42 protein-coding genes (1 of these 42 running past the window's edge) are annotated in these 57,671 nt (G+C 68.8%); 19 read left to right on the top strand and 23 right to left on the bottom strand.

What is annotated here, in order from left to right:
- Positions 1-552, bottom strand: partial view of an MFS transporter gene (locus ABZ855_RS41240; protein WP_360816732.1) — the start only. The gene continues 885 nt to the left of window position 1, outside the view; the window shows 552 of its 1,437 coding nt (coding positions 1-552); its start codon is at positions 550-552; its stop codon lies off the left edge, out of view.
- Positions 553-787: 235 nt separating this feature from the next.
- On the opposite strand from ABZ855_RS41240, the gene ABZ855_RS41235 reads away from it, so the two are divergent.
- Together ABZ855_RS41235 and ABZ855_RS41230 are read left to right on the top strand one after the other, a co-directional pair.
- Entirely contained in the window at positions 788-1,669 is an 882-nt protein-coding gene (locus tag ABZ855_RS41235) for a helix-turn-helix transcriptional regulator (RefSeq protein ID WP_360816777.1), read from the top strand.
- 83 nt (positions 1,670-1,752) lie between these two features.
- A complete protein-coding gene (locus tag ABZ855_RS41230) occupies positions 1,753-2,610 on the top strand; it encodes an MEDS domain-containing protein (protein ID WP_360816729.1) in 858 nt (285 codons plus the stop codon).
- Positions 2,611-2,648: 38 nt separating this feature from the next.
- Here the strand turns inward: ABZ855_RS41230 and ABZ855_RS41225 are convergent, their stop codons facing one another.
- The 3 genes from ABZ855_RS41225 to ABZ855_RS41215 all read right to left on the bottom strand — a co-directional run bounded on the left by ABZ855_RS41225 (position 2,649) and on the right by ABZ855_RS41215 (position 7,892).
- On the bottom strand, positions 2,649-3,596 hold the full coding sequence (locus ABZ855_RS41225) for a helix-turn-helix transcriptional regulator (RefSeq protein ID WP_360816726.1): 948 nt from the start codon (positions 3,594-3,596) through the stop codon (positions 2,649-2,651).
- Between the two features lie 86 nt (positions 3,597-3,682).
- Positions 3,683-6,295 carry a LuxR C-terminal-related transcriptional regulator gene (locus ABZ855_RS41220; RefSeq protein WP_360816723.1) on the bottom strand — a complete coding sequence of 871 codons (2,613 nt, stop codon included), beginning with the start codon at positions 6,293-6,295 and terminating at the stop codon, positions 3,683-3,685.
- A gap of 115 nt (positions 6,296-6,410) precedes the next feature.
- Complete coding sequence (locus ABZ855_RS41215; protein WP_360816720.1) at positions 6,411-7,892, bottom strand: MFS transporter; 1,482 nt, start codon at positions 7,890-7,892, stop codon at positions 6,411-6,413.
- 65 nt (positions 7,893-7,957) lie between these two features.
- Here ABZ855_RS41215 and dusB point away from each other — a divergent pair, with 65 nt between their 5' ends.
- The gene (gene dusB / locus ABZ855_RS41210; RefSeq protein ID WP_360816717.1) at positions 7,958-9,112 is read left to right on the top strand and encodes a tRNA dihydrouridine synthase DusB; all 1,155 of its coding nucleotides are present in this window, start codon (positions 7,958-7,960) and stop codon (positions 9,110-9,112) included.
- Positions 9,113-9,178: 66 nt separating this feature from the next.
- Here the strand turns inward: dusB and ABZ855_RS41205 are convergent, their stop codons facing one another.
- The 3 genes from ABZ855_RS41205 to ABZ855_RS41195 form a co-directional block, all read right to left on the bottom strand.
- Positions 9,179-11,404, bottom strand: coding sequence for a CDP-alcohol phosphatidyltransferase (locus tag ABZ855_RS41205; RefSeq protein ID WP_360816714.1), 2,226 nt, complete (start codon positions 11,402-11,404; stop codon positions 9,179-9,181).
- 180 nt (positions 11,405-11,584) lie between these two features.
- On the bottom strand, positions 11,585-13,522 hold the full coding sequence (locus ABZ855_RS41200; RefSeq protein WP_360816711.1) for a glycogen debranching N-terminal domain-containing protein: 1,938 nt from the start codon (positions 13,520-13,522) through the stop codon (positions 11,585-11,587).
- Entirely contained in the window at positions 13,519-15,075 is a 1,557-nt protein-coding gene (locus tag ABZ855_RS41195; RefSeq protein WP_360816708.1) for a hypothetical protein, read from the bottom strand. Before ABZ855_RS41195 ends, ABZ855_RS41200 begins: the two co-directional genes overlap by 4 nt.
- Before the next feature lie 119 nt (positions 15,076-15,194).
- Here ABZ855_RS41195 and ABZ855_RS41190 point away from each other — a divergent pair, with 119 nt between their 5' ends.
- Together ABZ855_RS41190 and ppdK are read left to right on the top strand one after the other, a co-directional pair.
- Positions 15,195-16,418: an ROK family protein gene (locus tag ABZ855_RS41190; protein WP_360816705.1), complete on the top strand. Its 1,224-nt coding sequence runs from the start codon at positions 15,195-15,197 to the stop codon at positions 16,416-16,418.
- Between the two features lie 505 nt (positions 16,419-16,923).
- Entirely contained in the window at positions 16,924-19,617 is a 2,694-nt protein-coding gene (ppdK, locus tag ABZ855_RS41185) for a pyruvate, phosphate dikinase (protein WP_360816702.1), read from the top strand.
- Positions 19,618-19,769: 152 nt separating this feature from the next.
- Here the strand turns inward: ppdK and ABZ855_RS41180 are convergent, their stop codons facing one another.
- Complete coding sequence (locus tag ABZ855_RS41180; protein ID WP_360816699.1) at positions 19,770-19,934, bottom strand: hypothetical protein; 165 nt, start codon at positions 19,932-19,934, stop codon at positions 19,770-19,772.
- A 382-nt stretch (positions 19,935-20,316) separates the two neighbouring features.
- On the bottom strand, positions 20,317-21,156 hold the full coding sequence (locus ABZ855_RS41175) for a helix-turn-helix transcriptional regulator (protein ID WP_360816697.1): 840 nt from the start codon (positions 21,154-21,156) through the stop codon (positions 20,317-20,319).
- A 112-nt stretch (positions 21,157-21,268) separates the two neighbouring features.
- Between ABZ855_RS41175 and ABZ855_RS41170 the strand changes: the two genes are divergently transcribed.
- The gene (locus tag ABZ855_RS41170) at positions 21,269-21,865 is read left to right on the top strand and encodes an NAD(P)H-dependent oxidoreductase (RefSeq protein WP_360816693.1); all 597 of its coding nucleotides are present in this window, start codon (positions 21,269-21,271) and stop codon (positions 21,863-21,865) included.
- Between the two features lie 34 nt (positions 21,866-21,899).
- On the opposite strand, the gene ABZ855_RS41165 is transcribed toward ABZ855_RS41170, so the two are convergent.
- The 4 genes from ABZ855_RS41165 to ABZ855_RS41150 form a co-directional block, all read right to left on the bottom strand.
- Entirely contained in the window at positions 21,900-22,487 is a 588-nt protein-coding gene (locus ABZ855_RS41165) for a hypothetical protein (RefSeq protein WP_360816691.1), read from the bottom strand.
- Between the two features lie 61 nt (positions 22,488-22,548).
- Positions 22,549-23,709 (bottom strand): alkaline phosphatase PhoX, encoded by a 1,161-nt coding sequence (locus ABZ855_RS41160; RefSeq protein WP_360816774.1) that lies wholly within the window; start codon positions 23,707-23,709, stop codon positions 22,549-22,551.
- 93 nt (positions 23,710-23,802) lie between these two features.
- Positions 23,803-25,419: an ATP-binding protein gene (locus ABZ855_RS41155; protein WP_360816688.1), complete on the bottom strand. Its 1,617-nt coding sequence runs from the start codon at positions 25,417-25,419 to the stop codon at positions 23,803-23,805.
- On the bottom strand, positions 25,416-26,405 hold the full coding sequence (locus tag ABZ855_RS41150; RefSeq protein WP_360816685.1) for a response regulator transcription factor: 990 nt from the start codon (positions 26,403-26,405) through the stop codon (positions 25,416-25,418). Before ABZ855_RS41150 ends, ABZ855_RS41155 begins: the two co-directional genes overlap by 4 nt.
- A gap of 214 nt (positions 26,406-26,619) precedes the next feature.
- On the opposite strand from ABZ855_RS41150, the gene ABZ855_RS41145 reads away from it, so the two are divergent.
- The 4 genes from ABZ855_RS41145 (at position 26,620) to ABZ855_RS41130 (ending at position 31,112) form a co-directional block, all read left to right on the top strand.
- Entirely contained in the window at positions 26,620-27,231 is a 612-nt protein-coding gene (locus tag ABZ855_RS41145) for a carbonic anhydrase (RefSeq protein ID WP_360816682.1), read from the top strand.
- A complete protein-coding gene (locus tag ABZ855_RS41140) occupies positions 27,228-29,027 on the top strand; it encodes a SulP family inorganic anion transporter (protein WP_360816679.1) in 1,800 nt (599 codons plus the stop codon). Before ABZ855_RS41145 ends, ABZ855_RS41140 begins: the two co-directional genes overlap by 4 nt.
- Positions 29,028-29,169: 142 nt before the next feature.
- Positions 29,170-30,000 (top strand): SAM-dependent methyltransferase, encoded by an 831-nt coding sequence (locus ABZ855_RS41135; RefSeq protein ID WP_360816676.1) that lies wholly within the window; start codon positions 29,170-29,172, stop codon positions 29,998-30,000.
- Positions 30,001-30,185: 185 nt separating this feature from the next.
- A complete protein-coding gene (locus ABZ855_RS41130) occupies positions 30,186-31,112 on the top strand; it encodes an oxidoreductase (protein ID WP_360816673.1) in 927 nt (308 codons plus the stop codon).
- A 64-nt stretch (positions 31,113-31,176) separates the two neighbouring features.
- On the opposite strand, the gene nirD is transcribed toward ABZ855_RS41130, so the two are convergent.
- From nirD to ABZ855_RS41115, 3 genes are read right to left on the bottom strand one after another with little or no spacing between them, the layout of a single operon-like run.
- A complete protein-coding gene (nirD, locus tag ABZ855_RS41125) occupies positions 31,177-31,539 on the bottom strand; it encodes a nitrite reductase small subunit NirD (RefSeq protein WP_360816670.1) in 363 nt (120 codons plus the stop codon).
- Positions 31,536-34,142 (bottom strand): nitrite reductase large subunit NirB, encoded by a 2,607-nt coding sequence (gene nirB, locus ABZ855_RS41120; protein WP_360816667.1) that lies wholly within the window; start codon positions 34,140-34,142, stop codon positions 31,536-31,538. The genes nirD and nirB overlap by 4 nt, the downstream gene beginning before the upstream one ends.
- Positions 34,142-35,389, bottom strand: coding sequence for an FAD-dependent oxidoreductase (locus tag ABZ855_RS41115; RefSeq protein WP_360816665.1), 1,248 nt, complete (start codon positions 35,387-35,389; stop codon positions 34,142-34,144). Before ABZ855_RS41115 ends, nirB begins: the two co-directional genes overlap by 1 nt.
- A gap of 268 nt (positions 35,390-35,657) precedes the next feature.
- On the opposite strand from ABZ855_RS41115, the gene ABZ855_RS41110 reads away from it, so the two are divergent.
- Positions 35,658-36,443: a TSUP family transporter gene (locus ABZ855_RS41110; RefSeq protein ID WP_360816662.1), complete on the top strand. Its 786-nt coding sequence runs from the start codon at positions 35,658-35,660 to the stop codon at positions 36,441-36,443.
- Here ABZ855_RS41110 and ABZ855_RS41105 read toward each other — a convergent pair.
- Positions 36,400-37,095, bottom strand: coding sequence for a class F sortase (locus ABZ855_RS41105; protein WP_360816659.1), 696 nt, complete (start codon positions 37,093-37,095; stop codon positions 36,400-36,402). The two genes, ABZ855_RS41110 and ABZ855_RS41105, sit on opposite strands and share 44 nt — an antisense overlap.
- 181 nt (positions 37,096-37,276) lie before the next feature.
- Positions 37,277-37,837, bottom strand: coding sequence for a hypothetical protein (locus ABZ855_RS41100; RefSeq protein ID WP_360816656.1), 561 nt, complete (start codon positions 37,835-37,837; stop codon positions 37,277-37,279).
- A 286-nt stretch (positions 37,838-38,123) separates the two neighbouring features.
- On the opposite strand from ABZ855_RS41100, the gene ABZ855_RS41095 reads away from it, so the two are divergent.
- Positions 38,124-38,717, top strand: a complete 594-nt coding sequence (locus tag ABZ855_RS41095) for an NAD(P)H-dependent oxidoreductase (protein ID WP_360816653.1) — start codon at positions 38,124-38,126, stop codon at positions 38,715-38,717.
- Between the two features lie 7 nt (positions 38,718-38,724).
- On the opposite strand, the gene ABZ855_RS41090 is transcribed toward ABZ855_RS41095, so the two are convergent.
- A complete protein-coding gene (locus ABZ855_RS41090) occupies positions 38,725-39,324 on the bottom strand; it encodes a hypothetical protein (RefSeq protein WP_360816650.1) in 600 nt (199 codons plus the stop codon).
- Between the two features lie 292 nt (positions 39,325-39,616).
- Here ABZ855_RS41090 and ABZ855_RS41085 point away from each other — a divergent pair, with 292 nt between their 5' ends.
- The 6 genes from ABZ855_RS41085 (at position 39,617) to ABZ855_RS41060 (ending at position 53,249) form a co-directional block, all read left to right on the top strand.
- Positions 39,617-40,234, top strand: coding sequence for a peptidoglycan-binding protein (locus ABZ855_RS41085; protein ID WP_360816647.1), 618 nt, complete (start codon positions 39,617-39,619; stop codon positions 40,232-40,234).
- A gap of 49 nt (positions 40,235-40,283) precedes the next feature.
- On the top strand, positions 40,284-40,445 hold the full coding sequence (locus ABZ855_RS41080; protein WP_360816644.1) for a hypothetical protein: 162 nt from the start codon (positions 40,284-40,286) through the stop codon (positions 40,443-40,445).
- Positions 40,442-41,230 carry a peptidoglycan-binding protein gene (locus ABZ855_RS41075; protein WP_360816642.1) on the top strand — a complete coding sequence of 263 codons (789 nt, stop codon included), beginning with the start codon at positions 40,442-40,444 and terminating at the stop codon, positions 41,228-41,230. The genes ABZ855_RS41080 and ABZ855_RS41075 overlap by 4 nt, the downstream gene beginning before the upstream one ends.
- A gap of 138 nt (positions 41,231-41,368) precedes the next feature.
- Positions 41,369-41,890 carry a hypothetical protein gene (locus ABZ855_RS41070; RefSeq protein ID WP_360816639.1) on the top strand — a complete coding sequence of 174 codons (522 nt, stop codon included), beginning with the start codon at positions 41,369-41,371 and terminating at the stop codon, positions 41,888-41,890.
- A gap of 1,012 nt (positions 41,891-42,902) precedes the next feature.
- Positions 42,903-46,625: a LamG domain-containing protein gene (locus ABZ855_RS41065; RefSeq protein WP_360816636.1), complete on the top strand. Its 3,723-nt coding sequence runs from the start codon at positions 42,903-42,905 to the stop codon at positions 46,623-46,625.
- A 306-nt stretch (positions 46,626-46,931) separates the two neighbouring features.
- The gene (locus ABZ855_RS41060; protein WP_360816633.1) at positions 46,932-53,249 is read left to right on the top strand and encodes an RHS repeat-associated core domain-containing protein; all 6,318 of its coding nucleotides are present in this window, start codon (positions 46,932-46,934) and stop codon (positions 53,247-53,249) included.
- A 996-nt stretch (positions 53,250-54,245) separates the two neighbouring features.
- Here ABZ855_RS41060 and ABZ855_RS41055 read toward each other — a convergent pair.
- From ABZ855_RS41055 to ABZ855_RS41045, 3 genes are all read right to left on the bottom strand, one after another.
- The gene (locus ABZ855_RS41055; RefSeq protein WP_360816630.1) at positions 54,246-54,464 is read right to left on the bottom strand and encodes a DUF397 domain-containing protein; all 219 of its coding nucleotides are present in this window, start codon (positions 54,462-54,464) and stop codon (positions 54,246-54,248) included.
- 3 nt (positions 54,465-54,467) lie between these two features.
- Positions 54,468-55,355 (bottom strand): helix-turn-helix transcriptional regulator, encoded by an 888-nt coding sequence (locus ABZ855_RS41050; protein ID WP_360816627.1) that lies wholly within the window; start codon positions 55,353-55,355, stop codon positions 54,468-54,470.
- Positions 55,356-55,810: 455 nt separating this feature from the next.
- Positions 55,811-56,017 carry a hypothetical protein gene (locus ABZ855_RS41045; protein ID WP_360816624.1) on the bottom strand — a complete coding sequence of 69 codons (207 nt, stop codon included), beginning with the start codon at positions 56,015-56,017 and terminating at the stop codon, positions 55,811-55,813.
- A gap of 67 nt (positions 56,018-56,084) precedes the next feature.
- Between ABZ855_RS41045 and ABZ855_RS41040 the strand changes: the two genes are divergently transcribed.
- Positions 56,085-56,411, top strand: coding sequence for an antibiotic biosynthesis monooxygenase (locus ABZ855_RS41040; protein ID WP_360816621.1), 327 nt, complete (start codon positions 56,085-56,087; stop codon positions 56,409-56,411).
- A gap of 105 nt (positions 56,412-56,516) precedes the next feature.
- Here the strand turns inward: ABZ855_RS41040 and ABZ855_RS41035 are convergent, their stop codons facing one another.
- Positions 56,517-57,323, bottom strand: a complete 807-nt coding sequence (locus ABZ855_RS41035) for an SAM-dependent methyltransferase (RefSeq protein WP_360816618.1) — start codon at positions 57,321-57,323, stop codon at positions 56,517-56,519.
- Between the last annotated feature and the right edge of the window lie 348 nt (positions 57,324-57,671).

Genomic DNA, 57,671 nt, shown 5'->3' with positions numbered 1-57,671 from the left:
CGAGCGCCAGCCCGTGCCCGCGATGTCGGCGGCCACGAGTACGCCGCCGAGGATCTGGCCCGCCACCATCGACAGGCCCGCCGTCGCGCCGTACAGGCCCATGGCCCGTGCGCGGCGGGGGCCCGCCGTCGCCGACTGGATCGTGGCGAGCACCTGCGGCAGCATCGCCGCCGAGGCCGCGCCCTGCGCGATCCGGGCGGCCACCAGGGTCCAGGCGGTGGGCGCGAGACCGCAGGCCAGCGAGGTGACGCCGAAGGCCGCCATGCCGGCCAGGAAGAGCCGACGCCGGCCGAAGAGGTCGCCGAGCCGCCCGCCGAGGACGAGCAGGACGGCGTACGAGACCCCGTACCCGGCGACCACCAGTTCGAGGACGGCCTCGCTCGCCGAGAGATCCCGGCCGATGGTGGGCAGGGCGACGTTGACGATGAAGAAGTCGATGAGGGGGAGTGCCGCGCCGAGCAGCACGGTGAACAGGCCCGGACCGCCGAGTACGGGCGACCCGGCGGGGGAGCGGATGGCGGCGACGGTGGGTGAAGCGCTGGTATTGGTCACGCGACCAGCATTCGCCTCCCCCGAGGGTGGTACCAGAGTGTCCTTATCCTGGTACCAGGACTACCTGGAAACAGGGTCGGCGTGGAGGGACAGTGGACAGGTGACCACGACGCACCCCCCGACCGCGACCCGTCCCACGACCGTGACGCACCCTCCGACCGCGACGCAACCCCCGACCGCGACGCAACCCCCGACCGCGACCACTGTCGACCCCGCCGGGGAAAGCGCTGCCCGGCTGCGGTCCGGCGCAGGCGGGCGCGGCTCGGAGATCCGGCGCCACGAGCTCGCCGTCTTCCTGCGCAGCCGCCGCGAACGCATCTCCCCGGAGCAGGTCGGCCTGCCGCGCGGCAGGCGCCGCCGTACGCCGGGCCTGCGCCGCGAGGAGGTCGCCCAGCTCTCCGCGGTCGGCGTCACCTGGTACACATGGCTCGAACAGGCGCGCGCGATCCAGGTCTCCGAACAGGTACTCGACGCCCTGGCCCGCACCCTCCTCCTCGACGCGAGCGAACGCGCCCACCTCTTCCAGCTGGCCGGAGCCGTCGACCCGACCCCGGCGGCCGTCTGCCCGACGGTCACCCCCGCCCTGCGTGAACTGCTGCGCGCCCTCGACCCCATCCCGGCCTGCATCCAGAACAGCCGGTACGACATCCAGGCGTACAACCGCACCTACAGCCGTCTCATGGGCAACCTGGACGCCGTACCGCCCGAGGACCGCAACCTCATGCTGCTCGTCTACACGAACGAGGAATGGCGGTCGTCGGTCGTCCTGCTCGAGGAGACGATGCGCGTGATGGCGGCCAAGCTGCGGGTCCAGCAGGCCGCCCATCTCGGCGACCCCGCCTGGAAGTTGATGCTGAAGCGGCTGCGCACGGAGTCCCCGGAGTTCTGCGCGATCTGGGAGCGGTACGAAGTGGTCAGCGCCCGCGGCAAGACCAAGCAGTTCCGCAACCCGTACGTCGGCCTGCTCACCGTCGACCACACCGACCTCTGGCTCGCCCCGGAGTCGGGCACCCGCCTGGTGACGCTGGTCCCGAAGGACGAGGAGACGCGCGAACGCCTGGAGAGGCTTCACGCGATGGCTGTGGCCGGAGGGTGGTCGGAAAGCGGCAGCGGCTGATCGCCCGCCCGCAGGCGTTTCCCTCCCGTCGTCAGGGAGTTAGTTGATCGGATTGATCACCAGCCCCCGGGAAGGCGCCCTCGATGACGGAACACACGCGGCACGGTCATCCCCACGAGTCCGCGCCCACGACCGCCCGTGGCGTCCCCGTGGGGGCGCTGCGCCCCGGCGACCACGCCTGCCTCGACGTGCCCGACGCCCAGGCGCACTGGCAGGTGCTGACCGCCTACACCCGCACCGGACTGACCCGCGGCGAGAAGGTGATGGTCGTCCTCGACCCGGCCGACGTCGGCGACGACGACGCCCTCGCCCGCCTCGACACCGGCACCGGCCAGGCCGAAGAGGCTCGGCGGAGCGGCCAGTTGGAGATCGTGCGCAACACCGCCGTGTACGTCCCCGACGGACGCTTCTCCAGGGAGCGCCAATTCCGGCTCTACTCCGCCGAGTTGGAGCGGGCTCGGATGGAAGGGCGGACCGGGCTGCGGGTCGGGGCCGACATGGCCTGGGGGAAGCGCGCCGGGGTCAGTGACGCCCAACTGCTCGACTACGAGGCCTTCATGGAGCCGCTGTTCGTGGATCCGCGCCTCACCGCGATGTGCTGGTACAGCCGTCACCAGTACGCCGACCACCTGGTGGCCGCCATGCGGACGGTCCACCCGCTCCAGGTGATGACCCACCTCGACGCGCTCGAGGTGACCCGCACCGACGACGCCTCCCCGCTGCGCTACTCACTCGATCTGACCGACCTGTGCTACATGGAGGCCCACACCGCCTGGCAACTCGTCCGCTTCGCCCGGGAATTGCCGGACGGCGACACCCTCGACGTCCGCTGCGGACCGATCCTCGAAGCGGTGTTCCGGGGCCTCGGCTCCGACGACGTACGGCAGTTGCGGCTCCGCACGGAGACGGAGGGGGAGGGGGAGGGGGAGGGGTGGGAGTAGTCGTCGCGGGATCCGGCGTGGGCGGGGTTCCTGGGTGGCTACGATCCGGGCCTTCCCGGTGCACGGGTGGCTGACGTGGCCGATGAGTCGGCTGTGTCCGTGTCCTGCTGCCCGGCCGGGGTGGCCGCCCAGCTGGCGAGGAGCTTGAGCCGGTCTTCGTGGGGGGTACCCGGCTCGGCGGTGTAGATGACCAGGGAGTGCGCCTCGCGGGCGGAGATGGGCAGGTCCAGGGGCTGATAGGTCAGTTCCAGGGGGCCGGCGTCGGGGTGGTGGAGATGTTTGACGCCGCTGTGGTGGATGCGTACGTCGTGGGTGGCCCACCGGGTGCGGAACTCGGCGCTGACCGTGGACAGCTCTCCGACGAGTTCGCGCAGCGCCTTGTCGTCGGGGTAGCGGCCGGCCTCGGCGCGCAGGAGCGCGGCGGTGGTGTCGGCGGCGCTGTTCCAGTCGTCCGCGAACTCGCGGGAGTCCTTGTCGAGGAACCAGAACCGGGCGAAGTTGGGCCGCCCGCGCCGGTCCGTGGTGTGGCTGGCGAACATGGGTGAGAACAGGGCGCGGGCGAGTGCGTTGGTGGCCACCATGTCCAGGCGGCCGTTGGTGACGTAGGCCGCGGACAGGGTCATGGAGTCGAGCAGCCACTGGACTCGGGGCGGGACCTCGACGGCCTTGCGGCGGCGCCGGGTCGCGGGGCTGGGCTGCGCGGCCCTGGCGAGGTCGAACAGGTAGGTGCGTTCGTCGTCGTCCAGTTGCAGGGTGCGGGCCACCGCGTCGAGGACGTCCTCGGAGACGCCGCTGATGTGACCCTTCTCCAGGCGGGTGTACCACTCGGTGCTCACCCCGGCGAGAATCGCGACCTCCTCGCGGCGCAGCCCCGGCACCCGGCGTCGGCCGCCGGCGGGCAGCCCGACCTGCTCCGGGGTGAGCTGGGCACGGCGGCGGACGAGGAAGTCACGGATGTCGTCGCGGTTGTCAGGTCGAGGGTCCATCCCTCCACGGTAGCCACGGAGCCGGACGGAGGGAGGTCCAGCTTGTACCCCCCCATAACCTCGGACGGTGGAACTCATGGGCGCGGTCAGCGGGGCAGGCCGCTGAACCAGGCCGCCACCTGGCTCCGGGCCGCGAATCCCAGCTTGGCGAGGATGCGCTCGGCATGCCCCTCGGCCGTACGCCGGGAGATGACCAGCCGTTCCGCGATCTGCCGGTTGGTCATGCCCGACGCGATCAGCGCGGCCACCTCGAACTCGCGGCGGGTGAGCCCGGTGTCGGGGACCGGCGGTGCGGTGCGGCGGGGGCGGAGCGGCTCGCCGAGTGCGTAGGCGAGGGCTTCCCGTACGGAGAGTTCGTAACCCCGCCGGTGGGCTTCGTCGTACGGGGTGTCACCGGGCGGTCCGTGGGCCTGCCGCTGCCCGGCCAGGGGATCGTGCCCGAGGTCGTACCAGATGCGCTGCGCGGCGCCCCGCAGTACGGCCGCCCGCTCGGCGTCGCCCCGGGCGGCGGTGACGACGGCGAGTATCTCCAGGGTGCCGCCGACGGCGTGCGGCTCGCCGGCCACGTACGGGAGCCGCAGGCAGCGCCGGGCGCTCTCGGCGGCGGCCTCGTACTCGCCCAGGGCCCAACGGGCGGTGGCGAGCGCGCCCAGGACGTAGGAGCGCACCCACTGCTCCCCGTGCGCCTCGCACACGGCGAGAGCCTCCACGCACAGCGGGACGGCACGCTCCGGACGGCCGTGAAAGGTGAGGGTGGTCGCCAGTTCGACCCGACTGAGGACGTGGAAGGCGAGCAAGGGGTTCTCGTCGGCCGTGGGGTGAGCCTCAGGGCCGGCGCGGGGGCCCACCTCGGGGGCCCCGTTGGCGGGCTCGTCGGAGGGCTCCTCAATGGCGCCGCGCGATGCGCGGCCGGGGACATGCCCGGCCCGCCCGACATGCCCGGCGTACGTCGCCTGCTCGGTCTGCTCGGTCTGCTCGGTCTGCTCGGCCTGACGGTCCTGCCCGGCCTGCTCGGCCTGACGGTCCTGCCCGGCCTGCTCGGCCTGACGGTCCTGCCCGGCCTGCTCGGCCTGACGGTCCTGCCCGGCCTGCTCGGCCTGCCCGGCCTGACGGTCCTGCTCGGTCTGCTCGGCCAGCCCGGCCTGATGGTTCTGGCCGGTCCGACCGGCGTGCCTCGCCTGTCCTGTCGGCCCCCTGGGGATTCCCAGGACCTCGGTCAGGGGTCTGACCTCCGGGGTTTCGTGTGCGGCCAAGGTCGGTGGGTGTGGAGCGCCTGACAGCAGCACCGCGTTCGTGCGGCTGCGGACCAGGGGGAACAGGGCTGCCGCCCAGTGGGCCCGGGTCAGTTCGGGTGCCGGGCGTCGGCCCTCGCGCGGGGCCAGTCGCTGCCACCAGTGCCGCAGCTCCGCCCAGGCGCCGCGTGCGATCCAGTAGAACCACAGGCTGCCGACCAGGCGCAGCCCGCGCGGTGACTCGCCGGGGGTGGTGAGACAGAAGTCGAGCACCGCGCGCAGATTGTCGTGCTCGGCGCGCAACCCGGCCAGCTTGCCCGGCTGGTCCGGGCCGAACCAGCTCCGCTCGTGCACCTCCGCGACCCGCACGAAGTGCGCGCACAACCGCCGCCGACTCTCCCCGACCGCCCCGAGCGCGTCCAGCTTCTCCAGCCCGTACTCGCGCAGGAGAGCCAGCATCCGGTACCGGGTGCCCCCGGCCCCTCCGCCCTTGCCCGCCGCCTCCCTGATCAGCACGGACTTCTCGACCAGCCCGAGCAGGGCATCCCGTACCTCACCGCACACCGCCTCCGCCCCCGCCAGGTCGAAGCTGCCCGTGAAGACCGACAGACGGGCCCAGGCGAGCTGTTCCGCCGGGGTGCACAGGTCGTGGCTCCAGTCCACGGCCGAGCGGAGGGTCTGGTGGCGGGGTGGGGCGGCGGGGCTGCCGCAGGTGAGGAGGCGGAAGTGGGCGCCCGGACGGTCGCCGAGGCGCTCACCGAGGCGTTCGTCCAGTTGCTCCACGCCCAGGGCGTGCATCCGTACGGCCGCCAGTTCGATGGCCAGCGGCAGACCGTCCAGGCGGTGGCAGAGGCGGGCCACGGCCGCCCGGTTGCGGTCGGTGATCGCGAAGCCGGGCGCCACGGCCGCCGCCCGGTCGGCGAACAGGCGCAGCGCAGGGAACTCCGGCCCGGGCAGGTCGTCGCCGGGGGGCAGGTTGCCTCCGGGGGGCGGGGTGGCCAGCGGGGTCACCGCGAGCAACCGCTCGTCCGGGAGGCCGAGCCGGTGGCGGCTGGTGGCCAGCACACGGACACCCTCGGCCGCCGCGAGCACCGAGGCCACCAGCGACGTACAGGCGGCCGTCACGTGCTCGCAGTTGTCCAGGACCAGCAGCAGCCGCCGGTCGCGCAGATGCGCGACGACCGTGTCCAGCGGCGCCCGGCCCGCCTCGTCACGGATACCGAGCGCGTCCGCCACGGCGTGCGGCACCAGCGCGCCGTCCCGCACGGCGGCCAGCGGCACCAGCCGGGCCCCGTCCGGGAAACCCCGTACGGCACCCTCCGCCACCCGTCCCGCCAGCCGGGTCTTGCCGACCCCGCCGGGACCGGTGAGAGTCAGCAGGCGGGTCGCCACCAACAGACGTCTGGCCTGCGCGAGTTCATGGCGCCGGCCCACGAAACTCGTTCCCGGTACGGGAAATCCGACCATCCGCCGCGACCCGGCTGCCCCCACGATCGGCCACGCCCTCTTCGAGTTCGACGAGTTGCTGGTGCCCTTGCGTGATCATCAACGGTGATCGACAGCAATGGGTTACAGCAACGGCTCACACCGCGGTGCGCGCCCCCGCCGTACCCCGCACGCCCTTCTGCCCGCCCCCGTTCGCGCCGTCCTCGCCATCCGCCATGCGTTCGGCGGCCCGCTCCGCCGTCCGCTTGGCCCAGCCGCCGGTCGTGACGGCACCCAGCACCAGTACGGCGAGACCGCAGCCCGCGATGATCCACCACCCGGGCCGCGCCGCCGAGGCGAACACCTCCTTGTACGGGCCCGCCCCTATCCCCGACGCCAGCACCGCGCCGATCACCGCGACCCCGAGCGTGCCGCCGGTCTGACGGCTGGTGGAGGCGACCGCGGCGGCCACCCCGGCCTGCGAGCGGGGCATGCCCGAGACGGCCGTGTTGGTGATGGGCGCGTTGACGAACCCGAAGCCGAGGCCGAACACGAAGTAGGCCACGACCAGTGTCACGTTCGACGACTCCGCGTCGAACCCGGCGAACAGGATGCCGCTCGCCGTCATCGCGACCCCCGCCATGAGCAGCGAGAACCGTGGTCCCCGGCTGCCCACCAGCCGTCCGGATATCGGCGCGCACACGAGGCACATCACCGCCATCGGCAGCATCCACAGACCGGCGTGCAGCGCGGACAGTCCCCGCACGTTCTGCAGATACAGCGTCGACAGGAACAGGAATCCGCTCAGCGCGGCGAACGCGCTGACCGCGATCACGGTCGCCCCACTGAACGGCACCGACCGGAAGAACCGCAGGTCGATGAGGGGTTCGGCCCGCCGGGGCTCGTAGTACAGCAGCGCCAGCAGCGCGGCCACGGTGACCGCCCCGAAGGTGAGCGTGTGGGTGAGTGACGAGCTGGGGGCCTCGATGATCGCGTACGTCAGCGAGCCGAGCAGCGCGATGACCAGCACCTGGCCGACCGGGTCGGGGCGGCGGGCCTTCGGCGCCCGGGACTCGGGGACGTACCGCAGGGTCAGCAGGAGCGCGGCGAGGCCCACCGGCAGGTTGATCCAGAAGATGGAGCGCCAGCCGACGGAGTCCACGAGCAGGCCGCCGATGATCGGGCCGGCGGCCATGGAGATGCCGACCACCCCGCCCCACACCCCGATCGCCCGGGCCCGCTCGCGCGGGTCGGTGAAGGTGTTGGTGATGATCGACATGGCGACCGGGTTGAGCATCGAGCCGCCGATCGCCTGGATCATGCGGAAGACGATGAGCGAGTCGAGGTTCGGGGCGAGCGAGCAGAGCACCGAGCCGAGCGTGAACAGCACCAGCCCGGCCAGGAAGACCCGGCGGCGGCCTATCCGGTCGGCGGTCGAGCCCGCCAGCATCAGCAGCGAGGCCAGCACCAGCGTGTAGGCGTCGAGCGCCCACTGCATACCGGCCACGCTCGCGCCGAGATCCTTCTCCATGGCGGGCAGCGCGACGTTGAGCACGGTGACGTCGAGGCTGACGAGCAGGAGGCTCATACAGCAGATCGCCAGCACGAGCATGCGGCGGCGGGGACTCAGCTCGGACATGCGGTCCATAGTACGCCTAACTAATGACTTTGGCTGTACTCCGTCCGGTGGGCGAGAATGGCCCAATGTCCACGCCCGTCACCGCCCCCGCCGGCCTCCTCCGGATCGGCCCGCACACCGTGCAGCCGCCCGTCGTCCTTGCCCCCATGGCGGGGATCACGAACGCGCCCTTCCGAACCCTGTGCAGGGAGTTCAGCGGCGGCAAGGGCCTGTTCGTCAGCGAGATGATCACGACCCGAGCGCTGGTCGAACGCAACGAGAAGACCATGCAGCTGATCCGCTTCGACGCGACGGAGAAGCCGCGCTCGATCCAGCTGTACGGCGTCGACCCGGCGACCGTCGGCAAGGCCGTCCGCATGATCGCGGAGGAGGGCCTCGCCGACCACATCGACCTCAACTTCGGGTGCCCCGTCCCCAAGGTGACGCGGAAGGGCGGCGGCTCGGCCCTCCCCTACAAGCGCAACCTGCTGCGCGCGATCCTGCGCGAGGCGGTGTCCGGCGCCGGGGACCTCCCCGTCACGATGAAGATGCGCAAGGGCATCGACGACGACCACATCACCTACCTCGACGCCGGCCGGATCGCGGTGGAGGAGGGCGTGACGGCCATCGCGCTGCACGGCCGCACCGCCGCCCAGCACTACGGCGGCACCGCGGACTGGGAGGCCATCGCCCGCCTCAAGGAGCACGTGCCGGAGATCCCCGTGCTCGGCAACGGCGACATCTGGTCGGCCGAGGACGCGCTGCGGATGGTCCGGGAGACCGGCTGCGACGGTGTGGTGGTCGGCCGCGGCTGCCTGGGCCGGCCGTGGCTGTTCGCGGACCTGGTGGCGGCGTTCGAGGGGCGTACGGATGACATCGCGCGACCGTCCCTGCGTGAGGTCGCGGATGTCATGGTCCGGCATGCCACGTTGCTCGGGGAGTGGATCGGGGACGAGGCGCGCGGGGTCATCGACTTCCGCAAGCATGTCGCCTGGTACCTGAAGGGGTTCGCGGTCGGCTCCGAGATGCGCAAGCGACTCGCGATCACGTCGTCGCTGGGCGAACTCCGGGCCGGTCTGGACGAGTTGGAACTCGACCAGCCGTGGCCCGTCGGGGCGGACGGGCCGCGTGGGCGTACGTCGGGCAACAACCGGGTGGTGTTGCCGGACGGTTGGCTGAAGGATCCGTATGACTGTGCGGGCGTGAGTGAGGATGCGGAGTTGGACACGTCCGGGGGGTGAGGGGTGTTGTTGGGCGCGTGTTCGTCTGCGGGTTCGTTGTGGCTTGTCGCGCAGTTCCCCGCGCCCCTATGGGTGTGGTGTTGAGCCGTAGGCCGTCAGGAACTTGTCGCGGAACGCGTCCATCTTCCAGACCGGGGCGTCGTGGGCCGGGCGCAGGCCGTCCGTCCAGTTCCAGTCGGCGATCTTGTCCAGGATCTTCGGGTCCTTGGCCACGACCGACACCGGCACGTCACGGCTGGCGTTGCTGCCGCTGACCCGGGCGATGGGCTGGTGGTCGCCGAGGAAGACCAGGACGGTCTTGTCGGTGCCGTACCGGGTGAGCCAGTCGATGAGGCTGGTGACCGAGTACTGGATCGACTTGCCGTACTCCGCCTTGGCCTCCGGGGCGTTGTAGAGGACGTCCTTGGGGTCCTTGCCCGCCTTCTGGATCGCGTCGAACACGCTGCCGTCGCCGAGCTGGTCCTGCGGGACCGTCTTCGGCAGCGGCGCCCAAGGCTGGTGGCTCGACGTCAGGATGATCTCCGACATCAGAGGCTTGGCCTGCTTCCTGCCGTGCTCCAGGCGCTGGTAGGCCTCCATCGTGTACTGGTCCGGCATGGTCGACCAGCTGAACTTCGGTCCCTTGTAGCCGAGATCCTTCGCCGCGTAGTTCTTCTCCAGGCCGTAGAACTTCGCCTCCGGCCAGCTCTTCTGCACACCCGGCATCACCCCGACCGTCCTGAAGTCCCCGGTGCGCCGGAACACCTCGGGGAGGGTGAGACGGTCGCTGTTGACGAGGGTGCGATAGCGCTGCTGGGTGCTGATCCACAGGCCCGACAGGAATGTGGAGTGGCCGAGCCAGCTGCTGCCGCCGTACGTCGCCGAGGTCAGCCAGCCGCTCTTCGCGGCGAACCCGGCGTCCGTCAGCGCCTGGGTCTTGGCGGCGAGCGTCTCGTCGACGCCGGGGGACATGATCGGGTCCTCGATCGCGCTGCGGCCGTAGCTCTCGATGAACGTGAAGATGACGTCCTTGCCGCGCAGGTCCGGCACCAGCTGGCTGGGAGGCGTCTTCGCGAACGGGTCGTTCTTCGCCAGCTTCCTGAACACCGCCTCGTCGCGAATGGTGTTGCCCACCCGCTGCACATGCGACTCGACGATCGCGGTGGCGTGGTTCGAGGCGAGCGGGGCGCCGCCGAAATTCGTGAGCCCGAGGGACATGCACGTGATCCAGACCGTGCCGGCGATCAGTGTGGCCCTGGTGGCGCCGGCGTTGTGACGGGCGAGCAGGTTGCTGAGCCGCACGGTCGCGAAGCCCATGCCGACGAGCAGGAGCAGCGCGAGCACGATGACAGCGAGGGTGGTGGCGATCGAGGCCACCGCGCCTATCGAGTCGGTGAGGTACGACTGCGCGTCGCTCAGCAGCTCCCAGTCGACCAGCACGTTGAAGTGCCGGCCCAGGAACTCGACGTAGCCCATGTCCAGGAGGTTCACCACGGTGAGCGCACCGAGGAAGACGCCGATGCAGGCCGCGGTGATCACTCGCGGACGCCGGGGCATCGCGAGCAGCACGACGGCCGCGACGATCGCCTCCGCCGGGAGCCGCAGGAACTCCGAGAGTTTGATCTGGTCGGCGGTGGCGGGCAGCTGAAGCGCGACAAGAACGAGCAGCGCGGAGAGGGCGGTCCCCGCCCAGCCGAGATTACGGGCGGCGACGGGATACCGGGTGCGCCAGCTGGGCTTGGGGGTCGCCTCGGTGGCGGTGCCGGTGCCGGTGCCGGTGCCGGTGGCCGCGCCGGTGTCGCCGGGGCCTTCGGCGGGGTCGGTGGTGCCGGGGCTGTCGGTGCCGGCGGTGGGTTCGGTGCCGTCGGTGGTTTCGACGGCCTCGACAACCTCGATGGGCTTGACGCCACCGGGGGTCTTTACGGCCTCAACCGCGTTGACGGCCTCGGTGGCCTCGGTGGCCTCGGTGGCCTCGGTGGCCTCGGTGGCCTCGGTGGCCTCGGTGGCCTCGGTGGTTTCGGGGGTCCTGGCCGCGTCGGTTGCTTTAGTGGATTCCCGGGCCGCCGTGTTCGCGCTGTCCGTCTCGGCCGTGTTGGGCGCGTCGGCCGTGTCGGCCGTGTTGGGCGCGTCGGCCGTGTCGGCCGTGTCGGGCGCGTCGTTCGTGCTGGCCGTGCTGGCCGTGCTGGCCGTGCTGGCCGTGCTGGCCGGCTTCGCCGTCTCGTGCGTCTCGGGCGGGTTCGGGGATGGTGTTTCGGCTGAAGGTGCCTCGGGGGGCTCGTTCGTTGATGGGGTAGTGCGCGTGAACAGAGGCACCCCGAAGGTCCTTCCGTGTAGCCCGTGCGGGAGCGGCGGAGTCGGCTCGGGAGCCGAGGTCCGCCACCATCCCGTACGGCGGGCCCTCGGCCTGCGTTCAGCTTTTGCGCCCAAGTACCCGGCAAACACCGGGCAAACGCCTCACCAAGCAACCGGCCACACGTGTCGCCGTACGTCTTGTCAGGCGCCCCCGACCGCCGTGAGCAGCGCCAATGGAGCCGCCGCCGACCTGGACTCCCGTACGCACGCGTGCGGGTACGGCACCGGTTCGGCCTGGGTGTCGCGGCCGTACCCGGCGAGGACCTCGGGGAGACGGTGGCCGGTGGCGGTCGCCGCGTCGACGAGGGCGTGGGCGACCGTGCGGGCCTCGTCGTGCAGGCCGTACCGCGAAAGGCCCAGCGTGATCAGGGCGTTGTCGTGCGGCCAGACCGAGCCACGGTGGTAGGAGAGGGGGTGGTACGCGGGCTGGCCCGACGCCAGCGTCCGTACGCCCCAGCCGGAGAAGAAGTCCGGTTCGACCAGGCGCCGGCCGACCTTCTTGCCGTACTCCTTGTCGAGCAGCCCCGACCAGAGCAGATGGCCCGCGTCGGAGGCCAGCGCGTCGACCTGGTTGCCCTCACCGTCGAGGGCGAGGGCCGGGAAGGAGTGCTCCGGCATCCAGAAGTCCCGCTGGAAACGGTCCCGGAGGTCGGCCGCCGCCTGTTCGAGGAGGGCGGCGTAGGTCTCGTCCTCCCACACCGTGCGCGCGATCCACGCCGTGCGGCGCAGGGCGTCGTACGCGTAACCCTGGGCCCCCGCCGCCATCACCGGGCCGCTTGCGCGGGTGCCGTCGGCCCAGCAGATGGCGCCGGGGGAGTCCTTCCAGTTCTGGTTGGCGAGGCCGCCCTGGTCGGCCCGGTACACCAGATAGCCGCGGGACGTCAGCCCGCCGTGGTCCAGCATCCAGCCGATCGCCGCGCGGGCGTTGGCCTCCAGGCGGCGGGCGAGAGCCGTGTCGCCGGTGTGCTCGACATACGCGCCGAGGAGCACGAGGAAGAGGGGGGTCGCGTCGACCGAGCCGTAGTAACGCCCGTACGGCACCTGCCCGAAGTGGGCCAGCTCGCCGTGCCGGACCTCGTGCACGATCTTGCCCGGCTGGGCCACGGAGTCCGCGCCGACCTCCGTCGCCTGGGTCGCGGCGAGCGCCGGGAGGGTGGCGGCGGCGAGCTGGGGGCGGTAGGGGAGGGCGAAGAGCGAGGTGAGGAGGGCGTCGCGGCCGAGGAGGGTGAGGAACCAGGGTGCGCCGCCGGCCGGTACGCGCAGCTCCTCGCCGTCCGGGCCGGTCGCCGGGACCTGGAGGGAGGCCAGATCGGCGAGGCCGCGTTCACAGGCCGCCGCCAACTCCGGCCAGCCGGTGGGGAAGGCGACGCCCTCGACGAACTCCTCCTCCAGGGCGGCGAGTTGGTCGCTGACCGCGGAGGGTGAGGCGGGGGCCGCCGGTTCCGTGGTCGCCCCGTGCGGGCGGGCCGCGACCCGCAGCGTCAGCTCCGCCGAACCGTGCGGTTCCAGGTCCAGTGTCCAGACGAGGCGTCGGGCGCCGGTTCCGGTCTCCTCGACGCCGTCGGGGGCGGGCTCAGCGGTGACCGTCGTACAGGACAGCCACTCACCGCGCCGGTAGCTGAACTCGACGCCGTCGTCCAGGACTTCGCGCCTGCGGACGGCGCCGGACTTGACGTACGTACGGTGGTCGGAGCGCAGCTCGAACTGGTCGGTGAAGTCGGCGTCGGCGGTGACCGCGATCCGGACCGTCGTCGGCCCCGGACGGTTGCTGGTCACCCGCAGCGACTCGACGAACGCGCCGTCCGCGACGGCCTGTTCACGGAAGAGCGTGTAGGCGGGCGGCTCCTGACGGCCACCGCGCGGTACGAGGACACAGCGCGCGGTGTCCCCTTCGGCGACCGGGCTGAGCGTCTCGGGCACGGCGCCGTCGACGGTGAGCTGCCAACGGCTCAGGTGCCGTGCGTCGCGTACGAACAGCCCGTCGGGGCTGCTGCCGCCGCGTACGCCGCTGATGTCCCCGCTGTCGCCGACGGCCGCGAACGTCCCGCCGTGCACGAGCAGATGATGCCGGTCCGTCATCGCCGTTCCCCTCCCTGGTCACTCATGCCGAACACGTTCTCGAGGTCGACGCTGTCGAAGTCGCTGTCGTCGACGGGGCGTTGGTGCAGCAGATCGAGGGTGAGCGCGGCCGTCCAGCCGAAGCCGAGCGCCCCGCAGGCCTCGCCGGTGTACGGGTCGACGTACTCCGCGAAGTCGGAGGTGTCGGCCGTTTCCAGGAGCGCCGTGCGCAGTGCGTCGGCGTGCGCCCGCTCGCCGTGCTGCCGCAGCCCGCGCTCCACCAGCCACCCCGTGTTGAACCAGGCCGGCCCGCGCCAGTAGCGGTGCGGGTCGAAGGCCTCGCCGAGCAGGTCGTAGGACGGGACGAGGCGGGCGGCGCCGCCGACCTCGAAGTGCGGCCCGCGCGCGGTACGGACGAGGGCGGCGGCGATGTCCCTGGGCAGCGTGGGCAGGAGGAGGGGAATGAGCCCGGACACACCGCGCTCGGGGACGAGTGCGCCCCCGGCGCCCCCCGCCACGTCGCGGCAGAAGAACATGCCCTCCGCCGGGTCCCACAGCCGCTCCACCAGGGCCGTTGTCAGGCGCTCCGCGCGCGCGTGCCGGGCCGTCCCCGTCGCGCCCAGCTCGTGGGCGATGGACGCCAGCGCGTGCTCCGACGCGATCAGCAGCGCGTTGAAGGAGGGGTCCTCGACGGCGAACGCGTTCGCGCCGGCCCCGCTGCCCCCGCCCAGCCCGGCCCCTCTGCCCCCGCCCAGCCCGTCCCTGTATCCCGCGTCCCGGTAGTCCGCCGCCAGCCGCACATACCGCCCGTAGTCCAGATCCGTCGGCCGGTCCTCGGCGGCGCCGTGGTCGAGGTCGGCGCGGCGGAAGGAGCGGGCCGGGGCCGGGGTGACGCGGCTGAGCGGGGCGTCCCAGGAGGGGCTGTTGTCCATACCCTGTTCCCAGGGGTGCACGACCGACGCGAGGCCGCCCCCGCCCAGGTCGCGCCGGTGCAGCAGATAGCGGTGCCAGGCGGCGAGCCGGGGGTAGGCGCGGGCGAGGAAGCCGCGCGCCCGGGACAGGCCGGGGTCGGCCTGGTGCACCAGCCAGACGGCCAGCGCGTGCACCGGTGGCTGCACGATGCCGGACGTCTGTACGGTGCGCGGGGCGCCCGCAGCGCGCCCCGCGGTCGAGGAGCGCCAGAAGTCGGGGCTCGGGAAGTACGCGTCGAGCGGGACGGAAGGGTTGAAGACGATGTGCGGGATGCGTCCGTCGCCCCACTGGGCCGAGAGCAGCGTCTCCAGCTCCGTCTGCGCGCGCAGGGGCGACAGATGACGCAGGCCGATCGCGATGAACGCGGAGTCCCAGGACCACTGGTGCGGATACAGGCCGCGCGAGGGCACCGTCGAGGTGCCGGTCCAGTTGCTCTCCAGCACCTCGGCGGCCCTGACGTGCAGGGCTTGCGACGCGTGCCGGGTGGACAGGGCGTGCGATGCGTGGGAGGCGGGCTGCGAATGTGTCGTAACGTCCGCTTCGTATACGACGGAGTGCGCCGTGGGGCGGGCGCGGGAGGTCAGCTGGGCAGTGCGATCCACTCGGGGCTCCCCGAAGACGTTCGGCCCGACCGGTTCGGTCGAGCCACCGTAGAGTTACGTCTATTTAACACGCATAACTCAATATGTAATGCAAGCTTGAGAAACACAAGGGGGTGCGCATGAGTGGCCGCACGACGGGTCGCGCTCAGGCGAGCGCCGGAGATCTGCTCGAACTGGTACGCAGCGGGCGGGCGACGACACGCGGTGCCCTGCAACAGGTGACGGGCCTCTCACGGGCGACGGTCGGCCACCGGCTCGACCGGCTGTTCCGCGCGGGCTGGCTGCGCGAGGGCGCCTCGGGTCCGGTCGACTCGCCGCTCGGCGGTCGCCCCTCGATCACCCTCGAGTTCGACGACGCCCACGCGGTCGTCCTCGCCGCCGACCTCGACACGCGTCATGCCCGCGCCGCCGTTCTCACCCTCACGGGTGAACTCCTCGCGGAACATTCGGGCGCGCTGGCCGTCGACGACGGCCCCGACGTCGTACTCGGCGAACTCGGCCGCTGGTTCGCCGAGCTTCTGACGAAGGCCGGCCATCGCCCGTCCGAGGTCTGCGGCATCGGCCTCGCGGTACCGGGCCCGGTCGACACGGACACCGGCCGCGTCGTGCAGCCGCCGATCATGCCCGGCTGGGACGGCTACGACATAAGAACCCGGCTGGCCCGCGCCTTCGCCGAACACTCGGGCGAGCTCGCCGGGGTGAAGGTCCCGGTCCTGGTGGACAACGACGCGAACCTCATGGCGTACGGCGAGCAGCGCACCGGACACCCCGACTGCTCGGCGTTCGTCCTGGTCAAGGTCTCGACGGGCATCGGGGCCGGTGTGGTGGTCGGCGGATCGGTGTTCCGGGGCATCGACGGCGGCGCCGGGGACATCGGGCACATCCGCGTCCCCCAGGGCGCCGACGCGCTGTGCCGGTGCGGCTCGTACGGGTGTCTGGCCGCCGTCGCGAGCGGTGGCGCCGTCGCCCGGCGGCTCGCCGAGACCGGGGTGCCGGCGGCGTCCGGCTCGGACGTACGGGACCTGCTCGCCGCCGGGCACCCGGGGGCGGTCGCGCTCGCGCGGGAGGCGGGCCGGAGCGTGGGGGACGTACTGGCGACGGTGGTGACGCTGCTCAACCCGGGCGTGCTGATGATCGCGGGGGACCTGGCGGGCACGCCGTTCCTGACCGGCGTACGGGAGCTGCTGTACCAGCGGGCGCTGCCGCGCTCGACCGCTCATCTGGACGTGGTGACGTCGAGGCTGGGGGAGCGGGCGGGGCTGGTGGGGGCCGGGGCGATGGTGGTCGAGTACCTGTACGCGCCCGAGCGGGCGGAGGAGCGGCTGACGGCGCTGGGGGTCTGAGCTGCTGGAGCGGCTGGTGACGGGGGCTTGTGGCGGGGGCCTGTGACAGCGGTGTTTCCCGTCCGCGTCGGCGTCCGCATGGTGAAATCCGGGCGCTCTTTCGTGCGTGATTCTCGCCACCCTTGATAGGGGTTGCGCTCAGATGAGCGGATCATGGACGGCTGCACTTCTCAAAGGATGGCACTCAGTGCCACCGTTTGATCGTTCATCGATAGAACTCAGGCGTGTCGCGATCTGCTCATCTGAGCGACAAAATGCCCAAGAAGCCATGACCGTCTTCAAGAAGTGAAAACACACCGCTCTCAGTGCTTGCCAAGCCTTGACTTTGGATCTGCTGGCGGACGGATGGTTACAGGCGCATGACGCGCAAGTGGACGTACCCAGACGCCTTCGATCTGGGTATGTTCCTGGCCGTCAGGGCAGCCACCGCGTCCTCAAGGAGTTGGGACCCGTGTCGGAAAACAAAGATCCCCACGTAGCTCAGCCGGGCAACAGCGTTGAGGGCGTGAAGTTCGTTTACGACTTCACCGAGGGCAACAAGGACCTCAAGGACCTTCTGGGCGGCAAAGGTGCCAACCTCGCCGAGATGACCAACCTGGGCCTGCCGGTGCCTCCGGGCTTCACGATCACCACCGAGGCCTGCAAGACGTACCTCGACAGCGGCGAGGAGCCGGCGGCGCTGCGGGACGAGGTCAGCGCGCACCTCACGGCCCTCGAAGCGACGATGGGCAAGAAGCTCGGCCAGGCCGACGATCCCCTCCTGGTGTCCGTCCGTTCCGGGGCGAAGTTCTCCATGCCCGGCATGATGGACACGGTGCTGAACATCGGCCTCTCCGACAAGTCGGTCCAGGGTCTCGCCCAGCAGGCCGGCGACGAGCGCTTCGCGTGGGACTCGTACCGCCGCCTCATCCAGATGTTCGGCAAGACGGTCCTCGGTGTCGAGGGCGAGCTGTTCGAGGACGCGCTCGACGCGGCGAAGACGGCCAAGAAGGTCACGGTCGACACGGAGCTCGAGGCAGCCGACCTCAAGAAGCTGGTCACCAAGTTCAAGAAGATCGTCAAGACCGAGGCGGGCCGCGACTTCCCGCAGGACCCGCGCGAGCAGATGGACCTCGCGATCCACGCGGTGTTCGACTCCTGGAACACGGACCGCGCGAAGCTCTACCGCCGCCAGGAACGCATCCCCGGCGACCTCGGCACGGCCGTCAACGTCTGCTCGATGGTCTTCGGCAACCTCGGCCCCGACTCGGGCACCGGCGTCGCGTTCACCCGCGACCCCGCCAGCGGCCACCAGGGCGTCTACGGCGACTACCTGCAGAACGCGCAGGGCGAGGACGTCGTGGCGGGCATCCGCAACACGGTCCCGCTCGCCGAGCTGGAGCAGATCGACAAGAAGTCGTACGACCAGCTGATGCAGATCATGGAGACCCTGGAGAACCACTACAAGGATCTCTGCGACATCGAGTTCACCATCGAGCGCGGCCAGTTGTGGATGCTCCAGACGCGCGTCGGCAAGCGCACGGCGGGCGCCGCCTTCCGGATCGCCACGCAGCTCGTCGACCAGGGCCTCATCGACGAGGCGGAGGCGCTCCAGCGCGTCACCGGCGCCCAGCTCGCCCAGCTGATGTTCCCGAAGTTCGACGAGGACGCCAAGGTCGCCCCGGTCGGCCGTGGCATCGCCGCCTCGCCGGGCGCGGCGGTCGGCAAGGCCGTCTTCGACTCGTACACCGCCGTGAAGTGGTCGCGTTCGGGGGAGAAGGTCATCCTGGTCCGCCGGGAGACCAACCCCGACGACCTCGACGGCATGATCGCCGCCGAGGGCATCCTGACCTCCCGTGGCGGCAAGACGTCCCACGCGGCCGTCGTGGCACGCGGCATGGGCAAGACGTGCGTGTGCGGCGCGGAGGAGCTGGAGGTCGACACCAAGCGGCGCCGGATGACCGTGCCGGGCGGACGCGTCGTGGAGGAGGGCGACCTGATCTCCATCGACGGGTCGAGCGGCAAGGTGTACCTGGGCGAGGTCCCGGTCGTGCCGTCCCCCGTCGTGGAGTACTTCGAGGGCCGGATGCACGCCGGCGCCAACGACGCCGACGAACTCGTCGAGGCCGTCCACCGGATCATGGCGTTCGCCGACCGCAAGCGCCGCCTGCGGGTCCGCGCCAACGCCGACAACGCCGAGGACGCGCTGCGCGCACGCCGCTTCGGCGCCCAGGGCATCGGGCTGTGCCGTACGGAGCACATGTTCCTCGGCGACCGCCGCGAGCTGGTCGAACGGCTTATCCTGGCCGACACGGAGGCCGAGCGCGAGGCGTCCCTGAGGGAGCTGCTCCCCCTCCAGAAGCAGGACTTCGTCGAACTGTTCTCGGCGATGGACGGCCTGCCGGTGACGGTCCGGCTCCTCGACCCGCCGCTGCACGAGTTCCTGCCCGACATCACCGAGCTGTCGGTGCGGGTCGCCCTCGCGGAGTCCCGCCAGGAGCCGCACGAGAACGAACTGCGGCTGCTCCAGGCCGTACACCGGCTGCACGAGCAGAACCCGATGCTCGGCCTGCGCGGCGTACGCCTCGGTCTGGTCATCCCCGGGCTGTTCACGATGCAGGTCCGCGCCATCGCGGAGGCCGCGGCGGAACGCAAGAACGCCAAGTGCGATCCGCGGGCCGAGATCATGATCCCGCTGGTCGGGACGGTCCAGGAGCTGGAGATCGTCCGCGAGGAGGCGGACCAGGTCGTCGCGGAGGTCGAGGCCGCGACCGGTGTGTCCCTCAAGCTGTCGATCGGCACGATGATCGAACTCCCGCGCGCCGCGCTGACCGCCGGTCAGATCGCGGAGGCGGCGGAGTTCTTCTCCTTCGGTACGAACGACCTCACCCAGACGGTGTGGGGCTTCAGCCGGGACGACGTGGAGGCCTCGTTCTTCACGGCGTACCTGGAGAAGGGCATCTTCGGGGTGTCGCCGTTCGAGACGATCGACAAGGACGGCGTCGGCTCCCTGGTGAAACTGGCCGCGGAGGCCGGCCGCGCCACCCGCCCCGACCTCAAACTCGGCGTCTGCGGCGAACACGGCGGCGACCCGGAGTCGGTCCACTTCTTCCACGAGGTGGGACTGGACTACGTCAGCTGCTCACCGTTCCGCATCCCGGTGGCAAGGCTGGAGGCGGGCCGGGCGGCTTCCACCTCGGCGGGGAGCGACCACCGCTAGCTGAACACTGACCCCCGGAGCCGTCGTCGGTCACCCCGACCCTCACCGACCTGCCGGTGGCTCCGGTGCACAGAGAGAGGGCGGCACCCCTGTGCGGGGGGTGCCGCCCTCTCTGTCGTATCGGCGCGGGTGACCGCGCGGCCCCCGTCGGCCTACGACGTGCCGGGCAGGGTGGGCGGGAGCGGGGGTTCGAACGAGGGTACGGGCGGTCGCGAGGCACACGCCCCCGTGGCGGAGAGGGCGAGGCCGCTGGTGTTCGCACCTGCCCGCGCCCTGGCCTGCTCGGGCAGCGGACCAGCGCCCACGAAGGTCTCCACTTGCCGACGGTGACCAGCGTGCCTTCCGCCACTGAGATGTCGCTGCCCAGCCGCCACCCCCGCTCCTCCAGCCGACGGACGACGTGCACCACTTCTTCCTTGCCCATCGGATCCTGCGAGAGGGCGACGGCGGAGATGGTGCATTCGCCGAGAGGAGTGACGGTCAGCTGTCCACCGAGGTCCCCCGCGGCGAACCGGAAGTCGCTCATCACCTGCTCGGCGGTCTTCCGCACGACCGCGGAGGACGAGGACACCGGCCGGCCCGAGGCAGTGCCCTCGGCCGACCGCGCACCGAGCCACTTCTCCACCCCTCCAAGTCGAACGGCGAATTCTGTCATGAACGCGCACTAGTCGGGCGAAGCGCGGCCTTCCGTCGTTCGGTTCAGGAGATGGCCCGGAGTGTGCCGTGCCGGGGCCGGTGGTGGAGTTGTTCGACGGACTGGGCGGTCTGGTCGTCCTCGGGGAGGAACACGGTCAACTGCTGTGCTTCCGCTGGGAGTTCGAGTGTCTCGCGGACCAGTCTCAGCTGCGGTCCGGTGGGGTGGCTCAGCCGGAGGGCTCCGCGTTGCGGAACGATGTGCCGGTTCAGGCGCCACGTCAGGTCGGGGCCGGCGAGAGGTGCGAGCTCCGCCCTGAACCACTCGGAGTTCTCGACGGAGGGAGCGAGCCACATGTCGAACGCCTGCTCGTCGGCGACGTCGTCCCAATCGGCGAAGAACGTGCGGGCACGGGGATCGGTGAAGACGTAGCGGGTGAGGTTCGGGGCTTCTGCGTCGAGCAGCCCGCTGCCTCTCATCACCGCGTCGTACGCGCTGGTGTGGGCGAGGATGTCACCCAGCCGGTTGCTGACCACGGCGATGCCCGGTTCGAGGAGGTGGAGGGTCCGCAGAACGGCGGCTCGTACGTGCCGGGAGGCGGGCTCGGGCCGGGGGCGCGCAGTGCATTCGCCGCCAGTGATCTTCGACAGGTAGCGGAGATGGTCGCGCTCGGACGAGGACAGGCTGAGGGCGTCGGCGAGGGCGTTGACCACCGCCACCGAGGGATTGCGGTCGCGGCCCTGCTCGATGCGGGTCAGGTATTCGACACTGATGCCGGCGCGCACCGCGAGATCCTGCCGCCGCAGCCCTGGTGAGCGGCGGCGGCCCCGGTCCGGCAGGCCGAGCGACTCGGGCTGGATGCTGTCGCGCTTGGTCCGGATGAAGTCCCCCAACGGCGTACCCATGCCTTGAGGATAGGGCGGGCCGGTCCGGACGCGGCGGGCTCAGCGTGGCCCTGTGGGGGCCAGCCTGCGCTCGGCCTGGCTACGGCAGACGGCTGCCCGGAGAGTGATGGGCATGAACAACGACACGCACAAGCTCGTGATCATCGTCGGCAGCGTTCGAGAAGGGCGCTTCGGCCCGGTGGTGGCCGACTGGGTCACCGAACAGGCCACCCTGCACGGCGGGTTCGACGTGGAGGTCGTGGATCTGGCCGACTTCGAGATCCCGTCGGCTCTGCCCGCCGAGTCACCGAAATACGCCGGCGAGGATTATCCCCGTCCGGCCGGGATGCGGCCACTGACCACGGCACTGGAGAGCGCGGACGCGTTCGTCGTGGTCACGCCCGAGTACAACCACAGCTATCCCGCCTCCCTGAAAGCGGCCATCGACTGGCACTTCACCCAGTGGACGGCCAAGCCTGTCGCCTTCGTCAGCTACGGGGGCGCGGCGGGCGGCCGCCACGCGGTCCTGCACCTGGAGAACGTACTGACCGAACTTCACGCGGTGACGATCCGCGACGGCCTCGCCTTCCCGAACTACTTCACGGCATGGCAGGACGGTCGTCCGTCCGATACCGAGGCGCCCGGGTACGCGAAGACACTGCTGGAGCAGCTGGCCTGGTGGGCGGGCGCGCTGAGGTCGGCACGCGAGGCCGTTCCCTATCCGGCCTGAGAGAAGCGGGCCCGCCCGCGCCGGAGGCGGACTCTCAGCAGTAGACCAGCGGGCACCCCCGTCTCAGCGAATGCTGGGCCGCGCGCAGGTACAGGGCGACGTAGAAGGACGCGTCCAGGTCCTCGCCCCACGGGCCCGGCGCGGTGGACGCCAGCTTCTCCGCCGCGCCGTCCAGGAACCACATCGTCAGGTCCAGGTTGTCGCACATCTCCGGGACCTCGGGCGGCAGCCCCACCGCCGACGCCAGTTTCTCGGCGATCGCCAGGATCTGGGGTGCGCCCGCGATCACGGTGTCGTCGGAGTACGCGGACTCGACCGCCAGCTCTATCTCCTCGTCCAGGGACACCGGCACCAGCACCGTCCAGCCGAGGAGTGTCTCCGTCTCCGCCTTCGAGAGGTGTGCCTCGCACAGCGCCATGAGGCCGTCCATGGGCGGAACCAGTTTCTCCTCGAAGGACCGGCCCGAGCCCCGTACGAAGTCCACTGACGCCGGTACCGAGTCGTACCGGGGCAGGCCCCGTCGTTCCAACTCCCTGTTCAGGCCCGCCGCGATCTCGGCCCGCCCCTCCTCGCCCTCACCGAACCACTCCTCCGCACCGACATCGACCAGGTATACGCCCATGACCGCAACGTACTGCGCACCACTGACAACGCCGGTGCGCAGTACGAACCCGCGGCAGGGATCACGCGCGGAACGGGCCCGTCACCTCGTACGTGATCCCGCCCGACGAGCTGCCGCTCGTACCCCGCTGGCTCGAGAAGTACAGGCGGCTGCCGTTCGGGGAGAACGCCGGGCCCGTGATCTCCGAGCCCGACTGGCCGTCGACGCGCAGGAAGGGGGCGACCACGTCGTCCGGGGTGATCAGGCAGATCTCCATGGTGCCGCCGTCCTCCGCCACGAACAGGTCGCCCGAGGATGTGCCGGTGATGTTGTCGACGCCGGTCAGCGGGGCCGTGCCCGACGTGACCAGGGAGTCGTCGTACGCCAACTCGTACGTGTTCGTCAGGAGGTTGAGCTGCCAGACGCGGTTGTCGCCCTTCGTGGTGAACCACACCTTGTCGTCGGCGTAGTAGCAACCCTCCCCGCCGTTGAAGGACTTGGAGCCGGAGACCTGGGTGCGGGTGGTCGTCGGGGAGCCGTCCGGGTCGGGAATCGTCGACCAGGTGTAGGAGCCCGACGTGGCCGTGCCGGCCACCAGGACCTGGAGCGTGCCGGACGACAGATCGCCCCAAGTCGTGGGAACGAAGCGGTAGAAGCGGCCGTTCGTCTCGTCCTCCGTCAGATAGACGACCTTGCGGACCGGGTCCGCTGCCGCCGCCTCGTGCTTGAAACGGCCCATCGCCGGGCGCTGCGTCGCCGCCGCCGTGCCCCAGGGATCGGTCTCGTAGACGTACCCCAGCGACACCTCCTCGCAGGACAGCCAGGTGTTCCACGGGGTGCGTCCGCCCGCGCAGTTCTGGCGGGTGCCGGACAGGATGCGGTACGCGGAGGTGATGGCGCCCGTCGAGGAGAACCTCACCGCGCTCGCGCCGCCCGACGGGTTGATCTCCGAGTTGGACACATAGATCCAGCCCGTCCCGTCGGCGTAACAGGCCCCGCCGTCAGGGGCGTTGTGCCAGGTGTACGAGGTTCCGGTGACCGTCTGGCCCGAGCGGGCGATCACGCGGCTGGTGAAGCCGGCGGGGAGTCTGATGCCGTTGGTGTCGGGCGCGGCGAGGGCGCCGTACGGGCCCGTGCCCGGCTGGGCGGGGGCCGCGTGGGCGGCGCCGCGCCACAGGGTGCCGCCGAAGACGGCCGCCGAACCGCCGATGACGGCGGCGCGCAGCAGGGTACGGCGTTCCACGTGTGCGTTGACTCGTGCGTCCACTCTCGCTCCAAAGGGGGGTGGCGTGACGTGCCGTGACGTCAGGGACCTTAGGGCGACGGAGTGGAATTGTCATGTACGCGCGATGTCGGCCCGGCGGTCGTTTGCGACGTCCTGGCCGCCGACTGTTTGCCTGACGCGGTTGGTCCTGCGGGACCTGTACCCGTGTCCGAACGGCTGTCCCTGCAGCACGTGTTGGGCCGACGGCAGCCGAACCACCGCGTCCAGACCACCCGTTGCGGCCTCCCGCAGACTCACCTCCCCGCTGCTCGCCAACGCCAGCCGCTGTACGAGGGCCAGGCCCAGGCCCGTACCGCCCTTGGGGGCGCCGGGCGCACGCCAGAAGCGGTCGAAGGCGCGCCCGCGTTGTTCCGCCGTCATACCGGGGCCCTCGTCGGTGATGTGCAGGTCGATCCAAGTGGACCGGTTCTCACGGTGGTTGAGGTGATTGAGGGGAGTGCGGGAGGTGCGGCGAGGGTGGGAGGGGGCGACGGCACGGAGTTCCATGGTCACCGTGCTGTGGGGCGGCGAGACCCGCAGGGCGTTGGAGAGAAGATTGTCGATGATCTGCTCCACCGCACCCGGCAGCGCCAGCACCGCTCCCACCGGGCCCGCCATCCCCACCGGGCCCGCCGGCCCCACCGGTCCTTCCTGTCCCGTTCCGCCCGTGAACAGGACCAGCGAGACACCTCGTTGCGCGAACAGCGGCGCCCATGTCCCGTGCCGTTCCGCGCAGATGCCGGCCAGGTCGACCGGCCCGGGATCCGCCGCGTCCTCCTCCAGGCGGGCCATCGCGAGCAGCCCCTCGACCATCCGGGCCAGCCGGTCCGTCTCCGTCAGCGCGGCGGTGAGGCTGCCCCGGGCGTGCTGGGCGATGTCGGGCTCCAGATTCTCCAGCCGCAGCCGAAGCGCCGCCAGCGGAGTCTTCAGCTGGTGCGAGGCCTCGCCCGCGAACGCCCGCTGCGAGGCGAGGAGATGAGCGAGCCGCGCGGCCGTACGGTTGAACGCGGCGGCGAGGCTCCGCACTTCGGGCGGGCCCGAGGTCACCGCGACCGGCGCTGTCGCCCCACCGTCCGCCAACTCGTGTGTGGCCCGCTCCAGTTCACGGATCGGACGCCCCGCCCACCGCGCGCACGCGAACGCCACGACGGCCACCGCGGTCAGTACCCCGAGCCCGGCGACGGCCAGCAGCAGCCACACCTGGTGCACACTGGCCCGCACCATCTCCGTGGGAAGCGTGATCCGTACCGCGCCACTCACCTGTCCGGTCCCGTGCCCGACCGGGGACGCCACGGACAGGTAGTGCACCCCACCTATCGTGGACGTACGGACATGAGTCGTCGCCGTCCCGGCGAGCGCGGCGGTCACCTCCGGGCGGGTCGACAGCTCGCGCTGCTCGCCGGCGGTCAACCGGTGTGATGCCGCAACGAGTTGGCCGCGCGCGTCGACGATGAACACCTGGCCGCCGATCCGCCGGGCGCAGTGCGCCGCCCTGGCCGCCAGCTCGTCCGAGCGCCCCGACGCCAGGGACAGCGCGGCGAACGCCGACACCGACTCCGCCTCGTCGTTGGCGGAGTTGACGATCCGCTCCCGCTCGGCCCGCGAGTACACGATGCCCAGCGGGATCTCCAGGCCCAGCAGGACGAGGGCGGCGAGGCTGAGGTAACTCAGCAGGAGGCGGCGGGTCATGAGGCCGCGGCCCGAGGACCGCCCGGGGTGCGTACCGCGAGCCGGAAGCCGACCCCCCGTAACGTCTGGATCCACGCCGGGTTGCCCAACTTCCGCCGCAGCGTGGCGACATGGACGTCCAGGGTCTTGGTGGGCCCCTGGTAGTGGGTGTCCCAGACGTGGGTCAGGATCTGCCGCCTCGAATACACGGCACCCGGATCCTCGGAGAGCAGCGCCAGCAGCTCGAACTCCTTGGGCGTCAACGCGACGGCCACGTCTCCGACCCACACCTGACGGGTGCGGCGATCGACCACGAGGGGGCCAGGAGTGGGGGTGGGCGTCTCTTCGGGAGCGGGGGCGGGGGCGGCACTCTGCGAGGAGTGGGGGGAGGGCGAGCCGTGCGAGGCGTGTGACGCGTACGAGTCGAACGATTCGTACGCGTCAAAGGACGCGGCGGGGGCCGGGGCCGGGGAGGGCGAGGGGGACGGAGGCCTGAACGCGGGCGCCGCCGGCGAAGGGGGCTGCGCCGCGTACACCGGAGGCTCGTACGCCTCGTACGACTCGTACGCTGCGTACTCCGGAACCTCGTACGCGAAGGCCGGTTCCTGTGGTGGCGGCGACGCCTGCGCTGCCGTCACGTACGGGTCCGGACGTCGTGTGCGGCGGGTCACCGCCCGTATCCGGGCCACCAGTTCACGCATGCTGAATGGTTTCGCCAGATAGTCGTCGGCGCCCAGTTCCAGGCCCAGGACCCGGTCGGCCTCCTCGCCGCGCGCGCTGAGGATGATGATCGGGACCTCGGAGGTCTGACGGATGCCCCGGCACACGTCGATACCGTCGATGTCGGGCAGGCCCAGGTCCAGCAGGACGACGTCGCCGTGCGGCCCTCTCAGCCCCTCGGCACCGGTGGCGACGTGCGCGACCGTCAGCCCGAAGTTCCGCAGGCCCTCGGCCAGCGGTTCGGCGATCGTCTCGTCGTCCTCGATGAGCAGCACTCGTACGCCCATACGTCCTGTCTCCCGCTCTCCCACTCCCATGAATTCCTGAAGTCGACACGCTACAAGACGCAAGAATCCCTGCCGAGCGGATCCAGGACAATGTGAAAAGCCCCTCAGAAGCCTGGTCGCGATTTAGTGTTCCTCTAACCTTCCTCTGGTCATCGCTCCTCTAGCGTTCATGGTGGCAGGAAAAACCCCATGTCAGACGTCATCTGGAGGGATCATGAAGGCCTTGCTTGACCGCGCCCGCTCGTTCAAACGGCACGTCGATTTCGAGAGCGGCGAATACCGGAAACTGGCCGAAGGGCAGAATCCGGAGGTTTTGTTCATTACCTGCTCGGACTCGCGGGTCATACCCGCGCTGATCACCGGGGCGCGGCCCGGCGAGATATTCGAGCTGCGGAATGCGGGCAATATCGTGCCGCCGCACAGCACGTACGGGGCCGCCTCCGGTGAGGCCGCCACCATCGAGTACGCACTGGAGGTGCTCGGCGTTCAGCACCTCGTCGTCTGTGGCCACTCCCACTGCGGAGCCATGAACGCCCTGAAGTCCGGCGACGACCTCTCCGCGCTGCCCGGCGTGGACGCGTGGCTGCAGCTGGCCCGCCCGGAACTGGCCCCCGTACTCACCGAGGCGTCCGACGACCCGTCGTCGCTGCCCGAGGTGGTGCAGCGCAACGTCGTCAACCAGCTTGCCGTACTGCGGAGTTACCCGGGTGTGCGGCAGCGGCTGGAGACGGGCCGGCTGTCGCTGCACGGCTGGTACTACGAGATCGACACCGGCCGGGTCTCCGAGCTGGACGAGGACGACCGCTTCCGCGTGCACGCGTCATGAGCGGCCAGCACGGCCGCCACGCGCAGGGCACCCGCACCCGCACCCGCCCGGCAGCGCCCCCGCCGCCACCACCGTCTCCCAACAACCCTGCGGGCAAGCCGACTTCAACCTCGGCGCGGGCCGGTCGCCCCAACCTCGCGACCGAGATCACCGCCTCCCTCGTCGTCTTCCTCGTGGCGCTGCCGCTCTGTATCGGCGTCGCCGTCGCCTCCGGGGTGCCCGCCGAACTCGGCATCATCTCCGGGGTCATCGGAGGACTGGTCGTCGGGGCGGCCCGGGGGAGCACTCTCCAGGTCAGCGGTCCCGCCGCCGGCCTTGCCGCGCTCGTCGCGGAGACCGTGGGGGAGTTCGGCGTCGCCTCGCTCGGCGTGATCGTGCTCGGGTCGGGAATCCTGCAGATCGTCCTCGGCCTCGTACGGCTCGGCCGGATGTTCCAGGCCATCTCGCTCGCCGTCGTCCAGGGCATGCTGGCCGGCATCGGACTCCCGCTGATCTTCGGCCAGTTGTACCCGATGTCCGACTCCAAGGCCCCCGGCACCCCGCTGGAGAACATCGCCGGTGTGCCCGGACTCGTCGCGGACACGCTCGCCGACCGGCAGGCGATGACCGCCGCGCTGCTCGGCCTCGTCACCATCGTGCTCAGCTTCCTCTGGAAGAAGATGCCGGGCCCGTTGAAGAAGATCCCGGCCGCGCTGGTCGCCGTGGGGATCGGGATCGGTGTCGCCGCGATGCCGGGCGTGGACGTGAAGACGCTCCAGGTGGGCAACCTGCTGGCGTCGGTGGACATGCCGGGGACCGGGCAGCTGGCAGGCCTCGCCGATGTCGGCATTCTCACCGCGATCCTCACCTTCACCGTCATCGCCTCGGCGGAGAGCCTGTTCACGGCGGCGGCCGTCGACCGGATGCACAGCGGCCCGCGTACGCGCTACAACGCCGAACTCATCGCGCAGGGCGCCGGAAACACGGTCGCCGGGCTACTCGGCGCGCTGCCCATCACGGCCGTGGTCGCGCGCAGTTCGGCCAACGTGCAGGCCGGTGCGAAGACCCGTATCTCCCGTACGCTGCACGGCCTTTGGCTGCTCGCCTTCGCCCTGCTGCTGCCGCAGGTCCTCGCACTGATCCCGATCTCGGTGCTCGCGGGTGTCCTCGTACACAGCGGCTGGAAGCTGTTCGCGCCCGCCGAGTTCCCGAAGATGTGGCGCCAGGACCGGGGCGAGTTCGCCGTCATGACGCTCACCACGCTGGTCATCGTGGCGACCGCGCTGCTGGAGGGCGTCCTCATCGGGCTCGCCGCCGGGGTGGTGCTGGCCGCGCTGCGCATGTCCCGGACCGTCATCCGCCAGGACCTCGACGGTGACGACGACGTCGCCCAGGTCGTCATGGCCGGCAACGCCACCTTCCTGCGGCTGCCGCAGGTCATCGAGGCGCTCGAGGCCGCCGCCGCGTCGGGCAGGCCCGGCATCCGCCTCGACCTGACCGGCGTCACCCACCTGGACCACGCCTGCCGCAACCAGGTCGAGGAGTTCACCGCCCAGCAGAGGGGACTGGGGACGCGGGTGGAACTGCTGATGCCGGACCCCACTGCGAAGAAGGCTTCCCTCGACAAGGACGCTCGCGACCAGGGTTTCCCCGACGCGACATTCCCCGAGGCGACCTTCCCCGACCCGATCGAGGGAACGGTGCTGTCGTCGGGCCCGGGCCCCGACGCCGAGTGGTTCTACCTGGACACGCAACCCGTCCCCGACAGCTACCCCTACCCCCATGTCCACCCGGACCGGGGACCACTCGTGCACTGAGCACCCCGGCTCCCCGGGCCGCCGCCAGATGGCCAGAACCCTACGGTGCGTGGGCCCTGGTCTGCACAACTCCGTTGCCACGCAGGCGCGTTCACCTAGGTTGGTGCCCAAAGATCACCACCGGAACACAGGAGGCTCTGCCGTGTTGGACGACGACCCCTCGCCCTCGGTCGGCACCGGCGCACGGGCGCGGGCGCACATCGACACTTCCAAGCCGCACTCGGCCCGCTTCTGGAACTACTTCGTCGGCGGCAAGGACAACTACGAGGTCGACCGGGAGATCGGGGACCACATCAAGGAGATCTTCCCCGGCCTCGTGGACGTGGCCGTCACGAGCCGCCACTTCTTAGGACGCGCCGTCCGGTACCTCGCCGAAGAGCAGGGCGTACGCCAGTTCCTGGACGTCGGTACCGGCCTGCCGACCGCCGACAACACCCACGAGGTCGCGCAGCGCGTCGCCCCGGACGCCCGGATCGTGTACGTCGACAACGACCCCATCGTGCTGGCCCACGCGAACGCCCTGCTCGGCAGCACCCCCGAGGGCCGGACCGTCTATCTGAACGCCGACCTGTACGCCCCCGAGACCATCCTCGAGGCCGCGGCCGACACCCTCGACCTCTCCCGGCCGGTCGGCCTGATGATCCTCAACACGCTCGGCCATGTCGCCGACCACAAGGAGGCGCGCGACCTGGTCGACCGGCTCATGGCGGGCCTGCCCTCGGGCAGCCACCTGGTGATCAGCGACAGCACCGCCACCAGCGAGGGCATGATCGCCGCGTCGGACGCGTACAACGCGAGCGGCGCCGTCCCGTACTACGTACGGAGCGTCGAGGAGATCGCCGCGTTCTTCGACGGCCTCGACCTGGTGTCCCCGGGCGTCGTCCAGGTACCGGAGTGGCGCCCCGACCTCCGGGACCCGGCGGCTCCTGCCACGGCGGTCGACGCCTACTGCGGGGTGGGCCGCAAGCCCTGACGCACCTCCGGCGAGATCAGCGGCGGCATCAGCGGCGAGCGGCGACACGGACCGGGATCTGGCCATCGGGGCCCTTTCGGGAGCAGTCTTGGGTCCGGATCCGGGTCCGGATCCTGACCCCGGGCCTGCCGGACCCCTTCAGCCGCTCGCCGCTCGCCACTCGCCGCTCACGGAGGTACCCGAACATGCCGGGCTGGAACGCGCAGGACATCCCCGACCAGAGTGGCCGGATCGCCGTCGTCACCGGTGCCAACAGTGGTCTCGGGTACGTCACCGCACGGGAGTTGGCGCGCAAGGGAGCCCGGGTGGTGCTCGCCTGCCGGAGCGAGGGGCGCGGGAACGAGGCGGTGGGGCGGCTGCTGGAGCAAGTGCCGGACGCCATCGCCGAGTTCTGGCCGCTGGACCTCGCGGACCTGGGCTCCGTAAGGGAGTTCGCGGACCGACTGCCGTACGAGCGGATCGACCTCCTCGTCAACAACGCGGGGGTGATGGCGATGCCGTACGGGCAGACGGCGGACGGGTTCGAGACGCAGTTCGGGATCAACCACCTCGGGCACTTCGCGCTCACCGGGCTGCTCTTCCCGGCGCTGCTCGGTACGCCCGGCGCCCGGATCGTCAACCTCTCCAGTGGGGCCCACCTGCTCGGCAACATCGACATCGACGACCTCAACAGCGAGCGCCGCTACCGGCGTTGGACCGCGTACGGGCGTTCCAAGACGGCCAACCTGCTCTTCACGCACGAGCTGGCGCGCAGGCTGGCCGCGATCGGCTCCGGTGTCGTGGCCGCCGCCGCGCACCCCGGGTACGCGGCCACCAACCTCCAGACCGCCGCGCCGAAGATGCAGGGCAACAGGGGCGCCGAGCGGTTCATGGAGATCGGCAACCGCTACTTCGCCCAGTCCGCCGAGGCGGGCGCCCTGCCCACCCTGTACGCGGCCACCGCGCCGGACGTACGGCCCGACGCGTTCATCGGCCCCCGGATCCTGGGCTGGCGCGGGGCGCCCGCCAAGTCGTGGCGGGCCTCCTGGACGCTCAACGACCGTGCGGGGGAACGGCTTTGGGCCGCCTCCGAGCAGCTCACCGGAGTGACGTACGAGGGCCTCAAGTCGTGAACGCGAAGCGGCGCCCCGGACGGCTTTGGCCGGGGCGCCGCTTCACGTTCATCACTCGGGTGGGTCAGGCGGCGGTACGCACCTCGTACGCCGTCACCGCCACCGTCTCGTCGTCGAGGCAGCGGCCCGACTCCAGGTCGAAGCGCTGCTTCAGGAGCGGCGAGGCGACGTACGGGCGGCCCTGGTGGGTGCCGGTGAGGCCGCGGGAGAGGACCGCCGCGCCGCCGAACGGGTCACGGTTGTCGATGGCGTACAGACTGCCCGCGCGGTCGCGGAAGATGGCCGCCTGGCGCCCGTCGGGCAGCAGGGCCGCCACGCCGCGGCCCGGCTGCAGAAGGCTCAGGTCGCAGACGGTGAACCAGTCCTCGGCGCCTTCGCCGAGGCGGAGTTGGATCTTCAGGTCGGTCGTCTCGGGGGCCAGGGTCATCGCTGGGCGCTTCCTTCCAGGACGTCATCGGCGGGGCGCAGGCCGATGGACAGCAGCGGCAGGTCGGGCTTGATCTGGTCGCGCTCGGGGACGAAGCCGACGACCGGGTCGGGGGTGTCCGGCGCGTTCACGAAGGACACGAACCGGGAGAGCTTCTCGGGGTCGTTGATGGTGTCGGCCCACTCGTCGCGGTAGTGGGCGACATGCGCGGTCATCAGCGACTCCAGCTCCTCGCAGATGCCGAGGGAGTCCTCCACGACCACATCGCGTACGTGGTCCAGGCCGCCGGGGATCCGCTCGAGCCAGGTCGACGTGCGCTCCAGACGGTCCGCGGTGCGGATGTAGAACATCAGGAACCGGTCGATCAGCTTGATCAGTTCGGCGTCGTTGAGGTCCTGGGCCAGCAGGTCCGCGTGGCGCGGGGTCGCGCCGCCGTTGCCGCCGACGTACAGGTTCCAGCCGCCCGAGGTGGCGATGATGCCGAAGTCCTTGGACTGGGCCTCGGCGCACTCGCGGGCGCAGCCGGACACCGCCGACTTGAGCTTGTGCGGCGACCTGAGGCCCCGGTAGCGCAGCTCCAGGTCGATCGCCATCCGGACCGAGTCCTGGACGCCGTAGCGGCACCAGGTCTGGCCGACGCAGGACTTCACCGTACGCAGCGACTTGCCGTAGGCGTGGCCCGACTCGAAGCCGGCGTCCACCAACCTCGTCCAGATCAGCGGGAGTTGCTCGACGCGGGCGCCGAACATGTCGATCCGCTGGCCGCCGGTGATCTTCGTGTAGAGGCCGAAGTCGCGGGCGATCTCACCGATGACGATCAGCCCCTCCGGAGTGATCTCACCGCCGGGGATACGCGGGACGACGGAGTACGAGCCGTTCTTCTGCAGGTTGGCGAGGAAGTGGTCGTTGGTCTCCTGCAGCGCCGCCTGCTCGCCGTCGAGGACGTGGACGCTCGCGCCGATGACCGGGGCGAGGGAGGCGATGATCGAGGCGACCGCCGGCTTGCAGATGTCGCAGCCGTCACCGCCCTTGGCGTTGTCGCGGCCGTAGCGGTCCAGCAGGTCCTGGTAGGTGTTGATGCGCAGCGCGAGGACGATCTCGTACAGCTCCTCGCGGGTCTGCGAGAAGCAGCCGCACAGGCCCTTGTCGACGACGACACCGCTCGCCTCCAGCTCGGCGGTGACGAGCTGGCCGAGGACCTTGACGCAACTCCCGCACGTCGTACCGGCCTTGGTGCACTTCTTCACCTCGGGCACGGTGGTGCAGCTGTGCTCGGTGACCGCGCCGCGGATCGTGCCCTTGGTGACGTTGTTGCAGGAGCAGATGATCGCGGAGTCCGGCAGCGCGGTCGGGCCGAGCTGGGCCGGCGCGCCGGCGCCGGCCGGGAGCACCAGGGACTCGGGGGAGACCGGCGGGACCGTACCGGTGAACGCGCGCAACGTGCCGTAGGCCTCCGCGTCGCCGACCAGGATGCCGCCGAGCAGCGTGCCGTCGCGGCCGATGACGAGCTTCTTGTACAGACCCGAGCGGGAGTCGGAGTAGACGACGTCGAGGCAGTCCTCGGCGGTCCCGTGCGCGTCGCCGAAGGACGCCACGTCGACGCCGAGCAGCTTCAGCTTGGTGGAGAGGTCGGCGCCCGTGAAGGCTGCCTCGTCGGCGGCGATGGTCGCGGCGGCCGTCTCGGCCTGCTCGTAACCGGGGGCGACCAGGCCGTACACCCGGCCGTCGGAGGCCAGCGCGCACTCGCCGATCGCGAAGACGTGCGGGTCGTTGACCGAGCGGCACTGCTCGTCGACCGCGATGCCGCCGCGCTCGCCGACCGTCAGGCCCGACTCGCGGGCCAGCTGGTCGCGGGGGCGGACACCGGCGCTGAACACGACCAGGTCGGTGGCGAGTTCGGAACCGTCGGACAGCTTCATACCGGTGACCGCGCCGTCCTCGCCGACGACGATCTCCTGCGTGCCCACGCCCGTGTGGACGGACAGGCCCATGTCCTCGATGGTGCGCAGCAGCGCCGCGCCACCGCCCTCGTCGACCTGCACCGGCATCAGCCGCGGCGCGAACTCGACGATGTGCGAGGTGAGTCCGAGACCCTTCAGCGCGCCGGCCGCCTCGAGTCCGAGCAGACCACCGCCGACCACGGCACCCGTCGTACGGGTGCTCGCGTACTCCTCGATGGCGAGGAGGTCGTCGATGGTGCGGTAGACGAAGCAGCCCTTGGCATCCTTGCCCGGGACCGGCGGCACGAAGGGGTAGGAGCCGGTGGCCAGGACCAGGACGTCGTAGTCGACGACCAGACCCGAGCGCGCGGTCACCCGCTTCGCCTCGCGGTCGATGGTCTCGGCGGGGTCACCGATGTGCAGCTCGATGCCCTCCTTCTCGATGAACTCCATGTCGGTCATCGAGAGGTCCTCGGGCGTCTTGCCCGAGAAGTACGAGGTCAGAGCAACGCGGTCGTATGCAGGACGCGGCTCCTCGCAGAGCACGACCACGCGGTGCTGCGCGGTCAGACCGCGCTCGGCGAGCGCTTCGAGGAAACGCTGGCCGACCATGCCGTGGCCGACGAGGACGATCGTGGGGGTGGCCCCATCAGTGGCGGTCATTAGGAGCCTCCATCGTTGGTGAGCAGGTGGAGCAACGGGCCGCCGTCAGTGGGGAGCGGCTCTGCTCCCTCCCAGGCGCGCGCGAGGGCGCCGACGGTGCCGAGTTCGCCGACGAGCACCCCGCCGACCAGCCGGTCGTCACGGACGACGACCTTGCGGTACGTGCCCCGGGTGGCGTCGGCGAGCTGGATGACGTCGTCGCCGGGGCGGGGGTCCGGCTCGCCGAACGCGGCGAGGTCGAAGGGGTTGCCGGTGTCGGCGGTGAAGTCGGTGAGGGTGAGCCGGGTCAGGGCCCGGGTGCCGGTGTAACGGGCGCCCGTGTCCCCGGCCTCGTCGGCCAGCAACTCGGCCAGGACCTCGGCCTGTTCGAGGGCGGGGGTGGCCAGCCCGTAGAGCGTCCCCTGGTGCTGGGCGCAGTCCCCGAGGGCCCGGATGTGCGGGTCGGAGGTGCGCAGCTCGTCGTCGACGAGGATGCCCTTGTGCAGGGCGAGCCCCGCGTCGCGCGCGAGCCCCACCCGGGGGGAGACACCGCAGGCCAGTACGACGAGGTCGGTGTCGAGCGCGTAGTGGTCGGCCATCTCGACCGAGCGGACCCGGCCGCCCACAGTGCGCACATTGCGGACCCGGCACTCGGTGTGCACCTCGACGCCCAGCTCCTTGAGGTGCCGCAGCACCAACTCGGAGGCACCGGGGTCGAGCTGACGCTCCATCAGCCGTTCGGCCTGCTGGGCGAGAACGACCTGCGCGCCGCGTACGGCGAGTGCGCGGGCGGCGGAGACACCGAGGAGCCCGCCGCCGATGACGACGGCCCGCGACCCCGGCCGTACTGCCTCGGACAGGCCGAGGCAGTCGTCCATGGTGCGGAACGCGTGGACGCCTTCCGGGAGTTCGTGATCCGGGGTGAACAGCCCACGCAGGGGCGGGAGTACGGGGTTGGAGCCCGTCGCCAGCACCAGCGTCCCGTATGCGATCGACGAACCGTCCGAGAAGTGCACGGTCCGCTCGGCGCGGTCGATGCGCTCGGCCCGGGCACGGACCAGCCGGTCCGGCGTCGGCAGGGCGATCACCTCGGGGGCGTACCGGCCGGCGAGGACCTCGGCGAGCAGCACCCTGTTGTACGGGCGGTGCTCCTCCTCACCGACGAGCACGACGTCCGAGGCGGACAGGCCGAGCTCACCGAGCCGCCGGGCGAGTCGCACGCCCGCGAGCCCGGCGCCGATCACCACCACACGCGCATTCGAGGTCATGTACTGCAGCGTGCGTTGCCGGTGTTACCCGGCAGCATCACGTCTGTTTCCCGGGAGGCACGCTTCCCTCAGCGGGGGCGGCGAGCGGGTGTGAGGGTTCGGTGGGTGTGCGGAAGAGGGCTGTGAGGTGCGTGAACGATACGGCCGAAAGGCGCTCGACCGCTACCCGTCCACCCGCCTGGTGCTGCGGGAGGCGAAGGCTCTGAAGATCCTCAAACGTCCAGTAATGAGTGGTGCCAGCATGCGCCCGTTACATAAGCTCACGATCATGCCTGACATATCACTGCCCATGATCGCCGCCCTGTGCCTCGCCGCCCTCGCGGCCGGCTGGATCGACGCAGTCGTGGGCGGCGGCGGCCTGCTCATGATGCCCGTCCTGCTGCTGGGGCTGCCGGACACGTCGTCGGCGGCACAGTACGCGCTCGGCACCAACAAGGCCACGGCGATCGTCGGCACCACAGGCGCGGCCGTGACGTATACACGCAAGGTGCCGGTGGACGTACGTCTGGCGATACGTATCGGTCTCGCTGCGGTCGCCGGATCGACGGCTGGGGCGTTCGTCGCGGCAGGCATGAGCACGGACACCCTGAAGCCGGTCATCATGGTCGTCCTGCTCGGCGTCGGCACCTTCGTGATCTTCAGGCCCGCCTTCGGTACGGCCCCGGCGACCACCCCGGTCTCCGCGCGCCGCGTCCTCGCCGCGATCGGACTCGCCGGCCTCGGCATCGGCTTCTACGACGGCCTCATCGGCCCCGGCACGGGCACCTTCCTCGTCCTCGCGCTCACCGCGCTGCTCCACCTCGACCTGGTCACGGCCTCCGCGACGGCCAAGGTCGTCAACTGCTGCACCAACGCGGGCGCCCTCGCGATCTTCGCCTGGCAGGGCACGGTCTACTGGGAGCTGGGCGCGCTGCTGGCCGCGTTCAACCTCGTCGGCGGGATGGTCGGGGCGCGTACGGCACTGAAGAAGGGGAGCGGGTTCGTACGGGTGGTGCTGCTGGTGGTGGTGTTCACGCTGGTGGCGAATCTGGCGTACCAGCAGTGGGTGGCGTGATGACGCTCAGCGGGCGCCGGCCTCCCCCGATGAGGTGGGCGAAGACGACGACGTTCCCCTCGTATCCGGTTTCCGGCGTGTAACTTCCGCCGCAGGTGATGACACGCAGTTCGGGGCGGGACGCGGCGCCGTACACCTTCTCGTCGGGGAAACGGTCCCTGTCATACACCTCCACGGCGTCGACGACGAAGCGGGCGGTGGTCCCGTCGAGCCGTTCGACCTCCACCGTGCCGCCCTTCTGCAGGGCGCCGAGCCGGTAGAAGACGGACGGGCCGTCGGCGTTGTCGACATGCCCGGCGACGATCGCGGTCCCCGTCTCACCGGGGACGGTTCCGGCCTCGTACCAGCCGGCGAGATCCTCCCGCTCGAGCGGCGGAACCTCCAGGCTGCCGGTGGGGGTGAGGCCGAGGCCCATCAGCGGGGCATTCACACCGATGGCGGGGATGCGGATACGGAGGGGCGGGGAGGGCGGGAGCGCGGGGGCGGCCGGCTTGCCGGTGGGCTGCGGGCCGGTGGGGTGCGTACGGGCCTGGGCGGCGGACGGCTGCGGCGGGGCGTGCGTCTCACCGCCGCCGCGCACCAGCCAGGCGCCGGAACAGAGGGCGGCGAAGGTGACGAGGGCTATGACCAGGTTGGCGATTCTGCGACGCACAGCGAGCCTCCCGAATGCCCAACCCCTGTTTTTCCCCTGCTTTCCCCTGCTTTCCCCGGTTTTTGCCCTGTTTCATTTCCTCGCGATGTTTGCCCCTGGCCCCCCTCCGGGCCGCGAGGGGCGTCGGGCCCGGAGGGAGGGGGACATGCGGTACCGGCGGACGGACGGCGGAGGGTGTCCGTCAGATCCCGTCGCCTCTCGCCCGGCGATGCAGGAGCCAGGTACCGCCCGCGGCGGCGACGGCGAGAGCCGCCACACCGCCCGCGGTCCGCACGGGGTCGGGACCGAGCGCGCCACCGACCCCCGTCTTCACACTCCCCCTGGGATGTACGGGAGGCCGCACGGGCTCCCGGGTGGAGGTGAGCGTGACGACCAGATCACCACTGACCTCCTGCCGTCCACCCCCCTCTCGATCACACCGGGCGACGATCTCGTACGTCCCCGGCTGCGCTCCCGGCGGCACCCGGAACTGCCCGACGGCGACCTCCTGGTGCGTACCGGGCGCGAGTACGAAGGCCCCGGCGCCCACCGCGCTGGCGTCACCGGCGGCGGTCCCGCCCACTCCGCAGGCCGTCGTGTTGACGGTGACCTGGGCGCCGGGGGTGACGGTCTTCGGGTACACCTCCAGGGCACCACCACCGCCGGTACCGCCGTACACGGGCGAGGCGACGCCTGTGGCCGCGCCCGCGACGGTGACGGCGAGCGCGGTACCGGTCAGCAGGCGGGCGGCGGTACGTCGCATCGGGCTTGCTCCTCCGAGAGCTCGCGAACGGGGTGGTCTGCTACCGAGGTAAGTGGCAGGGACCCGGACGCGCTCCCTGAGGGCCCGTCAGAAATACGGTGAACGGGTGGCGCGGGACGCCGGGGGAGCGGCTCGCGCGTCGACATTTCGGCAGGTCATCGCCGTACGGCCGGAGTGTCGCGAAAGTGAACCCGAAGGGCCCAGCCGGGGGTGTGAACGGGTGAACGGGAGGGGGTCGGCAGGACGACTTGACCTCAAGAAAGCTTGAGGTACGAGGCTGTGGCACATGCAGACACCGACTGAACCTGTTGAACCCGTACGTGTGACCGTGGTCGTGGGCAGCAACCGCGAGGGGCGTTTCGGCCCCGTCGTGGCCGCCTGGATCCTGGACCGGCTCGCGGCCCGCGACGACCTTGTGGCGGAGGTCGTGGACGTCGCGGAAACAGCGCTCCCGACGACCTTCGCGGCCGACGCGGACACGAGGACCGAACTGGCGACGATCACCCCGAAACTGTCGGCCGCGGACGCGTTCATCGTCCTGACCCCCGAGTACAACCACTCCTACCCGGCCGCCCTCAAGAACCTCATCGACTGGCACTACACGGAGTGGCAGGCCAAACCGGTCGCCTTCGTCTCGTACGGCGGCGTCTCCGGCGGCCTCCGCGCGGTCGAACACCTGCGCCAGGTCTTCGCGGAACTCCACGCGACGACGGTCCGGGACACGGTCTCCTTCCACAACGCGGGCGCGTCCTTCGACGACGAGGGGCAACTGAGGGACCCGTCGGGACCGAACGCGGCGGCGAAGACGATGCTGGACCAAGTGGTGTGGTGGGGCCGGACGTTGAGGGAGGGACGGGCGGCGCGGGCGTACGGGGGGTAGTGGCCCGTCACTCGGTGCCGGGCGGAAAGCCGTAGATGCCGTCGCCCGTCGGTGGCGCGTCCGGGATCTCGGGAGGACAGATTCCCCAGTTCCTGGCAATGGCCATCACGTGCCTCTCGACGGGCATGGCGGCGTACCAGTCGTCCCACTCGGCTTCGTCCCAGGACGACCTCCCCTCCTCCATCCCCCTGATTCCGACACCGAGTTGGCGCTCGATCTCGGTCGGCTCACCGAGTCGCAGGGGCACGCCACCGTCATAGCAGTAGGCCCGGACGACTTCGCCGGCCTCCACTCTCGCCCAGGCGTGGTACTCGGAGATGCGATCGGTGTGGAAGAACTGAAGGTCGCCCAACTGGTGGCCGAGTGACCGCAGCCAGGACAGGAGGGAGGGACCGTAGTCCACAACTCCGGCTGTGAGGTGGACTCGACCGTGAGCCAGCGTCCAGCCGTCCACGGGAGTGGCCACGAAGACACCTCGCCGGTACGCCGCTTCTGTCCCCGCCTCCCAGTCCATCGTCACGCGCTCAAGCAGCCCGAGCGCGTCGGCGACCTGCTCGTTGTCGCCGCCGGGCACAGCCAGCCAGGACGTCTTGTAGCCGATTCCCACGGCGATCCCCTCCCTCGCGCTCGCGCAGTCTCTGCGAATAAAACCCGAGTAGCCCCTGATTGCCCCATACCTGACACTGTGATATGTTGGAAATGATCCATTTTTCACATCTTGCGCAGCCGCTCGCACCCCACGTAGGCGCGGCCAAGACCTACTGGTCTCCATCTGTGTACGTGCCAATCAGGGGAAGCTCGTAGCGGAATTTCATGGCTTGCCGCAGGCGCGGCTGCCACATTCCAGCAATACTCTCCCCGATTTGGCTCCCGATCAACAAGTGAGAGGGGCCTCGGGAATGAAAAAAACCCTGGCCGAGCTACGCGCCCTCGCCGCACAGGTGGGGTTCACCGGCAACGACATCAAAATCGCGGCGGCCGTCGCCATGGCAGAGTCCAAAGGCGACCCAGCCATTGTCGGAGACCAGCAATTCGTCGACCACAAGTGGGGGCCGTCCATTGGTCTCTTCCAGATACGCTCGCTCAAGCACCCGGGGCAGTTCTCCCCACCGGACACGCTCAGAGTCGCCGCGAAGCTCAAGGATCCGCTCTACAACGCCAAGACGGCAAAGGCCATCAAGGACGCGCACAACTGGAAGCAGTGGTCCACGTTCACGAACGGGGCCTACAAGCAGTACATGGATGGTGGTTCCGTCGGCCACGCCAACTTCGAGCCGTTCCCTGGTGCGTCGTTCTTCCACAGCGGAAAGAAGTCGCCGGTCATCGCGGCAATGCACCATCGGCTCGTCGCCGAGGACTGCAACCGGTACCAGTCGAGCGCCAACGCCGACGTATGGGGCCCGGGCGACGTGAAGTCCTACGCCGCCTGGCAGCGGAAACTCGACTTCAAAGGTGACGACGCCAACGGCATCCCCGGCAAGACCAGTTGGGACAAGCTACAGGTCCCTGACGTCTGAAACTCGAGAATCGGCGACACAGGGTTGTGGTGACTGAAAGGATGGTGTCATGCCCGAGAAGAACTTCGACCAAGAGGACCTGAAAGCGGCCCTCGAGAAGACCGACACCGCCGACGGACCCGGCACCGACGACCTCGACGCCCTTCCGGAGAGCGACTTCGTCGCCTTCGCCGAGGAGGGCGTCGAAAACGACGCGGAGGCTCCCAAGTGACCGCCACCATCGCTTACGACCGTTCCGTCGCGAATTTCATCGACAAACTCAGCGCGACTGGCCACGTCACCCATAAGTCCTATAAGAAGACGTCGGTCACGCTGCACCACAACGCCGGCCGGTTTTCGCACCAGGGTCTCCTCGACGTCTGGAAGGAGCGTCCGGCTTCGGCCCACTTCGACATTGACGCCGCCGGTGCCGTCGCCCAGTACGTCAAGGTGAACGAGTACGCCTGGGCCGTCGGCAACGTGGCCGGCAACCAGCGCTCGATCAGCATCGAAATGGCGAACGCAACGCTCGGGCCCGGCTGGACGGTCGCCGAGGTCACCTGGAAGAACGCCGCACGTCTCGCCGGCTGGCTCTTCGCCAAGGTGATCGGCGAACGCCCCAGCAAGAGCAACCTCTTCTACCACCACCACTGGTCCGCGACCGACTGCGCCGGCCCGCACATGGAACAGCTCTACGGCAAGGTCCTCGCGGCGGCTCAGGAGGCGTACGACCACTTCAAGGGTTCCCAACCCGTCTCCGGGTCGGATACAGAGCCGTTCCCTGGTGCGTCGTTCTTCCACGCCGGAAAGAAGTCGCCGGTCATCGAGGCAATGCACCATCGGCTCGTCGCCGAGGACTGCAACCGGTACCAGTCGAGCGCCAACGCCGATGTATGGGGTTCGGGCGACGTGAAGTCCTACGCTGCCTGGCAGAAGAAGCTGGGCTTCGAAGGCGACGATGCCGACGGCATCCCGGGCAAGACCAGCTGGGACAAGCTGCAGGTCCCGAACGTCTGACCGTCCTCAGGGTCGTGGCCACGAGGTCACAACGACTGCACAACGGGTCGGCGGCGGCACCGCGGCTCGATGCCGATCGTCCCTATGGTCCGGTGTACAGGGGGTACGCAAAGCTCCCCGGATCAGGGGGGGGCCACCGTGCAGTGGACAACATCGTGGCGGGGGCCGATCGCCCAGCGTTTCACAGGCGCCCTCGCGGCCTGCGCGGCCCTGGCGGCAACTTCGGGATGCACGGTCCCCGTTGACGCCGTAGCGGGCATATCGGTGACCGAGGACGGTCACTTGGTCGGCGTCATGATGGTCTGCGGACATCACATCGACGGCGCGACGCTGTACGTGGACAGCGAGGACCCCGGCAAGGAGGTGACGGTCGGTTCCTGGACAGCCGCCGGCCCTCTCAAGCCCGGCCTCACCACCTGGCCTCTGGACACCCCTGCCCCCGGCTGGACAGCGACCACACCTCTCAACTCCCTTACCCCGAAGACCACTTACACCCTGTACGGCTGGACCAAGGACAACTCGTGGTCGTCGAGCAGTGTGTCGTTCACGTCGGCTGACCGGGATCGACTGACACCGGGAACGGTCCGCTATGAGGGTGCCGAGGCTGCGGTCACTGTCCCGGTGGGGGAGTTCGAGGCGAGGGCTTGCGAGGGTGATTGAGACGGGCGGTCGTCTGTGACGGCGGATCTGCAGCAGCCGCGCTCTCCCACCAGCCCACACGGCCGACCCCACTCCTCAAGACGGCCACGGGGAACGTTTGCGCTGTAGAGCGGCGTCGTGCCGAGTCTCTGACGCGCATCTCGAACATCTACTGCTGGGGCGGGAGCGGAGGCGAAGGCACGGGCGAGCGCGAGCACACGCCTGTCGCCGAGAAGGCGAGGGCTCCGGTGTTCGGGCTCGCCTGCGCCTTGACGTTGTCGGGTACAGGCCCTCCGCCCAGGATGATTGTCCACTCGCCTGACTCGAGGAAGGTTCCCTCCGTCAGGGATACCTCACCGTCCAGTTGCCATCCCCGGAGCTCCAACCTGTGGACAATACGCAGTAGTTCCTCTCTCCCGGGGACCTGTAGGGACAGGGCGAGGGCGTAGACGATACATTCCCGATCCAAGGGGTCTTTAGTGATCTTCAGTCCCTGACCGAAGTCCTTGGTCGCGAAGTGCGCGTCACTCACCACCTCTGCTCGAGTCTTCTCGCCGGTTGCGGACGACGAGGATGATGCCGACGATCGCGCCGACACGGTTGCTTCGGGTGACGTCGGCGCACCCGAATCGCTGCCCTCCTGGCAACCCGCGATCAACGGGGCAGCGACCACAACCGCTGCTGCAACAAGGCATCTGAATCTGGCCAATTGAACCTGTCCTCCACGCGGGAACCCGGCGTCGAATGCCGGGACGGTGCGCGGAGTCTGCCATGATCGCGGGCTTTGTGCGCCGGACATGTTTTGCTCTCAGGGCGGGAGCGCAGTCGCACCGAGCGCAGTCGAGGCCCCTTTTGTCAACTTGTGGGACCTATGCCGTGCATAGGTGCTCGGACTCCTTTGATATTTCCTTGACTTCGCTTGGTTGATACATGTGTCATTTGGTCACCTGTGTGAACCATGTGAACAAGGGGTGGGGTCAGAATGGGCGGGGGAAGCCGTGCGCGAAGAGATGGTGGCGGGGCGTTAAGCAGAGTGGCGTGGCTGACGGCGTTGACACTGCTGGTCACCACGCCGGTATTCGTTGCCCCAGCGGTTGCCACCACCGCGTCGAAGGTTCAACTGACCGAGACAGAGCAGGCGCAGCAGAATGCGGCTGCCTCAGGTGATCCGGTCGAGGTCGTCAGCGAACGCACCGAGAGAGAGACGGTTTTCGCCAACCCTGACGGAAAAACGTTCACCCTCAATAAGTCGATCGTTCCGGTACGGGTGGAGACGCCTGGTGGTGGCTGGGCAGAGCCGGACGCGCGGTTGGAGAAGCGAGCGGACGGATCGATCGGTCCGAAGGCAACAGCCGTCGACCTGTCGTTTTCTCCAGGCGGCGCCGGCGAGGGCCTGGTCACCATCGGCGAGGACGGTCAGTCCGTTTCCCTGGGATGGCCGGGAACGCTGCCGCCACCGCGCTTGGAGGGTGAGCGGGCGGTCTACGAGAACGTGCTACCCGACGTCAACCTGATTCTGACTGCGACGGTCGAGGGCTTCCGCCAGGTGCTGGAGGTGGAGACGCTGGAGGCGGCCTCTGACCCGGCGCTTGCCTCGCTCGAGTACTCCATGAAGACCGAGGGCCTGCGTATTCGGGAGGGTGCGGCCGGGACCATGGACGCGCTGGACGGCAACGGCCAGGTCGTCTTCCGCTCGCCCTCGGCCCGGATGTGGAACTCGGCCGGTGAGACACCCGGCTCAGCCGCAGGGGAGGGGCTGAGCGCACAGGCGGCCGCAGTTCGGCCGATCGCGTCGGCCGCGCAGAATTCGACTTCGCAGAATGCGGAACAGACTCCTGCGGGCCCGGCTGAAGAAGGCGATCCGCTGGCCGGTCCCGGAGTTGGCGACGAGTCCGCGCTGATGGAGGTTGACGTCGCAGCGGACACGGTCACTGTCACTCCGGACACCGAACTCATCGCTGGCACGACGAGCGCCGAACTTCCGCTGTACATCGACCCGTCGGTGGAACTGGGTGAAGGTGAGCGGACGGTCCTGTCCTCGGACGGCGACTCCTTCTACAACTTCTCCGGTGGCGACAACGGCATGAGCGTGGGCCGGTGCGGCTCTGCCGTGATCGGCGGGGTGCGCTACTACTGCACCTCCGGCAGTGAGTACGTCAACCGTATGTACTTCGAGTTCACGCCCGGCAGGCTCAAAGGCAAGCATGTCCTGGACGCGACGTTCACCGTGACCGAGACCTGGTCCTTCTCGTGTGACGCGCGCTGGATCGATCTGGAGCGCACGAACGAGATCACCAAGACCTCGAAGTGGCCTGGGCCGAGGGGGACCAACCCCAACAAGACCTGGGACCAGATGGTCGACGTCAATGTTTCGGCGGGTCGTGGGAGCGCGTGCTCCCCGTCGCAGCCGCGTGCGGGGATCGAGTTCAACGACAATCCGGCCGAGGCGGACGAGAACCTGACTCCGACTGTAAGGTCCTTCGCGGATGGCAAGATCGCCAAGCTGACTCTGATGCTGATGGCGAAGAACGAGAACGACCCCATCTCGTGGAAGAGGTTCGACGACGACGCGACGCTGAAGGTCACGTACGTCGGCAAGCCGGCTATCCCCACGGAGTATGGACTCTCGGCGGGGGCGAGCCAGATCTGCTCGACGTCCGAGACCAAGCCGACCATGTGGTCGTATCCCCAGCCGACGTTCGCGGCCACCCCACAGACAGCTCCGGGAGGGGAAGGCGGGGCGTTGCTGCGTGTGTACTTCGACCTTGACGTCAAGGTCGACGCAGACACGTGGTCGGATGCCGCTTCGCCGTCGACGGGACATGAGAAGCCCACGAGCGGTTATGCGGGTGACGGTGTCGATCAGGACAAGCTGTGGAACACAACACTCGCGGACGGCAAGCAATACCGCGTCCGTTCCTGGACACGCTCCTATATCAACTTCAACAACGAAATCAGCTCGATCGGCAGCGGCGCGACCCGGTGGTGTTACTTCACTGTCGACAGTAAGGCACCCAAACCCCCGTCGATCGTTTTCAATAGCACCTATTCGGCTTGCGTCAAGGGCGGCGCCTGCGAACCGAAGGGCGGTGCCAATCAGCCGGGAACGGTGACATTCGGTCCGGCGGCGGGAAGCGGGGACGTGAATGTCTCGTACTCCTACAAATTGTCCACGGACAGCGAATGGAAGCACCCGACGGGAGCGACGGTCACCACGTCGATCACGCCGATGGACTCGGGAACGGTGACGCTGACGGTCATAGCGAGGGACGCGGCGGGCCGGACCGGGGAGAACAAGGTCCGTTTCCTGGTTGGTGAAGGCGATGCCCCGATGGGCCGGTGGACGTTCAACGAGGCCTCCGGAGCAGCGGTCGACGTCTCCGCGACCGCCCCCGTACTGCGGGACGACGCGACGCTGACTGGGGCGGTGCGGACGACCAACGGCCGCCGTGGTGTCGTGACCGAAGGCAACGCGACCGGCGACGATCGGGCGCTGAAGCTGGCGAACCAGGCCTACGCCTCTACCGCAGGGAAAATCCTCGAGACGCAGGGCTCGTACACGGTTGCCGCGTGGGTTCGGTTGGAGTCAACTGGCAGCAATGCGTACATTCTTGGTCAGGACGGCACTCAGAACAGCCCGTTCTATCTGGGCTACTGCGAGGGTGTCCGAACGTGGTGCCTGCGACTGTCCGATGCCGACTCGACGACGACTTCGATCGACAACCAGCGAGTGAACGCCCTACAACCGGCCGCGACAAAGGTGTGGACGCATCTCGCTGCCGCGATCAACACGAATCAGAAGAAGCTCATTCTGTATGTCAACGGTGTCGAACAGGGAAGGGACGATCTCACAACCGGGAGTTGGTCGTCGACCGGGGCGTTGCAGATCGGCCGGGTGAAATGGAAGGGCGGATATGTCGACCACTTCCGCGGAGAAGTGGACGAGGTCGCCGTGTGGCAGCGAGAGGCCAAGGCGCCGAGCGTGGTCGCGGAGGAGGCGAATCCCAAGGGCGCGGACGGCAACGCATACGTTGAACTCGTGGCCCACTACGTCCCTGACGGCGTCGACGATGGTGGCACCTCGCTTCCGGATCTGACCGAGTACGGAAACAGCCTGGGCCTGTCTGAGGGTGCATCCCTGGACGGCAAGGCGCTGGTCCTCAACGGCACTTCGGGCTCGGCGACCGTATCGCGGCCACTCATCGACGACACCGGGTCGTTCACCGTGGACACCGAAGTCGCCGTGGACACCGAGTCATTGGCTGGCAAGCCGATCGGACATCGTGCCCAGGTTTTGGGCCAGCGTACGGCGAGCGGTTCGTCCTGGAGCCTGTGGTTGGAGAAGACCGGGACCAAGGAAGTGCCGGAGTTGGACGCTGAGGGCAACCCGGTGCTCGACGACAGCGGCGAACCGTTGACACACAGTGTCCCCGTGGCCAAATGGCACTTCGGACGGTTGACCGCCGACGGCAGTGGCACGTCGGTTGTCAGCGATCCGGCGGAGTTGGAGGACCAAGTTCTTCTGGTCGGTGTGTACGACACACGCACGCAGCAGATCACGCTCTATGTCGGCAGCACCCCGCAGGGCGATCCCCTCGAATACACCGCTGCCGCAGGTACCGGTGAGTTCGCCGTGGGCAAGGGCTGGACGAACAGCGCCTGGGGGCATTACCTGACCGGCTCGATCACGGAAATCCGCCTATGGGCAGGTGCAGCAACTGACTCCGATCAGGTGCAGACGCTGACCAGCTCCTGACCCGTCTCCTCCCGCCGTCCTGCGCGGCGGGAGGAGACGGGGTCGAGGTCAGCGAGTATTTCCAACCTGCCGTTTCACACGCTTCCGGCCGAGCCCCGGCTTCCCCCTCATTCTCTGGAGAGACTTCCTGTGTCCCAGCGTCAGTCCCTTTCTCGCGTGCGCGCGCGGCGGACCGCACTGACCGTCCTGCTCGCGGCGGTCTTGTCGGTGCCTGCCTCGCTGACCCCTCTCACTTCGCAGGCATCGGCAGCAGAGTTACTCGGCCGACCGGATGTACTTGGGGGTAAGCCGACGCGTGTGGTGGAGATGAAATCACCGCAGGCCAAAGCGGCCCGGGCGAAAGTGGCCAGAGAGAAGAAGGCCAACCAGCGGCTCGCCGAATCGGCAGCGGCCGAACGCCGTCGTGCCACATGGCCGAAGGCATCCGCATTCGACACCACGGTTACCGGCGCTCCGGTCGGCGACAACCTCGTCACCTTGCAGGCAGTAAAACCGAGCGAGTCGTCCCGTCAGGCACGTTCGCTTGCCGCAGGCAAGGCGAAGATCACCGTCCTAGACCAGAAGGCCGCGCGCCGGGCCGGCGTAACGGGCGTGCTGTTCACGGTGGCCGCAGAAAGACCCGGGGCCGCGCAAGTCACTGTCGACTACGGCTCGTTCGCCTCTTCCATAGGCGCCGACTGGTCCTCCCGTCTGAGACTTGTCACCCTGCCCGCCTGTGTCCTGACAACGCCTCAGGAACAGAAGTGCCGCGCCACGACAGCCCAGACGTCGGACAATGACACCGACGCCCAGACTGTCACCTCCCGCGCAAGCATCGCCGGTACCTCGGCCGCCCCGACTGTCATGGCGCTGACCGCCGCAGCGGCGGCCACGGGCACAACAGGTACTGGGGACCCCAAGGCAACGCCCTTGTCGGCGTCCGCGAACTGGCAGGCAGGCAGCTCGTCGGGCGGATTCTCGTGGTCGTACCCGATCGCCACACCTCCTGCGGCAGCGGGCCCGGCACCTTCCCTGTCCTTGTCCTACGATTCCGGGAGCATCGACGGGCGTACGGCGAACACCAACAACCAGGCTTCCCTGGTGGGTGAGGGATTCGACCTCACTTCGTCCTACGTCGAGCGCAAGTACAGCGCCTGCGAGGACGACGGTCACGCCGACAAGTTCGACCTGTGCTGGAAGTACACCAATGCCTCCTTGGTGCTGAATGGCAAGGCCACCGAACTGGTCCTCCAGGATGCCAAGGAGGGTGAACCTGAGGAGTGGCATCTCAAGGACGACGACGCTTCGAAGGTCACCCGGCTCACCGGCGCGGACAATGGCGACGAGGGTGACGGCGAGTACTGGAGGGTCGTCACCGGAGACGGCACCACGTACACGTTCGGCCTGAACAAGCTGCCGGGTGCAGACACCGAACGCACGAACTCGACGTGGACGGTGCCGGTCTTCGGCAACGATGCCAAAGAGCCCGGCTTCGACAAAGGCAGCGAGTTCAAGGACCGCGCCCTGACCCAGGCATGGCGCTGGAACCTCGACATGGTCGAGGACGTTCACGGCAATGCCTCTACCTACTGGTACAAGGCGGAGACGAACAACTATGCGAAGAACGGCGACAAAAAGACCCTCGCCGCGTACGACCGCGGCGGCTACCTGGAGGAGATTCGCTACGGACAGCGCAACGACACGCTGTTCAGCAGCCCCTTCTCCGACAAGATCACTTTCACCTACAAGGAGCGCTGCACTGCCTCCGACTGCTCCTCGCTGACCGAGGACACCGCGAAGAACTGGCCCGACGTTCCCTTCGACTCCATCTGCTCGGCCAGCGAGACCGACTGCGAGGCCACCGGCCCGTCGTTCTTCACCCGCAAGCGGTTGACGAGCATCGACACGCACTACTGGTCGCGGGCCGCAGAACCGGACGCCTTCCAGCAGGTCGACTCCTACACGCTGGGCCAGACGTTCTTCGACGGCAGCGACATCGACAACAGCTCCGACCAGGTCCTCACTCTCACCTCTCTGGTCCGCACCGGTAAGAACGGCACAGACATCAAACTGCCGCCGGTCGAGTTCACGTACGAGCAGCGCCCCAACAGAGTTGACGATACAGATGACCACATTCCGGCACTGACCCGACCGAGAATGGCCTCCGTCACCTCAGAGACCGGCGCGATCACGTCTGTCACCTACTCCTTTCCGGAGTGCGTGCGCGGCAGCAGCATGCCCGCCGCCGCAGATGACAACAACCAATCCTGCTACCCGGTGTACTGGCCCATCAACGGTGGCGACATCAAGCTGGACTGGTTCCACAAGTATCGCGTCACCGCCATCAGTACCAATGACCCGGGAGCCGGTAACCAGGGCACTCTGCAGACCTTCGAGTACTCCAACCCCGGCTGGCACTACAACGACGACCCCTTCACCAGGGACAAGCACCGCACCTGGTCGTCCTGGCGCGGCTATCAGAAAGTCACGTCCTACTCCGGTGAGGTGGGCACGACCCGCTCGAAGAGCGTGAGCCTCTACATGCAGGGCATGTACGGCGACAAGCGCGCGAACGGCACGAGTCGCACCGACACCGTGCAGGGCATTGACCTCGACAACGACACAACCGCCACCGGCGGTGAGTACGACGTCGCCGACATCGCCGACGCCGACTACTACGCCGGACAGCTCCGCCAACAGATCACGTACGACGGCACGCGGATCGTCGCCGCCAAGGTCAACAATCTCTGGCACCACCAGACCGCCAGCCAGCAGCAGTCCTACGCCAACGTCACGTCGAACTTCGTCAAGACCGCGGCCACCTACAACCTCACCTACCTCACTGCCACGAAGAAGTGGCGCACGACTGCGGTCTCCTACGCCTACGACACCACGTACGGTATGGCCACCCAGGTCCTGGACCACGGCGACTGGAACGCGGCCGGCGACGACACCTGCACCCGCACCTGGTACGCCCGCAACGCCGCCAAGGGACTTACCAACCTGGTGTCCCGCACCCGCACGGTCGCCAAGGCCTGCTCGAACACCGACGACACCCTGACTCTGCCCACGTCCTCAGCCACCCCTGGTGACGTCCTCACGGACACCGCCGTGGTGTACGACGACACGGCGGCCACCGGCTGGACACCGAACCAGACGCCGACCCTGGGGCTGGCGACCTGGGCCGGCCGTGCAAAGACCTACCCGGCGGCCTCCGGCACCGCAGACCGCAACCCCTCGCCCACCTCAGGGTGGCAGACGGTCAGCACGACGACCTACGACACCGCCGCGGCGAAACTCGGCCGCCCGCTCAAGGTCACCGACGCCAAGGGCCGCACCACCACGACCGCGTACTTCCCGGCAGCGGCGGGCCCACTGTTTACGATGACGGTCACCGCGCCGCGTCTGGCCGCCAACAGCCAGGCCCACCAGACCACCACCAACTTCGACCCGGCCCGTGGCACGGTCAACTTCACGCTTGATGCCAACGTGAAGCGCACCGACCACAGTTACGACGCGCTGGGCCGCATCACCGCTACCTGGCTGCCGGGCCGCTCCAAGTCCGGGAACGACACCCCGGACGCCAAGTTCGACTACGGCCTCGTACGGAACAAGGCCCCCTGGTCCTCGGTCTCCACGCTCAAGGCCGACGGGACCACTTACGACACCACCTACGCCATCTACGACTCACAACTGCGGCCGATCCAGACCCAGACGACGTCGCCGAACGGCGGACGAATCCTGACCGATACCCATTACGACGCGCGAGGTCTGGCCTATATGACCTTCGCCGACGTCTGGGACATCAAGAACGTCCCCTCCGGCGCCTACTCCCAGGTTCCGTACGGCGAGGACACTCAGACGAACACCGAGTTCGACGGTGTCGGGCGCACCGTCAAGACGACCCGGTTGGTGGAGGGGGAGAAGCAGTGGGACATCATCTCGACCTACACGGGTGACTCGACAGCCAGCACGGCCGCGCAGGGTGGAAACGCCACGCGTACGATCACCGACTCCCTGGGCCGGGTGAAGGAAACCCGCACCTACGCGGGCACACAACCCAACGACACCCAATACGGAGCATCCTCCGGAACGCCGTACACGCGCGTCGGATACACCTCCACCCGCGACGGCAAACCAAGTACCGTAACCGGTCCTGACGACACCAAGTGGTCCTATACGTACGACCTGTTCGGCCGACAGGTGAAGGCGGTGGACCCGGACAAGGGCACCACGGTCACGACCTACACCGACCTAGACGAGGTCGACACCACCAAGGATGCCGAGGCGCGCACCCTCCTCTACGGCTACGACGAGCTGGGCCGCAAGACAGGCCAGTGGCAGACAGCCCGTACTGACGCCAACCAGCTTGCCGCCTGGACCTACGACAGCGTCCTCAAGGGCATGCCCACCGCGTCCATCCGCTACGAGGGTGGGGTGGCCGGCAAGACGTACACCAAGGAGGTCACCGCATACGACGACCTCGGACGCGCCACGAGTACAGACCTCAAGCTGCCGGCGGACGACCCGCTGGTCACGGCAGGCGCGATCAAGGACAAGACGACCTACGAGGCGACCTACCGCGTAGACGGCACGGTCAACACGACCAAGGAGCCTGCGGCAGGGGGCCTGGCGGCGGAAACCCTCACGCACCGCTACAACAGTTCCGGCCTGCCCACTGAACTCTCCGGTACCTCCGGCTACCTGCTGGCCGCCACCTACACCGGCCTCGGCCAAGTCGAACAACTCCAGCTCGGTACCTCCACGGCCACCGGAACCAAGCGACTGTTCCTCACCAACACCTACGAGCCCGGTACCGGCCGCCTCACCCAGGCAGCCGTGGACGACCAGACCCGGGGTCCGGTCCAGGAACTCAACTACACCTACGACCAGGCGGGCAACGTCACCGCCATCGTTGACAGTGCGAACATCGGCACCGGTGCCGACAACCAGTGCTTCACATACGACGCGTACCGTCGGCTCGCGGAGGCCTGGACCCCGAAGACCGAGAACTGCACGGCGGCGAACCGCACCACGGCGAACCTCGGCGGTCCGGCTCCCTACTGGACGAGCTACTCGTACACCGTCTCGGGCCAGCGAAAGACGGAGAAGCAGAACACCGGAACACCGGTCACTACGACGTACTGCTACGACACGGCTCGCCCGCACGCGTTGAGCGCCACCAACACGGTCAACAGCACTTGCACGGGCCTCGCTCCCCAGTACCAGTACGACGACACGGGCAACACGGAGAGCCGTGTAAAGAAGGCAGGCTCGACCACCAAGCAGACGCTCGCCTGGAACGCGGAAGGCAAGCTCAGCCGCCTCACGGACACCGCCTCGGCGACCGCGACGAACTACCTGTACGACGCCGACGGCGAACTCCTGATCCGCCGGGACAACGCCACCAGCGGCGAGACCGTCCTCTACCTGGGCGCGACGGAAGTCCACCTCAAATCCGGCAAGATTTGGGCCAACCGCTACTACAGCGCGGCCGGCGCCACCATCGCCGTGCGCACCAACGAGTCGGGCACGGGGAAGCTGAACTTTCTCGCCTCCGACCACCACGGCACGAGCAGTCTTTCCGTCACGGCTGACTCCAACCAGACGCTGAGCAAGCGGTACAGCTCACCCTTCGGCGCGAACCGTGGGCAGATGACGGGGGTGTGGCCGGACGACAAGGGCTTCCTTGGGATGTCTGCGGATGGCGGGACGGGGCTGACTCACGTGGGGGCGCGCGAGTACGACCCATCGAGCGGGCGGTTCATCAGCGTAGACCCCCTGCTGGAACTCGATAAGCAGCAGACTCTCAATGGCTACACTTACGGTGGGCAGAACCCGCTTTCTTTCAGCGATCCCACGGGGATGGGTCTCTCCTGCGGCGGCGCGGGGCCTATGGCGGAGGCCTGCCCGACGCGTCCTGACGGCACGCCAGGCAACGGGCGTCCAATGGAGGCCGTTGACACTGACGAGCCGCGCCCGGCCCATCCCTGCAATAGTGGCTGTGGGCCAGAGCGCGACGACAGCCCGGGCGCTCCCGTGGGTGCGCCAACATGTGGAACTGTCCCCTTTGCTTCATGTGATGCGGTGCCTGTTGGCCTCGCCCGTCCTGAACCGACGCATCTCCCCTACATTCCGCCTGGCATTGCGAGTCCGGAATATCTGGCGGCACAGAAGTGCGCCATGACGCCTGATGCCGACAAATGTAAAGAGCCAATCTTTGGCGACGGTATCGGTACAACTCTCCTTAGGCTTAATCATGAGAGCCGAGACACTATTCAAATTATCGGCGACATAGGCCAAGGTGTGAACTACGGTGCGACCGGCTTGGCGGGTATGTGTGTGGCCATAACTATGGGGGCATGCGCCGCTGGACCCGCAGAAGCTTTGGCGCTAGTCGGTAAAGCTGGCGCCACTGTCAGCGCGGCATCGAGCATCAGTCAGGCGGTCGACTCGTGTAATTACGACAATGGAGCCAACTGTGCACATGACCTGTGGGGAGCAACTACGAGCGTGGCGGAGATAGCTCTTCCCTATCTACCGAGTGCTGGATCAAGGGCCATCAATCTGGCGCAAGAAGCGTACACGGCGGGTGACACTGGTAGTCTGATACATAAAATGACTAAGTGGATGTTCCCGCGCTAGTGGTAAAGGTGATGGTCGGCCTCTCTTGTGGTGAAAGGGAGGCCGACCGCGTGTGGGGTCGTTGAAGTTGTACAGGAGAAATATGCGCCACCGTAGACCGCAGCGAGTGATGATCGGGATCATCATAATCGTGCTCAGTGTGGGCCTTCAGGTAATTGCCCATCTGAGTGTGCGCAGTGAGGGTGTCCGAACCCATTTGGTCATCATGACCCCTTTTCCCCTCATGGTGTACTTTTCGTTCATTTTTTTTATTCGCCCATTTTTGGGTATTTCGACAGCTGGCATAGTTGTTAGGAATCTAATAACTCTGTATCAAATCCCGTACGATCGCGTAGCTGGTTGCGTTGGGCATCGGTCAATTACTCTGGAGATCCGCGGGTATGGCCGTGTCCCCGTTTTGGCCTACGACACCAGCTTGACTGGTAAAAATCAATGCCAAATGCTGGCTGCGGAAATTCTGGAGAACGTTCGATCGGTATGTCCCGTGGAAGGCCGTGAAAGCTTTTCCAAGCGCACCTCTGCGGGAATCGCAGAGATTTTTGGGCCAGGATTTACGATACTTCTATGCCTGTTGGCCTTTTTCTTTTGATATTACTTCAGGCTTGCTCTCGATCATGCGTGAGCCTGCCAGCTCGCTCCAAGCGCGATGCGTAGTCGGAGTTTGGAATTACTGATTAACGGCCCGGCAAGTGACGTCCTTCTGCGATTCCACGCGCGCGGCGGTGCCGATGTCGGCGCGGACCAGAAGGAGGCGATCGACTTAAACGACGGTGGCCTGTCCTACTTCGCGGACCTCGAATAGTCAGTCCATCGGACGCGGGCCGCGCCACGGGCGAACCAGGTCTCGACAGATCATCTGACGACCTGCGGCAGCTATTGGAATTATTGGAGGAATCTCTGACGCAGTTCATCGCCGACGGTGACCGGGCCTCTCCGGGTCGGTCCGTCGGGGCCCATTCTGTTAACACTGTAGGCGCTCACTGAGAGTTCGTCTTGTTAAAGGCTAGTCATGGAAGGTGGTCGTGTTGCGCACATGTGATTGTCGGTGACTGAGGCTCGAAATTTCGCCCAGGTGGTGGGGCGGAGCCGAATAGGGCGGTTCGTCGGTGCTTTGGAGTCGCGTATCGCGACGGTGGCGGGGATATTGGTGGCTATCTCGACGCACTCCGCCGCGTCGTTGCTGTAGCTGGACTTGCGGTACTCGAAGTCAGGCACGGCTCACAGTTCCTTGCGTAGGTTGGCGAGGAACGACACCGACTCCTGTTCGTCGAAGGAGCATTCGGTGATCCTTCCGAAGAGCTCATCGTAGGACGCGGCAGCCTCTCCGCCCTCCACCCAACGTTCGACGAAGGGGGCCTCCACGTATACGACGTCCATGGCCCCCGGCTCCGCGAACGAGATGATGTTGAACGAGCCGTTCAAACCCGCGTGTGTGCCGGCGGTGAAGGGGAAGATCCGTAGGCTGACAGTCGGCAGGTCGGCGACCCGTGCCAGCTCTTCGAGTTGGCCTCTGGCTGTCGGCGCGCCACCGGGGAAGTTGCGGAGTACCGCTTCGTAGATCACTACCTGAAGGGTCAGCGGCGGGTCCTGGAGCAGGCGGCGTTGGCGAGCGAGGCGGGCCGCGATGAACTCGTCGTCCGACACCGGACTCTTGGTCACCTCGGCGGCAGGGGTTTCCCTCAACGCCCGCACATACTGCGGTGTTTGAAGAAGCCCCGGAACGAATGCGGGCTGCCAGGCCTTGATCGTCGTCGCGGCGCTCTCCAGCGCGACGTACTCCTGCATGACACCCGGGATGGCGAAGTCGTCCCACCAGCCCTTCGCCTTACGGCGCTCACGGTCGACCCGGGCGAGTTCGAGCAGTGCGCCCACTGCGCCGGGGTCGCGGACGCCGTACAGCTCGCACAACGCCCGGATGTCGGGGTCGCGCATGGGGACCCAGCCGCGCTCCATCTTCGTGACTTTTGTGATGGACGAGGTCAGAGCCTTGGCGGCGTGAGTCTGGGTCAGCCCGGCAGCTGTGCGCAGTTTGTTGAGTTCGCTGCCGAGGCGGCGCCCCAGAACCGAGGATGTGCTGTTCCCCAACATGGGTTGATTCGCGCTCAACTGTGCTCCTCCAAGGCTTTGGTGCGCGCACAGTCTGTCGCGGCTGGGAACCGCTCGGCAACCACGAACGGATTAATTGTTCCGGGATCAACTTGTATTGATCTCGCACTCTCTCTACCGTCGGTGACGAACGGATCACATAGCGGCGCCACTTACCCGCACGTCGCAGCTCCCCCCTGCCCGAAAGGGACCCCATGACGGAAGACGCCCCCCTCCGATACGACCGCCTCGACTACACCCCCTTCCCTAAAAGCGTCACCCTCGCCCGACGCCGAGCCCACCGTCTCCTCACCGACTGGGGGCACCCCGAACTCGCCCCCGACGCAGCCCTGTTGCTCTCCGAGCTCGGCGGGAACGCCGTACTGCACGGGTCTCTTCGTGACCGTCTCTTCCGAGTCGAACTCGCTCTCACCGAGCGCGCCGTGCGCGTCAGCGTCTCCGACCCCCGGGGCGAGTTATTGCCGCGCGCCCGCAACGCCGCGCCGGACGAGATGTTCGGGCGGGGACTGCTCATCGTCGGTGCCGTCGCCGACCGCTGGGGCGTGACCGAGCTGACCGTCGGCAAGCTCGTCTGGTGCGAGCTGGACGTCGTACGAGGCGTAGGCGGGCCGGCGAATCAGGCGACGCACCAGCCGGAGAACGAACCGGAACAGGAACCGCACCCTCTGCCCGTAACACCCCCCGCCCCCACGCCGAACCGTCGGCGCCCCCTGCGGCAAGATGGGCCTCATGAGCATCGTAAAGATCAACGTACTCACGGTCTCCGAAGAGCAGCGCGAGACGCTCGAGAAGCGGTTCGCGGCGCGGGCCGGGGCCGTCGAGGGAACGGACGGGTTCGAGTGGTTCGAGCTGCTGCGGCCCGTCGAGGGTACCGACGACTACCTGGTGTACACGCGGTGGCGCAGCGAGGAGGACTTCCAGGCGTGGATGGCGGGCCCGATGCAGTCGGCCCACCGTCCCGCGTCCCCCGGCGGGGAGCAGCCCAAGCCCGCCTCCTCCGCGTCGACGCTCTGGTCCTTCGAAGTGGTCCAGCAGGCCGCCCCCAAGCAGGACTGAGCCCGCGCGACTCGCGACTCGCGACCCGTCACCGCCCGATTCTCCGGCGCGCCGATCCGCAGCAGTCGGACTCGGCGCGCCACAACGCACGATCGTGTGCTCGGGTCAGGGCTTGCGCCCCACCCCGCCATGCTGGCCGATCGCCGGCGCCGCGACCCCCGACGCGCTCGGCTCCGGCCTCCACAGCGGCACCGACACCACCCCCGGCGGGACCAGCTCGAGTCCCTCGAAGTACGCCTCGATCTGGTCCACCGGCCGCAGGAAATACGGCACCGCGCCCGTCTCGTTGTAGGCGTCCTGCGCCTGCTCGTAGGTGGGGTCCGTGCCCCGGGAGCCCTCGTTCAGGGAGAGGTAGCTGCCCGACGGGAGGCCCGCCATCAGGTCGCGGACGATTCCGCGCGCCACGGTGTGGTCGGCGACGTGACCGAGGATGCCGCTCAGGATGAGGGCGGTCGGGCGGGTGAGGTCGAGCGTCTTGGCCGCCGCCTTCAGGATGCGGTCCGTGTCGTACAGCTCGGCGTCCACGTAGTCCGTCGCGCCCTCGGGGGTCGACGTCAGGAGGGCCCGGGCGTGGGTCAGGACCAGCGGGTCGTGGTCCACGTACACGATGCGGGCGTCGGGGGCGACCGACTGGGCCACCTCGTGGGTGTTGTCCACGGTGGGCAGGCCGGTGCCGACGTCCAGGAACTGGCGGATGCCCGCCTCCCCGGCCAGATGGCGGATCGTACGGCCCAGGAACGCGCGGCTGCTGCGGGCGATGGTGACGATGCCGGGGAAGACGGCCGTGTAGGCGTCGCCGGCCGCCTCGTCCACGGGGTAGTTGTCCTTGCCGCCCAGCCAGTAGTTCCAGATACGGGCGGAGTGCGGTACCGAGGTGTCGATTCTCTGTTCGGATTCGGACATGCTTGACATCGTCTCCCCGGTCGCAGCGTACGCGGTCGTACGAGGGTTTCGTACAGGGTTCAAGTTAACAAGGGTGCGGCGGTTGGCGGTTGCCGGACAGTCGCCGCAGGTCCGGTGGCCGACGGGCGTCTTCCGCCTCTCTCGCCCCTGTCGACCCATTCGTCCCCCGTCGCGCCGCGACGGCGCCACCGAACGACAACCCGTCACTTTATGTCGTCCGCGACTATGGCCATTTCACCGTGTTGACCGGGGCAACAGTTATCCCCGGTTATTCAGCGGAATTGGGTGAGCTGACGGCCTGACAGCAGAAAGGTGCCGCTGACCTGCGAGGATGCGAGTGTCTAGGTCGTATCCGGT

It is taken from the genome of Streptomyces sp. NPDC047042 (assembly GCF_040644035.1).
GTDB lineage: Bacteria > Actinomycetota > Actinomycetes > Streptomycetales > Streptomycetaceae > Streptomyces.
Note: the sequence above shows the minus strand (reverse complement) of the source record. Positions and strands in the feature narration are given on the sequence as shown.

Coding starts and splice junctions, on each gene's coding strand:
- ABZ855_RS41150 (WP_360816685.1), bottom strand. CDS start 26,405: ATGGGCGTACGAGTGCTGCTCATCGAGGACGACGAGACGATCGCCGAA.
- ABZ855_RS41200 (WP_360816711.1), bottom strand. CDS start 13,522: ATGACGGACCGGCATCATCTGCTCGTGCACGGCGGGACGTTCGCGGCC.
- ABZ855_RS41085 (WP_360816647.1), top strand. CDS start 39,617: ATGAAAAAAACCCTGGCCGAGCTACGCGCCCTCGCCGCACAGGTGGGG.
- ABZ855_RS41110 (WP_360816662.1), top strand. CDS start 35,658: ATGCCTGACATATCACTGCCCATGATCGCCGCCCTGTGCCTCGCCGCC.
- ABZ855_RS41165 (WP_360816691.1), bottom strand. CDS start 22,487: ATGGGCGTATACCTGGTCGATGTCGGTGCGGAGGAGTGGTTCGGTGAG.
- ABZ855_RS41155 (WP_360816688.1), bottom strand. CDS start 25,419: ATGACCCGCCGCCTCCTGCTGAGTTACCTCAGCCTCGCCGCCCTCGTC.
- nirD (WP_360816670.1), bottom strand. CDS start 31,539: ATGACCCTGGCCCCCGAGACGACCGACCTGAAGATCCAACTCCGCCTC.
- ABZ855_RS41060 (WP_360816633.1), top strand. CDS start 46,932: ATGAAATCACCGCAGGCCAAAGCGGCCCGGGCGAAAGTGGCCAGAGAG.
- ABZ855_RS41215 (WP_360816720.1), bottom strand. CDS start 7,892: ATGTCCGAGCTGAGTCCCCGCCGCCGCATGCTCGTGCTGGCGATCTGC.
- ABZ855_RS41080 (WP_360816644.1), top strand. CDS start 40,284: ATGCCCGAGAAGAACTTCGACCAAGAGGACCTGAAAGCGGCCCTCGAG.
- ABZ855_RS41225 (WP_360816726.1), bottom strand. CDS start 3,596: ATGGACCCTCGACCTGACAACCGCGACGACATCCGTGACTTCCTCGTC.
- ABZ855_RS41040 (WP_360816621.1), top strand. CDS start 56,085: ATGAGCATCGTAAAGATCAACGTACTCACGGTCTCCGAAGAGCAGCGC.
- ABZ855_RS41145 (WP_360816682.1), top strand. CDS start 26,620: ATGAAGGCCTTGCTTGACCGCGCCCGCTCGTTCAAACGGCACGTCGAT.
- ABZ855_RS41095 (WP_360816653.1), top strand. CDS start 38,124: ATGCAGACACCGACTGAACCTGTTGAACCCGTACGTGTGACCGTGGTC.
- ABZ855_RS41035 (WP_360816618.1), bottom strand. CDS start 57,323: ATGTCAAGCATGTCCGAATCCGAACAGAGAATCGACACCTCGGTACCG.
- ABZ855_RS41190 (WP_360816705.1), top strand. CDS start 15,195: ATGAGTGGCCGCACGACGGGTCGCGCTCAGGCGAGCGCCGGAGATCTG.
- ABZ855_RS41230 (WP_360816729.1), top strand. CDS start 1,753: ATGACGGAACACACGCGGCACGGTCATCCCCACGAGTCCGCGCCCACG.
- ABZ855_RS41220 (WP_360816723.1), bottom strand. CDS start 6,295: ATGGTCGGATTTCCCGTACCGGGAACGAGTTTCGTGGGCCGGCGCCAT.
- ABZ855_RS41175 (WP_360816697.1), bottom strand. CDS start 21,156: ATGGGTACGCCGTTGGGGGACTTCATCCGGACCAAGCGCGACAGCATC.
- dusB (WP_360816717.1), top strand. CDS start 7,958: ATGTCCACGCCCGTCACCGCCCCCGCCGGCCTCCTCCGGATCGGCCCG.
- ABZ855_RS41170 (WP_360816693.1), top strand. CDS start 21,269: ATGAACAACGACACGCACAAGCTCGTGATCATCGTCGGCAGCGTTCGA.
- ABZ855_RS41140 (WP_360816679.1), top strand. CDS start 27,228: ATGAGCGGCCAGCACGGCCGCCACGCGCAGGGCACCCGCACCCGCACC.
- nirB (WP_360816667.1), bottom strand. CDS start 34,142: ATGACCGCCACTGATGGGGCCACCCCCACGATCGTCCTCGTCGGCCAC.
- ABZ855_RS41115 (WP_360816665.1), bottom strand. CDS start 35,389: ATGACCTCGAATGCGCGTGTGGTGGTGATCGGCGCCGGGCTCGCGGGC.
- ABZ855_RS41100 (WP_360816656.1), bottom strand. CDS start 37,837: ATGCGACGTACCGCCGCCCGCCTGCTGACCGGTACCGCGCTCGCCGTC.
- ABZ855_RS41130 (WP_360816673.1), top strand. CDS start 30,186: ATGCCGGGCTGGAACGCGCAGGACATCCCCGACCAGAGTGGCCGGATC.